Source organism: Luteococcus japonicus (genome assembly GCF_003752415.1).
Classification (GTDB): Bacteria; Actinomycetota; Actinomycetes; order Propionibacteriales; family Propionibacteriaceae; genus Luteococcus; species Luteococcus japonicus.
In genome coordinates, this window is sequence record NZ_RKHG01000001.1 from 3,054,086 (window position 1) to 3,109,958 (window position 55,873).

Sequence of the window (55,873 nt, forward strand, 5' to 3'; positions counted from 1 at the left end):
CACCTCGATCCGGTCCGCGATGGCACGCACGTCGCCGAGGTTGTGGCTGATCAGCACCACTCCCAGCCCCTGCTCGCGCAGGCCGTCGATGTAGCTCAGCACTTCCGCGGTCTGTCCCACCGACAGTGAGGCCGTGGGCTCGTCGAGCACCACCAGGCTGGGATCGCTGACCAGGGTCCGGGCGATGGCGACGCACTGCCGCTGGCCCGCGGACAGCTGGCGCAGGGGCACCGACGGGTCCGGCACCCGAGCGCTCAGGGCACCCAGGTGGTGACGGGCCTGTTGGCGCATCAGGTGGTGGTCCAGCAGGCCGAGCCGGGTGCGCAGCTCCTGGCCCAGATAGAGGTTGTCGACCACGTCGAGGTTCTCCACCAGGGAGGATTCCTGGAAGACCGACGCGATCCCCAGGGCGGTCGCGGCACGCGGTGAGGGGATCGACACCTGGCGGCCGTCGAACCAGATCTCGCCGGAGGTGGGCTGCAACACGCCGCCCATCAGCCGGGCGATGGTGGACTTGCCGGCGGCATTGTCTCCCACCAGGGCCAACACCTCCCCGCGATGGACGTCGAGGTCGACGTCGACGGCGGCCTGGACACCCCCGAAGGTCCGGCTGATCCGGCGGAGGCTGAGCAGTGCATCCCTCACGTGGCACTCCTTCCTGACACGACGGGCAGGCCTGCGCCGTCGTGGGCGAGGGCGGAGGCGCCCATGGCCTCCGCATCACGTCCGAGTTGGGGGTCGACCAACAGGTCATCGACGTCGCCGAGCAGTGTCCGGGCATTGAGCGCCTCGCGCACCGGGTCCAGCAGGAGCCGGCCCGTCTCGGAGAGTTCCCCGCTGACCAGGATCCGGTCCGGCCCCAGCACCATGGCGGTGTTGGCCACGACGCGGCCCAGTGCCGCGGCGCCGTCGGCGATGACCTGACGGCAGCCGGCATCCCCGCGGTTGGCGGCCTGGATGATTTGTCGAAGCCCCATGGGTCCGTGGCTCAGGCGCAGCAGGTCCGCCAGGGCGATGGGGGACAGGACGGTGTTGAGACAGCCCCGCGCGCCGCAGCGGCACATGGCGCCGGCCGGATCCACCTGGACATGCCCCAGGGCGCCGACCGCGGCAGACCGGCCACGGTGCGGGCGCCCGTCCAGCAGCAGCGACGCCTCCACGCCGTCACCCACCCGGATGTACAGGGCCACGTCGGCTCCGCGCAGCGCTCCGAAGCGGTACTCGGCAACGGCCGCGGCGTCAGCCTGCCGCTCGAGGACCACGGGACGATCCAGGCGTCGGGAGAGGGTCTCGGCGACGTCGACCTCCTCCCAGCCAGGCAGCGAACCGGCGGTGAGCTGGGCGGAAAGCACGTCTGGCAGTGCGACGCCGATGGTGGCGACGTCGTCGAGGCTGGCCCCCACCTCCTCGGTGGCCTCGCCCACGAGGAGGGCGACGCGGTCCAGCGTCGTGTCGTAGCGGTGTTCGTGGGGCAGGGGCAGATGCCGGGCGTGCTGGACCGTGTGCGACGCGTCGCCGAGGTAGGCGCTCAGCGCACGCGGCCCGATGCGGACGCCGAAGCTGAGGGCTGAGTTGCGAGCCAGGCTGACCTGCTGGGCCCGACGGCCGGAGCGGGTGGTGGCGCTGGTCACGAGCTGTCCTTCGGACTCCAGCTGTTTGACGATGTTGGAGACCGTTGCCGGCGACAGGCCGGTGGCGGCGGCCAATTCCACCTGGGTGATTGCGCCGAAGGTGCGCACCCCGTCGAGGATGCGTTGGCTGTTCTGTTCCCGCAGGGAGGTCTGGGAGCCGGGGGCAGTCTGGTGGCCGGATGCCACGGGGACCACCTCCTGCGGTGTGGAATTCACGGTGTGGAATTCATTGGATCGGAATGTCTGCCCAGCCTGTCACACGACCATGCTTCGGTTCACGTCCCAAAGTCAAGAATCCGGGAAACCTGAAGGGAAGGTCACGAATTGATCACGGTTGACTTCAACTCTTGACGCCAAGCCGGGGGCGGATCTACGTTGAGTTCAGCTTCGCCGGGTTGGGGCCCGTGCGTTGGCGAGTCAAAGGAGACGAGCGATGGCCGACGAACCACACATCATCCTCGAGATGCGCGGCATCACGAAGACCTTCCCGGGTGTCCGGGCACTGGATGACGTCACGATGCGCGTGCGTCGAGCTGACATCCACTCCATCTGCGGCGAGAACGGCGCCGGCAAGTCCACCCTGATGAAGGTGCTGTCCGGTGTCTACCCGCACGGCAGCTATGAAGGCCAGATCCTGTTCGACGGACGAGAGATGAGCTTCGGCGGCATCAAGGACTCCGAGGCCGAGGGCATCGTGATCATCCATCAGGAGCTCGCGCTGATTCCGGAACTGTCCGTCACGGAGAACATCTTCCTCGGCGAGGAGGTGACCAAGGGAGGTCTGATTGACTGGCAGGAGGCACGTGTTCGGGCGATGGACCTGCTGGCACGCGTCGGTCTGGAGATCAATGCCGACACCCCGGTCAAGCGGCTCGGCGTCGGCCAGCAGCAGCTGGTGGAGATCGCCAAGGCGCTCAGCAAGAACGTGAAGCTGCTGATCCTCGACGAGCCCACCAGCGCCCTCAACGAGGACGACTCGGCCAATTTACTGGACCTGATGCGTGGCCTGAAGGCCAAGGGCATCACCCAGATCATGATCAGCCACAAGCTCAACGAGATCGCCGCCATCAGCGACGCCGTCACCGTGATTCGCGACGGGAAGACCGTCGAGACCTATGACGTGGTGGCCGGGCAGGTGGACGAGGACCGGATCATCAAGGCGATGGTCGGCCGCTCCATCGAGAACCGCTACCCGGACCACGCGTCGCACCCCGGCGAGGTGCTGCTGGAGGTCAAGGACTGGACCGTCGAACACCCCGACGTGCCCGGTCGGCTGGTCACCAAGCACGCGGACTTCACCGTGCGCGCCGGTGAGATCGTCGGTTTCGCCGGCCTGATGGGCGCCGGACGCACCGAGCTGGCCCGCAGCCTGTTCGGCCGCAGCTACGGCATCTACCGCAGCGGGGAGATGGTCCTGGACGGCAAGCGGGTCAACCCCAAGACCGTCCAGCAGGCCATTGACCTGGGCATCGCCTATGTCACCGAGGACCGCAAGACGCTGGGGCTCAACCTGCTTGACTCCATCAAGACAACGGTCACCGCGGCCAACCTCAAGGCCATCATCAAGGGCTTCCTGCTGGACCTGGGGCGGGAGAAGGACGTCGCCAACCAGTACCGCCAGGACCTGCGGATCAAGACACCCACCACCGATGTCGGTGTCGCCACCCTGTCCGGTGGCAACCAGCAGAAGGTGGTGCTGGCCAAGTGGATGTACCCCGAACCCAAGGTGCTGATCCTCGACGAGCCCACCCGCGGCATCGACGTCGGCGCCAAGTACGAGATCTACAAGCTGATCCACAAGCTCGCCGACGAGGGCAAGGCCGTGATCATGATCTCCTCCGAACTGCCCGAGCTGCTCGGTGTCAGTGACCGGATCTACACCATCTGCGAGGGCCGGATCACCGGTTGCCTCGACGCCGCCGACGCGGACCAGGAGTCCCTGATGCGTCGGATGACCACCACTTCCACTGGGAGCCCCGCATGAAAGCGCTGAAGCAAGTCCTCGGCAACAACCTGCAGCAGTACACCATGGTGCTCGCCATGGTGGTGCTCGCCATCTTCTTCGAGATCAAGTCCGGCGGGAAGATGCTGACCCCGTCGAACATGCAGAACCTGATCACCGGCAATGCCTATGTGTTGATCATGGCCATCGGCATGCTGATGGTGATCGTGATCGGGCAGATCGACCTCTCGGTGGGTTCGGTGGCCGGCTTTGTCGGCATGTTCTGCTCGATGATGGCCACCAATCACGGCTGGCCCTGGTGGTCCGCCGTCCTGGCAGGCATGGGCATGGGCATCCTGATCGGTGCTTGGCATGGCTTCTGGCTGGCCAAGGTGGGCATCCCGGGATTCATCACCACCCTGGCGGGCATGATGATCTTCCGCGGCGCCGTGATCTGGATGTCCGGCTCCATCTCCGTGGCCGCGCCGGCCGAGTTGGAGTGGTTCGGCGCCGGGTACCTGCCCGAGTGGGGCCCGGGTGCCACCGGGATGAACAACTCCACCCTGCTGCTCGGTCTGCTGGGCATCTGCTGGTTCGTCTTCAAGGAACTGTCCGGCCGGCGCCAGAGCCTGCGCCGCGGGGTCGAGTCGCCACTGTGGGCCACCCTCGTTCGGATCGCACTGATCACCCTCGTCATCGGCTACCTGACCTGGATCTTCGGTTCCGGCCGCTCCGGGACCTCCTTCCCCGTGCCCGGTGTCATCCTGCTGGTGCTGGCGATCGTGTACCACACCATCACCGAGCGGACCCGCTTCGGCCGCCACGTCTATGCCGTGGGTGGCAACAAGGCCGCCGCCGGCCTGAGCGGTGTCAATGTCCAGCGCACCTACTTCCTGGTGATGCTCAACATGTCCTTCCTGGCCGCACTGGCGGGCATCCTCTTCCTCGGCCGCTCCACCGCTGCCGGCCCGACCGACGGGACGAACTGGGAGCTTGACGCCATCGCCGCCGTCTTCATCGGTGGCGCGGCAGTCAGCGGTGGCATCGGCACCGTGATGGGATCCCTGATCGGTGGCCTGGTGATGGCGGTGCTGAACTCCGGGCTGAGCCTGCTGGGCGTCGGCCAGGACCGCACGCAGGTGATCAAGGGCCTGGTGTTGCTGGGCGCCGTCGCCTTCGACGTCTACAACAAGACCCAGGGGCGACCTTCGATCATCGGCAGGCTGAGCGGCGGCAACAAGATCAACGAGGACAAGCCCGTTCCCGCCGCCCCCGCGGACCACACCCCCGAGGCGCCGGCCATCCAGGCAGACCCCGCCACCCACTGAACCTCCCCACTCCCGCTGGACGAGGGCGTCCGGCACCATCCACGTCGAGGATTCTCGGCACCACGAAAGGAAAACCCATGAAGGTCACGCGTAGGTCACTTCTCGGCGGCGCTGCCGGCATGACCGCACTGGTTGGTCTGAGCGCCTGCGGCGGCGGCCGCGACGGCGGCTCGAGCGCGGGCGCCTCTGCCAGCTCCGGCTCCTCGGCCGGCGGTGCCGGCTTTGCCGCCGATGCCACCATCGGCATCTCGCTGCCCTGGCTGGGCACGCAGAACTGGAAGGAGGCGCAGGACATGTTCAAGGAGCAGCTGGAGAAGGCCGGTTTCAAGGCCATCGTCCAGGCCGCCGACAACAAGGTTCCCCAGCAGCAGTCCCAGATCGAGACGATGATCCAGCAGGGCGCCAAGGTCATCGTCGTCGGCCCCATCGACGGCAAGCAGCTGGGCACCGTGCTCACCAAGGCCCATGATGCTGGCGTGAAGGTCCTGGGATACGACCGCCTGATCGAGAACACGGCCGCCATCGACGGCGTCGTGCAGTTCGGCTCGCTGCGCACCGGTGAGCTGCAGGGCCAGGCCCTGCTCGACGGCCTCAAGGCCGTCAAGGGCGAGGGCCCCTACAACATCGAACTCTTCGGTGGCGGTCCGGCAGACCCCAACGCCCCGAACTTCTTCACGGGCGCCATGAGCGTGCTGCAGCCCAAGATCGACGACAAGACTGTGGTCGTCGTCTCCGGCCAGACCAAGTTCACCCAGTGCGCCACTCCTGACTGGGACAACGGCAAGGCGCAGTCGCGGATGGACTCGCTGCTGTCCGGCAACTACTCGGGCAAGAAGATCGACGGAGTGTTGTCGCCGAATGACGGCATCGCCCGCGCGATCCTGACCTCCTGCAAGCAGGCCGGGCAGACCCAGCCCGTGGTGACCGGGCTGGACGCCGAGAACGAGTCGGTGGCCCTGGTGGCCAGGGGCACCCAGTACTGCACCGTCTACAAGCCCACGGACAAGCTGGTCGCCAAGACCGTCGAGCTGATCCAGGCCTTCCAGAAGGGCGAAAGCCCCACCACGGAGGACAAGGCCAACAACGGCAAGGTCGACGTGTCGCTCTTCCAGCTGGATCCGGTCGTCGTCACCAAGGACAACGCCAAGGAGGCCTTCGCGAACGACCCGGCCCGCCTGAAGCTGCTGGGCTGACACCTGCCTCCTTCCCCATCCAGCCGCCGGCTCCCCGCTCGGGGGTGAGCCGGCGGCTGGCAACCAGCTGGCGGGCTTTCGACGGGGGACGGGGTGGGATGGGAGACTTGAAGACGTGCTGCAAGTCAAGGATCTCGAAGTGCGGGCCGGCGCCCGCCTACTGCTGTCTCCCATCTCCTTCCAGGTCATCCCCGGTGACCGGATCGGTCTCGTGGGCCGCAATGGTGCCGGAAAGACCACGCTGACCAGGATCCTCGCTGGTGAGGGGCTGCCCGCGGGCGGCGAGGTGACCCGTACCGGTCAGCTCGGCTACCTGCCGCAGGATCCTCGCGACGGTGACCTCCACGTCCTGGCCCGCGACCGGATCCTCTCGGCGCGCGGGCTCGACCGGGTGATCGTGAAGATGCGTGACCTGGAAGAGCAGATGAGCACCACCACGGGTGCCGAGCGTGAGGCGGCCATGACCGCCTACTCCAAGGCAGAGGCGCAGTTCGTCGCCGCCGGCGGTTACGGCGCGGAGAGTGAGGCGCACCGGATCGCGGCCAACCTGAGCCTTCCCGACCGGGTGCTGGCCGAACCCCTGCAGAACCTGTCCGGCGGTCAGCGTCGCCGTATCGAACTGGCCCGCATCCTCTTCTCGGGCGCCGACACCCTGCTGCTCGACGAGCCCACGAACCACCTGGACGCCGACTCCATCACCTGGCTGCGCGACTTCCTCAAGACCTATCCGGGTGCGTTGATCATGATCAGCCACGACGTGGGACTGCTCGAGGCGACGGTGAACAAGGTCTTCCACCTGGACGCGAACCGTGCCGAGATCGACGTCTACTCCATGGGCTGGAAGCTCTACCTCAAGCAGCGCGAGACTGACGAGAAGCGTCGTCGTCGCGAGCGCGCCAATGCCGAGAAGAAGGCCGCGCAGTTGATGCTGCAGGCCGACAAGCTCGGTGCCAAGGCCACCAAGGCCGCCGCCGCGCACAACATGCAGCGGCGCGCCGAACGGATGCTGGGTGGGCTGGAGGCCGAGCGCGAGGCCGACAAGGTGGCAAGCATCCGCTTCCCGGAGCCCGCTCCGGTGGGCAAGGTGCCGCTGATGGCGGAGGGGCTCAGCAAGTCCTACGGCTCGCTCGAGATCTTCACGGGCATCGACCTCGCCATCGACAAGGGCTCCAAAGTGGTCATCCTGGGTCTCAACGGCGCGGGCAAGACCACCATGCTGCGGATCCTGGCGGGCGTCGAGGAGTCGGACACCGGCCGGCTCATCCCGGGCCACGGCCTGCGCGTCGGCTACTTCGCCCAGGAGCACGACCTGATCGACCTGTCGTCGAGCGTGCTCGACAACATGGTGGCCAGTGCACCGAACATGAACGCCACCGAATGCCGCAAGGTGCTGGGCAGCTTCCTGTTCACGGGCGACGACGTCGACAAGCCCGCCCGGGTGCTGTCCGGTGGCGAGAAGACCCGTCTGGCCCTTGCCATGCTCGTGGTCAGTTCGGCGAACCTGCTGCTGCTCGACGAGCCCACCAACAACCTCGACCCGGCCAGCCGAGAGGAAGTGCTCAAGGCGATCGCCAGCTACACCGGTGCGATCGTCCTGGTCACGCACGACGCGGGTGCCGTCGATGCGCTGGACCCGGACCGGGTGCTGCTCTTGCCCGATGGTGACGAGGACCTGTGGAGCCAGGACTACCGCGACATCGTCGCCCTGGCCTGAGGGCGATGCCGGTATGTCGCCTGCGGTGGCGGCCACCGGTGTGATTTGATCTTGGTCAACACCGCCAGACGTGGCGGTGTGCGACGAAGGGACCTGTCATGGCCGCATCCACCCTCGCCAGCCCCCTGGGCCGTGGCGCGCGTATCACGGGAGCCGAACGCGAGCGGGTCGCCGCGGAACTGGCCGCGCGCTATGGGCGGGGTGAGTCCATCCGGTTCATGGCAGATGATCTTGGACGTTCCTATGGCTGGGTGCAGGGCCTGCTGAAGGAAGCCGGCGTGACGCTCCGCGGGCGCGGCGGAGCAACCCGTGGGGCGGCCGGGGCGCAGCGCGCCCGGATCGCCCGGGGGAATAATCGGCGGCCCGCCGTGGTTGAAGGGTCCAAGGTTCCCAAGGAGGTCGCCGTCGCGGCCCACGAACCCGTCGAGAAGAAGCCCAAGGTCAAGAAGCCGGCCAAGGCTGTCCAGCCGGCGAAGATCGACAAGCCCGCGAAGATCGACAAGCCGGCCAAGGTCAAGAAGGCCGAGGAACCGGCCAAGGCCAAGAAGGCGGAGGAGCCCGCCAAGGTCGAGAAGGTCGACAAGCTGGCCAAGGTCAAGAAGGCCGACAAGCCGGCCAGGAAGAACAAGGAATCTGCGCAGGCCGCGCCCGTCGAGGCGCCCGCGCAGAAGCCCAAGAAGCCCAAGAAGCAGAAGAGGGACAAGAAATCCAAGAAGAAGAACAAGTAGCCACTTGCGGGGTGGCGGGCAGGGGGCCACGATGAGCGGGATGGGTGGCCCCAGTGGCCGGATGATGGGGGGCCTGAAGAAGGACCCCGAACTGAAGAACCATGACCTTGCGCCGGGTACGGTGCGACGGGTGATCGGATATGGCGCCCCCTACAAGGGACTTCTGCTGGTCTTCCTGGTCTGCGTCGTGCTCTCCGCCGTGGCGGGCGTCGTGCCCCCTCTGTTGTTCAAGACCATCGTCGACGACGGCGTGCTGAAGGGTGACACCGGCCTGGTGCTGCGGATGGCGGGCATCGTGGCCGCGCTCGCCGTGGCCGAGGCCGTCCTGGGCATCCTGCAACGCTGGTGCTCGGCCCGCGTAGGTGAGGGCCTGATCTATGACCTGCGCACCCAGGTCTTCGACCACGTCAGCTCGATGCCATTGGCCTTCTTCTCCCGCACCCACACGGGAAAGCTGGTCAGCCGGCTCCAGTCCGACGTCTTGGGGGCCCAGCGGGCCTTCACCACCACCCTGTCCAGCGTGCTGAGCAATGTGATCTCCCTGGTGCTCGTGCTGGCTGCGATGATCTCGCTGAGCTGGCAGCTCACGCTGGCCTCCCTGGTGCTGTTGCCCGTCTTCCTGATCCCGGCCCGCATCGTGGGCGGTCGGCTGGCCAACCTGACCAGGGACTCGATGCAGCTCAACGGTGAGCTCTCGGCCATGATGACCGAACGCTTCACGGTCTCCGGGGCGCTGTTGGTCAAGCTCTTCGGACGGCCCTCCCATGAGCACGAGGTCTTCGCCGGCAAGGCTGAGGCCTTGCGCGGCAATGGCGTGACCATCGCGATGGTGGGGCGGCTGTTCATGACGGCGATGACCCTGGTGGCGGCGCTGGCCACGGCGCTGGTCTATGGCGCCGGTGGCTGGATGGCGATCAAGGGCAGCCTCACCGTCGGCACCCTGACCGCCCTGGCGGGGCTCCTGGCGCGGCTCTACGGTCCGCTGGTGCAGCTGACCAATGTGCGGATCGACGTGATGAGTGCCCTGGTCAGTTTCGAGCGGGTCTTCGAGGTGCTGGACCTCAAGCCGCTGATCACCGATGCGCCCGAGGCCCGTCGTGCCTCCGGGGTGCCGTCGATCGACTTCGAACAGGTCGGCTTCACCTATCCGGACCCGGAGCTGGTTTCCCTTCCCTCGCTGGAGCCCGTCACTCCCGGTCACGAGAGCCGCAACCAGCAGGTGCTGCACGACGTGAGCTTCCGGGCCGAACCCGGGCAGACCGTCGCGCTGGTGGGGCCCTCGGGTGCGGGCAAGACCACCATCACCAATCTGCTCACCCGCCTCTACGACGTCACCGAAGGCCGCGTGCGGGTGGGAGGCGATGACGTGCGGGAGCTCACCCAGGAGTCGCTGCAACAGATGGTGGGCTATGTGACGCAGGACGCGCACATGTTCCACGACACCATCCGCAACAACCTGGCCTACGGTGCGCCCGGCGCCAGCGAGCAGCAGATGCGCGATGCCCTGGCCGCGGCGCAGATCCTGCCGCTGGTGGACCGGCTGCCCGATGGTCTGGACACGATGGTGGGGGAGCGCGGCTACCGGCTCTCCGGCGGCGAGCGGCAGCGTTTCGCCATTGCGCGGCTAATGCTCAAGGCCCCTCCGATCGTCGTCCTCGACGAGGCGACGGCGCACCTGGACAGCGAGTCGGAGGTGGCGGTGCAGCGGGCCCTGGACGCCGCGATGGCGGACCGGACGTCGGTGGTGATCGCCCACCGGCTGTCGACGGTGCGAGCCGCGGACCAGATCCTGGTGCTGGAGGCCGGTCGGATCGTCGAGCGTGGCACGCATGCCGAGCTGCTCGCGGCCGACGGCCCCTACGCGCAGCTGTACCACTCGCAGTTCGAGTGATGGCTCATCCGATGATCTCGACCTCATTGCCCTCGGGGTCCAGCACCACGGCCTCGTAGTAGCCGTCGCCCGTGGTACGTGGACCATTGATGACCTGGAAGCCTGCCTCGGTGAGGCGCGCGGCCAGGTCATCAACTGCTTGTGGGGAGCCGACGTCAAGAGCGACGTGTGCCCAGCCCAGCAGGCCCTCCTCTCGGGCCCGCTCGATGCCGGGGCGGGTCATGATCTCCAGCTTCGCGTCGCCCTCGAAGCTCAGGAAGTGGGTGCGCAGCCCGGTCCTCGGGTTGTGGTAGCCCTCATTGGCGGTGGCGCCGAACCAGGTCACGAAGAAGTCCCGGGCGGTCTCGAGGTCCGCGACGTACAGGGCGGCATGGTCGATGCGGGTCATGCGATGGCCCCTTCCTCGGGGTTGCCGAAGAGCAGGGTGCTGGTGACGGTCAGCCCCTCGGTGGACAGGACGGCCCAGATCTTGTTCCAGAAGTTCCTCATGAGCCCAGAATGTGTGATCAAATGATCGCGTGCAACGATCATCTCGGCAGAAAATGATCATCAAAGCGCTGGGTAGGCAGCCGATCTCCGTCGAGGCCCTCAGCGAACTCACCGGCGCCTCCGCCGTGACCATCCGTCGTGACCTGACCGAATTGCAGGGTCACGGCCTGGTGCGTCGGGTCCATGGGGGAGCGGTGGCCGTGGACCTGCGCGGGGCGCCGCTGCCCTATGAGCTGCGTGCCGCGGAGAATGCCGACGGCAAGCAGTCCATTGCCCACCTGATCGGTGGTCTGGTTGGCGACGACATGTCGATCATCCTGGACAACGGGTCCACGATGGATGTGGTGGCTCGTGCACTCGCCGGGCGACGGGTGACCACGCTGTGAGTGTCCCTGCGCGCTGCCGTGGAGATGAGCGCCGAACCCGGTCCGGTGGTGATCACCCCCGGCGGCCCGGTGCAGTTCCCGAGCCTGCGCAGTGGGAGCGCCGCATCCCTGGCGGCGCTGTCGGACTTCCGGGCGGACCTTGCCGTGATGGGGGCCTGTTCCGTCAACCCCAGTCAGGGGCTGACCGTCACCACCCATGAGGACGCCCAGATCAAGCGGGCGATCATTGCGGCCTCGTCGCGTGTCGTCCTGGCTGCGACGGGGAACAAGCTGACCCGCACCTCCACCTTCCGCTTCGGAGTCATCGAGGACCTCGACGACCTGGTGACCACCTCGGAGGCCCCGCCGGAACTGTTGGACGAGTTCGTTGCGGCCGGAGTGCGCGTGCACGTCGCGCGCTGAACCTCGTGACCGCCAGCGGTGGGGTACCGGTCCTCGAACAGCTCACGCCACCCGTGGGCGGGGGCATCGCGTCGCAGCGCGTCGAGGGCGTCTCGGGACGTGACGGTGAAGGCGAGATGGTTCAGGCCGGGCTGCAGCCGGTCATGGCGCTGGCCGGTCAGGGCCGGGGACTGCTCCAGCACCAGGTAGGCGCCCGAGGGGTGCTGCCAGCTGCGTCCCTGTTCCCAGTCCTGCTCCACCAGGGGCCAGCCCAGCGCCGTCATCAACCAGCCAAAGCTGGCCTCGGTCCCAGCCAGGTCGTGGGTCCACAGTTCGATGTGGTGAACACCGTTGCCGCCCAGAGGGGCCGTTGGGGTGCGGGATCCAGACTCCCAGTCCTGGCGCAGGATCGAGTAGTTGACGGCATCGGCGGGAGGCTCACCCTGAACAGGCCAGGCCTGTCGGAAATGCGCCTCCTGTACCCAGCCAGCCTTCTCGAAGGTGCGACGCATGGGCAGGTTGTCGGCGCGGGTGCAGCCCTCGAAGCGATTGACCTCAAGCGTCGTGAAGATGTGGTCAGCCGCAGCCCTGAGGGCCAAGACACCCAGACCGCGGCCGCGGTGCTCGTCGGCGAGTCGCAGGTCGAACATTGGGGTGTCATCGGCGAGGTCCTCCAGGCGGATGAATCCGATCCGTCCAAGTTCTTGGTCAACCAGCCAGAAGGTCTGGTGCTCGTCGTCGGCAAAGGAGCCAGATTCGATGCGTCGCCGAGCCTCGTCCATGCTGGGTGTGCGCCCCACGTGGAAGGGGAAGGAATTGCTGGTGAGGAAGCTGACCAGGCCATCGTCCTCCTCGGGAAGTCGCAGCGCCACCAGTGACAGGTTCATGCCTTCGACAGTACCGGGTGAGGTGTCTGAGGACACTCGCTGGATGGGCCTTTCTTGCGCCAGCAATTTTCGAAAACCTCTTTGAATACAGATCGCTTCGGGGTAGAATTGAGGCATTCAGCAAGAGCACTTCGGGGGAGGTGGACAGCTCATGGACGAGCAGGGATTCCGGTTGCCGGACAATGCCGCGGATCTGGTCGAAGCGGTCCGGGAAAACCGTCGCCAGCGCCGCATTCTCGAAGCGCAGGAATTGCAGATGGTCGCGCACTTCGCCGACCTCAACGGACACGTCGACCAGAGCTTGCTGGTGCCCGGTGTCGAGCAGCTCGTCCAGTTGGGTGGTGAGGGGACCCCGCCGGTGGCCGAGTTCGCCACTCTGGAACTTGCTGCCGCGCTCAGGCTGCGTGATGTTGCCGCTCATGCCTTGATCGCGGATGTTCTTGATCTTCGCCACCGCCTCCCACACGTCTGGGAGCAGACCCTTGATGGTGAGGTGGAGGTGTGGACCGCCCGGGACATCGCCGGCGCCACCCGCGTCTTGGACCAGCATTCGGCGGGGCTTGTTGATCTTCAATTGGCCCGGCAGATCCCCGGCATGACCCGGCGTCGGGTGAAGAACTTGGTCGCCGGGATGGTCCTTGATCATCTCCCGGTTGACGAGGCCGAACAACGCCGCGCCGAGGCCAAGGAGGCCCGCGGCGTCTGGATCGCGGTGGGTGAGAACGGCATTGCCGATGTCGCTGCCGTGATGGATGCCCCGGATGCCGTGCGGCTGGATGCCACCCTCGATCATCTGGCCGGGATCCTCAAGGCCGGCGGCTCCACTGACACGGTGAATGCCCGCCGGGCGAAGGCGTTGGGGATCCTCGCCGACCCGGCCCGGGCGCTGCAGTTGATGCAGGCCTGCCTGCTGGATCAACTCCCCGGCCTGGACGTCACCACCGACTGCCACCTGCATGGTCAGGTGGGGCATGCCTGCGGCACCCTCCTGGTCGAGGCGAAGGACCTGGCACCGAAGGCCAGCATCGTGGTGCACCTGACCGACGCCACGCTGAGTGCCGGGGAAGGGATCGTGCGGGCCAAGGGCATCGGGCCACTCCTGGCGGAATGGCTGAGAGATTTGCTTCCGGATCATCAATTCACGGTGCGTCCGGTGATTGATGCCAATCGGCAAGTGGCCAGTGATTGTTATGAATGCCCGCCCACCATGCGGGAAGCGATTGAATACCGCAATCCCTTCGAGGTGTTTCCGTATTCCTCACGAAAATCCCCGGGATTGGACCTGGACCACACCATTCCCTTCACCCCTCGACAAGCTCGGGGGACGTCGGCCGAGCCTGTCGAGGCCTCTGGATCAACCAGCCCGGACAATCTCGGCCCCTTGACCCGCAAGACCCACCGGGCGAAGACCCACGGCGGCTACCGCCTCGAGCAGCCCCTGCCTGGGCATTTCCTGTGGCAGACCCCACTGGGTTTCCGCTATCTGGTCACACCCAGCCGCACCCTCGAACTCGGCCGCCCAGATCCCGTCGGGCTCACATCCCCGGGCGTCGAAAGACACTGAGCTGCACGTCGGCGTCGACGCTCATCTGTTCGGACACCGCGCCGTGCTCGTGGAAGGCATTGGGACCCATCTGCACCAGGTCCGTCACCGCGGCGGCATCGAGGTCCATGGTCCAACGGATCCGCTGGCTCCAGACGGCCTCGAAGGCACCGGCCATGCTGCGGTTCAACTTGGCCAACTTGTCGTCCTGGATGCCCAACAGGCCCAGTGACTCCCGCGCTTGTGCCAGGTGCCCCTCATTCGGGGTGACCACCAACAACACACCGCCCGGAGCCATGATCCGCGCGAACTCGACGGGATTTCGCGGCGCGAAGCAGCACAACAGGACGTCGGCCACCCCGGAACGCACCGGCAGACCCGCCCAGGTGTCGGCCACCACCGCACCTATCCGAGGATGCGCCTTGGCGGCCCGGCGGCAGGCCATCGGGGAAATGTCGGTGGCCAGACCCACCGCCCGTGGCTGCGAGTCCAGCACCCCGGCCAGGTAGTGCCCGGTGCCGGCACCCACCTCCACCACGCGACGGGCATCACGCACCCGTCCCACCAGGGCATCGATGATGGGCTCGTAGTGCCCGGCGCCCAAGAAGCGTGCCCGGGCGGCCACCATGTCCGCGGTGTCGGCGTTCTGCGGTGCGGCGCGGCCCAACAGGTTCACGTGCCCCTGCTTCGCGATGTCGAAGCTGTGCCCGCGACGGCAGACCAGGCGTCCCTCCTCGCGTGTCAGGGGCTGTTGGCAGGTGGGGCAGGCCAAGAGCGCGACGGCGGCGTCGATTCCCACGTCAGATGGTGCGCAGCGAGCCGCCGTCGACGGCCACCAGACTGCCGGAGACATAGCCGGCGGCATCGGAGAGCATGAAGCAGGCCACCTTGCCGAACTGCTCGGGTTCGCCGAGTGCGCGCAGCGGGATCTTCTGCTCGTCAGCGGCGCGGGAGGCGGCCGGGTCCTCGGTCTGCGCGTAGAGATAGGTCATCCGGTCGGTGGCCACCAGCCCGGGCATCAGGCCGAAGGCCCGGCCGCCCTGGGGGCCCACCTCGTCGGCCAGCTGCTTGATCAGCATCGCCAGGCCGGGGCGTAGGCCATTGCTCGGCGCCATCTGCGGCAGCGGTGCCTTGGCGGAGGTGGACAGCACGAAGCCCATCCGCGCGGCGGGGTTCGCCCCGAAGACGGCTCGCGCGGTGCGCAGGGCGGGCAGGAAGACCGAGGCGAAGGCCTGCGTCCACTGCTCGTCGGTGGTGCCGAGCACGCTGCCCTTGGGCGGGCCACCGACGCTGACCAGCGCACCGTCCACGCGGCCGAAGCGCTCCAGGGCCAGGTCCACCGCGCGTTGCGGGGTCTGGGGATCAGCCAGGTCCGCCGCCAGGGTGGCGGCGCCCAGCTCGGTGGCCAGGCCGTCGAGCACCTCGGCGCGGCGTGCCACCAGCACCACCTGGGCACCCTCAGCCACCAGCTCGCGGGCCGTCGCCAGCCCCAGACCAGAGCTGGCGGCCGTCACCACGAAGACCTTGCCGTCAAGACCGAGCTGCATCGTCAACCTCCTGGGAATCGGGTGTGGCAACGGTACCCTCGCGGGCCCGCTGTTCGGCACGCGCCTTTTTGGCGAGCGCCTTCTTGCGGTCACGCAGGTCACCGCGGATCAGGATTCCGGCACCCGCGACGGCGATGCCGGTGAAGCAGAACCACTGGACGGCATAGGACAGGTGCGGACCGTCGTCGAGCTCTGGTGTGGTCATCGGCTTGAGGTTGCCGGACTGGGCGGGCTTGACCTCGGTCAGCCCCACATAGCCGTCCAGCACCTCCCGGTTGAGGGACTTCCCGATCGCCGGCGCATTGATCAGCCGTGCCATGCCATCCTGCGGAGTGATGGCATTGTCCTTGCCGTGCTCGCTGCGGCGCACATAGCCCGTCACCGTCACGGTGCCCGACGGGGGATCGGGGAGTACGGCAATCTCCTTGCCGCCCTGTTCGCGCGGGATGAAGCCGCGGTCAACCAGCAGCCAATGGCCCTTGGTCGTGCGCAGCGGGGTGACCACCTCGCTGCCGGCCTGGTCATTCTGGTTGCGGTACATCGCCTGCACCTGGTTCTTGGCGTCAAAGGTGCCGGTCGCGGTGACTCGCTGCCACTGCTCGTTGTCGGTGATCTCGTGGGTGAAGACCTCTTCATAGGGCTTCGGGGGCTGCTGCTGGTAGGCCACGATCCGGGCGTTGACGCCGCGACGCCATTCCAGCCGGTGCATCTGCCACTCGCCCAGCCGGACGAAGGCGGCGCCCAACAGCGCCACGAAGACCAGCAACCCGATCCAGCGCACCCACAGCTTCTTCACGGCCCCGACCCTACCCGTCGTTGACGACAGTGCCCCTGATCACCGGACCGGGGGCGAGCCTCGGCACACTGACCTCGGCTTCGTCGACGGGATTGAGGTCCTGCGGATGGGTGCGATTGTCACGGGCATTGGCCAACACGACGGCGACACCGGGCAGCACCGCCGCCCCGGCCATCGCCACCCACAGCCAGATTCCCTGGCTGCGCACCAGATACATCCAGACGAAGCACAGAGTGCGGACCACCATCGTGATGACATAGCGACGCTGGCGCATGTCGATGTCGTCACTCTGTGCCATCCGGGCGTCGGTGATGACGACGGGCTCGTCAGCGGACGCAGCATCGGCGGTGCTGCGCGCAGAGCTTTCGGTGGTCACCCAGCCACTCTACGACCGCAGCGGAACCTCCAAACAAAACCGGACGACATTGTGTGCCCGAACACCGGGGCGTCGAGGCCCGCGCGGATAGCGTGGGACGGTGAGCCAAGACACCATCGACCCCCAGACCCCCTCGCACACAGCCCGTAGCGTGCTGGTGACCGGCGGCAGCAAGGGCATCGGCCGTGCCATCGCCGCGGACCTCGCCGCGGCCGGGCACAAGGTGGCCGCCACCTACCGCTCCGGCGACGTCCCCGACGGCGTGCTCGGCGTGCAGTGCGACATCACCGACCCGGAGCAGGTCGAGGCGGCCTTCAAGGCCGTCGAGGAGGCCCACGGCCCGGTGGAGATCCTTGTCGCGAATGCCGGCATCACCAAGGACGGGTTGCTGATGCGGATGAGCGACGCCGACTTCGAGCAGGTCATCGACACCAACCTCACCGGCACCTTCCGCGTCGTGCGCCGTGCCGTGCGCCCCATGATGAAGGCCCGCCACGGCCGGATCGTGCTGATCAGCTCCGTCGTCGCGCTGCTGGGCTCGGCCGGACAGGTCAACTACGCCTCCTCCAAGGCCGCGCTGGTGGGCATGTCCCGCAGCGTCGCCCGTGAGCTCGGCGGCCGCGGCATCACCTGCAATGTGGTGGCGCCGGGCTTCATCGAGACCGACATGACCGCCGTGCTCTCCGACGATCTGATCGAGTCCTACAAGAAGTCCATCCCGGTGGGCCGGCTCGGCAGCACCGACGACATCGCCGCCGCCGTCCGCTACCTCACCAGTGATGCCGCCGGCTACGTCACCGGGGCCGTCGTGCCCATCGACGGTGGCCTCGGCATGGGACACTGACCCCTCCACCCCCTCCGCAAGACCAAGCACAGAAGGCAGTCCATGGGAATCCTCGAAGGCAAGAACATCCTGGTCACCGGCGTCACGCACAAGACGTCCATCGCCTACCAGGTGGCCAAGATCGCGCAGGAGGAAGGCGCCACGGTGATCGTGAGCAACTTCGGCCGCGCGCTGAGCCTCACCAACCGCGTCGTGAAGGCGCTCGACCCGGTGCCGCCGGTGATCGAGCTCAACGTCACCGACGAACAGGCCCTGGCCGCGCTGCCCGACGTACTGCGCGCCAACGGCTTCGACACGATCGACGGTGTCGTGCACTCCATCGCCTTCGCCAACCCGGAGACCGCCCTGGGCGGAGGCTTCCTCACCACCCCGTGGGAGGACGTTGCCACCTCGCTCAAGGTCTCCAGCTACTCACTGGCCAGCCTCACCATGGCCTGCAAGCCGCTGTTCAGCGACGACGTCAGCGTCGTCGGCCTGAGCTTCGACGGCCGCATCTCCTGGCCCACCTATGACTGGATGGGCGTCGCGAAGGCGGCCCTGGAGTCCACCAGCCGCTACCTCGCCCGCTACCTGGGCCCCGAGGGCGTGCGCTGCAACATCATCGCCGCCGGCCCACTGGACACCATCGCCAAGAAGGCCATCCCCGGCTCCAACACCTTCAACGACGTGTGGGACGACCGCGCCCCGCTGGGCTGGGACCTGCAGGATGCGGTGCCAACCGCCAAGGGCGTCGTCGCGCTGCTGAGCGACTGGTTCCCCAAGACCACCGGCGAGATGATCCACGTCGACGGCGGCGTGCATTCGATGGGAGCCTGAGCGCGCCTTCGGCGCGACGGGAGCCTGAGCGCGCCTACACCTCCATCGAGCGCGTCGGCCAGGACACCGATGCACTGATCGCATCCAGGGCGGCATCTGCGAGTTCTCGCAGGTGCCGCTCTCGCGTCAGGACGGCATGCGAGTGCAGTACCTCGTGCTGCTGCGCCAGACCGGCCTCGGCGGTGGCCAGCACCGTCCACGCCCGCTCCACCAGGGCCTGTGACGCGGCAGGGTAGTGGTCCCCGAGTTCCGGTGCGGGCTCCGGCCCGGGTCGCTCGCCCCCAGTGACATCCAGACCGTGCAGCTCCTGCGCCACCTGGGCGATGGTCCGGGGGAGGAGCCGTGCCACCTCCCGCGGATCCGGCGGCGGCAAGGGCCTTTCGGCCAGGGCAATCCGCCACTGCACGCCGGCACCCACTCGCTGGCCCAGCCAGGCCAGTGACCCGTCGTGCGTCATCACCACCGCGCCGGCATCCAGTGCGGCCCGGTTCACCTCCAACGGACCGCGAAGTCCCGCCATCCGTCCCGGCCGGGGCAGGAGCAGGGCCCAGGCCGGCCGTGCCCGGCCCGCCGGCGCGTGCTCGAGCCGCGCCAGGGCCTGGCGCAGCGGGACGGCGGAGACCGGGTCCAGCCCGAGCAACCCTTCGGGGTCATGGACATGATGCGGCGTCTCCCCGCCGGTCAGGGCGCGCTCAGCGAAAGGGGCGCTGATCGCCCGCTCGGCTAGGGCGTTCAGCACCACGGCCAGGCGCAGGGAGTCTTCGAACATGTCAGCGAGGATATCGAGACCCTCGGGCTTGGGCGTGCTCCGCGAACGGGATAGGTTTCAGCCATGGCAAGTGTCGTTGATCTGTCCGGTGTCGGGGTTCGTCGTGGCAACAAGTGGCTGCTGGACGGCATCACGTGGGATGTCGAGGAGGGTGACCGCTGGGTCATCATCGGCCCCAATGGCGCCGGCAAGACGACGCTGATGAACATCCTGTCCTGCCAGATGCACCCCACCACCGGCGTCGCCGGAATCCTCGGCGAGGTGCTCGGCACCGTCGACGTCTTCGAGCTGCGCCCCCGGATCGGCGTCACCTCCGCCGCCCTAGCAGACCGGATCCCGCGCGGGGAGCTGGTGCGCGACGTCGTCGTCTCCGCCTCCTATGCCGTGATGGGACGCTGGCGCGAACAGTACGACCAGATGGACCACGGCCGTGCCGAGGAGCTCATGCAGCAGCTGCACGTCGAGGACCTGGCGGACCGCACCTTCGGCACCCTCAGCGAGGGCGAACGCAAGCGCGTCCTGATCGCCCGTGCCCTGATGACCGATCCCGAACTCCTGCTGCTCGACGAGCCCGCCGCCGGTCTGGACATCCGCGGACGCGAGGAACTCGTCGCCAGCCTCTCGGAGCTGTGCCTGGATGACCACGCACCCGCCACGGTCCTGGTGACGCACCACATGGAGGAGGTGCCCGACGGCATCACCCATGCCCTGCTGATGAAGGAAGGCCACATCGTCGCCATGGGCCCCGCGCACCTGGTGATCAACGACGAGACCCTCAGCGAGACCTTCGACATACCGCTCCACGTCACCCGTGACGGGCAGCGCTGGGCCGTGCGTTCCGCCGGGCCGCAGCGGGCGCAGCAGTCATGACCCCGCAGGAGGGCCTCTTCGGCTGGGTCGGGGGACACTTGTGGGCCCTGTGGGGCATCCTCGCGCTGCTGTTGGCGACCCTGGAGATGGCCACCCTTGACCTGACCCTGCTGATGCTGGCCCTGGGGGCACTGGCCGGAGGGCTCACCTCAGTCGTGCTGCCCGAGATGTACTGGGCGCAGGTGCTGGTGGCGCTGGGAACCGCTGTGGCGCTGCAGACGATGGCCCGTCCCAGTCTGCTCAAGAGGCTTGACACCGCGCCGGGCTATCGTTCCAGCCTTGGCAAGCTCGTAGGCAGTGAGGGCGTCGCCACTCAGCGGATCACCCGCACCGAGGGGGAGGCCAAGGTCAACGGCGAGGCCTGGAGCGCACGCACCATGTCCGGTGACATCGTCATCGAGGCCGGTGCGGACCTCGAGGTCTACGAGGTGGACGGACCCATTCTGGTCGTCTATCCCGTGGAACGCGGCGAGCTGCTGCCACGTCCCAGTATCGAAGGGTGACAATCACCCTGGCAGGACCCTTCCGGGAGGGCTTCCCGGGCGACGTATAGGAGAAGTGGATGCCTGACTTCGGACTCATCCTGATGCTGTTCTTCGTGATCTTCGTCGTGGCTGCGCTGATGCAGTCCCTGCGGATCATCAAGCAGCAGCAGATCGCCGTGGTGGAGCGCCTCGGCAAGTTCCGCCGCACGCTGGAGCCCGGCCCGCACCTGCTGGTGCCGCTGGTGGACCGGGTGCGCTACACGATGGACATGCGCGAGGAGGTGCAGGCCTTCCCGCCGCAGGGAGTGATCACCGAGGAGAACCTCATGGTGAACATCGACTCGGTCATCTACTTCCAGATCGTCGACCCGGTCCGCGCCGCCTACGAGGCGCAGAACTACCGCGGCGCCATCGAACAGCTCACCATGACCACGCTGCGCAACATCATCGGCGGCATGGACCTGGAGCGGGCCCTGACCAGCCGCGAGGAGATCAACCAGAAGCTGCGCGCCGTCCTCGACGAGGCCACCGGCAAGTGGGGCATCAAGGTGAACCGCGTGGAGCTGCGCGCCATCGAGCCGCCGGCCACCATTCGCGACGCGATGGAGAAGGGTGCCCGCGCGGAGCGCGACAAGCGCGCCTCGATCCTGCTGGCCGAGGGTCAGCGCCAGTCGCAGATCCTGTCCGCCGGCGGCGAGCGAGAGTCCGCCATCCTGCGTGCCCAGGGTGATCGTGAGGCCGCGGTGCTGCGCGCCCAGGCCGACCGCCAGGCGCAGATGCTGCGCGCCGAGGGCGAGGCACAGGCCATCACCACGGTCTTCAACGCCATCCACGCCGGCGAACCCGACCAGGGGCTGCTGGCCTACCAGTACATGCAGATGCTGCCCGCCCTGGCACGTGGCGACTCCAACAAGGTGTGGATCGTCCCGAGCGAGCTGAACGACGCCCTCAAGGGGCTCGGTTCGGCCGTCGGAGGCACCGAGCTGGCGGAGAAGCTGCAGGGCTTCGACCCCGTCGACAAGACCAAGTTCTCCGCTCCGGAGAAGGTCGACGTGATGGCCGAGATCCAGGCCCAGACCGACCAGGAGCGTGCGCAGAGCGACAAGACGGTGCAGTCCGTGATCGAGGAGGCCGAGAAGCTCTCGAACCCGGCCGTCAAGGCACGTCGCACGCCCAGCACGCCCGCAGTCGGTGCGGCGAAGCAGTCCGATCAGGCACAGCTGGGGCAGGGGGGTGCCTTGGCTGCGGAGGAGGCGACCCAGGCGTTGCCCGATGAGCCCACGCAGGTGATGGAGCAGCCCTCGCGGCCGCCGGCCGGCCCGCTGTACCAGACGGGTTGGGAACCGCCGGCCAACGGTCAGTGACCCGTCGGCTGGTCACTGCATGACGCCCGAGGGGCCCGGTGGATTCCACCGGGCCCCTCGTCCTGTCCGTCGCTCAGGAGTCCGTGTCGTGCTCCGGCGGCTTCGGGGAGATGGTGGTCCAGCCCGTCGCCGGCATGGTGCTGGCCACACCCGTGACCGTCGGGGGCTTCGCCGCGGGAGACCTGCCCGGATCATTGGGCTGCGGCGGGGCGCCCGGCGTGACGGGGCGCACGGCGGCGCCCAGTGCCTGCTCCAGCGCCTTGGCGATGGGGGAGTTTCCCGTGGGCTTGTGCTTGCGGATCTCGGCCATGACCCGAGCCTACGTGGCCTGCCGGGCATAGCGGCTGGCCATCGCGCTGCAGGCCATCAGCTGTACCTGGTGGAAGACCATCAGCGGCAGCACCATCAGGCCGACGTCCGGCAGGTTGGCGAAGAGCACCGTGGCCATCGGCACGCCCGTCGCGAGGGACTTCTTGGTGCCGCAGAACTGGATGGCGATCGCATCCGCGCGGCCGAAGCCCAGCAGGCGTGCGACATGCCACGTGACCCAGAGCATGGCTGCCAGCAGTGCGCAACAGACGAGCACCAGCTTCACGATGTCGGCGACGTCCACCTTGGTCCACATGTGCTCCCGCATGCCCGCGCTGAAGGCCGAGTAGACCACCAGCACGATCGAGCCCTGGTCCACCAGCTTCAACCTCTTGTGGCGCTTGACGAAGCCGGCGGTCCAGCGTCGGGAGAGCTGGCCGACCATGAAGGGCACCAGCAGCTGGAAGACGATGTCCAGGATGGAGCTGGCCTCGATCCGCAGCCCGCCCGAGGTGCTCATCAGGGCCAGGGCCAGCAGGGGAGTGACCACCACGCCGATCAGGTTGGAGAAGGACGCGCTGACGATGGCGCCGGCCACATTGCCCTTGGCGATGGAGGTGAAGTTGATGCTGGACTGCACCGTCGAGGGCACCAGGCACAGCCACAGCATGCCGCGGTAGAGCTCCTCGCTGAGCACGTCCGGCACCAGCAGGCGCATGGCCAACCCGATCAGGGGGAAGAGCAGGTAGGTGAAGGTCAGGATGACCGAGTGCAGTCGCCAGTGTTTGAGGCCCTGCAGTGCTTCCTGCGGGCTCAACCGGGCTCCGTACAGGAAGAACAGGATTGCGATCATGATCTTGCTGGCCCAACTGATCACGGGGACCATGGCACCCGTCGCCGGTGCGATGCTGGCCAGCACGGCGGCGGTGATGATCGCGAGCAGGAAGTAGTCGGGCTTCGGCAGGCGCAGGTTCATGATGGACAGAGCCTAACCCCGTCGCCCACTATCGTTCGGCCCATGCAGAGCCATGCGGTGGAGGGGTGGTTGGACCTGGGCGAGGAGCGGTGGCGCTCCACCGTCGGCTTCGGGCCGGCAGGTTTCGAGGCCTACGCCCGGCTGCGGGTGGTTCCAGACCCTCTCTGGCCCGGACAGTGCGCGACCGAGCCTGCACCCGCGGATGATGCGATGCCGGAAAACGAGCAGGTGGAATTGCTGCTGCACGTGCTGCTCGCGCAGACTCCTCCGCAGGAGGTCAACGTGGCGGTGTGGGACGGCTGGGGAGAAGACCTGTCCGCCCTGCCCGGTGTCGACGAGGGATGGCTGGCCGGTGTCGCGCGCCGCTACCGGGTCCGGCGCCAGCCGCGCGACGAGCTGCTCGAGCAGGGATTCGGGGACCTGACACCCGCCTTCGTCTGGCCCCAGGATCGCTCCTGGTGCTTCGCCTTCGACGTGGACCCGCACTGGGCAGGCATGGGCGGTTCGCGGGAGTTCGTGACCGCGGCGCTCGCCATTCCCGGTCTCGACGTGGTGGAGGCGGATCGTGATGCCGAGCAGCCGCACCATCTCTGAGGCCCAATTCCGTGACCTCTACGACCAGCAGCTGCGTGCCGAGGCAGAGGTGGTGGACGCGCCGGAAGTGGTCCGGATCGGCCCGCTGTGGGCAGCCACGTTCCCCCGTCGAGGAAGGGGATTCGTGACCTACCAGCAGATCGCGCCCCAGACCGACCTTGAAGGATTGGTCTCGGACGTGGTCCGGCACTTCGCCGCCGACGACCGTGTGGACCACGTGGAGTGGAAGACGCGGGGCCACGACCAGCTACCGATGCTCGCGGAGGTCCTGTGTCGGCACGGTTTCGTGCTGGAAGAGACCGAAACGGTGATGGTGGGACCCGTCGAGGCGGCGATCCGGGCCGAGGCCCAGCTCCCCGAGGACCACCGCTTGGAACTGGCTGGTTCCGCCGCGTCGATCCGGGAGGCCGAGGCGCTGGCGGGCAGGGTCTTCGGGGATTCGCCCGAGCGGTCCGCCCAGCGAGCCGACGAACTGGTAGCCCGGTGGGAGCAGGAAGCGGACTCATTCGAGATGTGGCTGGTTCGCGGTCCCGGCGGCGACGTGGTGTGTTCCGGCAGGGTCGACTTCGTGGACGGCACCGACTTCGCCGGCCTGTGGGGCGGCGCCTGCGACGAGGACCACCGGGGACGCGGTCTGTACCGAGCCCTCACCGCGGCGCGCGCCCGTTCGGCCCAGAGGCGCGGCAAGCGCTACCTGCAGTCGGACTGCACCGAGTACTCCCGTCCCATCCTGGAACGGGCCGGCCTGGTGGCCATCACCACCACCACGCCCGCCGTCTGGCGTGAAGGCCTGCCCATTGGGGAGTACGCCTCGGGGTCCGCCGTCACCTCGCTCTAGACTCCTGCGGTGGCCCATTTCGTCGAGATCACCGACCCAACCGATCCGCGCCTGCGCGACTATGTGAGCTTACGCGACACGTCGCTGCGGCATTCGATGGAGGCGGCTGAAGGACTGTTCATCGCGGAGGGCGACAAGGTGATCCGCCGGGCGGTGGAGGCCGGCTACCGGCCGCGTTCCTTCCTGCTCGCTCCGCGCTGGGCCGAGGAGCTGGCGGACCTGCTGGAAGGGTGCGACGCGGAGGTCTACGTGGTCAGCTTCGAACTGGCGGAGCAGGTGACCGGCTTCCACGTCCACCGCGGGGCGCTGGCCTCCATGGAGCGCCAGACCCGGCACACACTCGACGACCTGTTGGATGCCAGGCGTCTGGTGGTGGTGGAGGACATCGTCGACCACACCAACGTGAAGGGTCTCAAACTGCGCAACCCGCAGTCCACAAGGTCGAGGATCGCGGTCTTCGACGGGCTCGTGGATCATGCGAACGTCGGCGCGGGATTCAGGTCAGCTGCTGCGCTCGGTGTAGATGCGGTGTTGGTGACTCCTACCTGTGCTGATCCGCTGTACCGACGCTCGGTGAAGACGAGCATGGGGACGGTGTTCCAGGTGCCATGGACGCGGATCGAGTCCTGGCCTGCGCGGATCGATGCGCTCCATGAAGCTGGCTATGTGGTTGCTGGCCTGACGTTGGAACCGGACTCGATTACGTTGGATGAGCTCGTGGCTGAGGATCATGAGCGCTTGGCTCTGGTATTCGGGACCGAAGGACATGGCCTCGCGCCGAACGTGGTGCAGCGACTCGACCGCAAGGTGATCATCCCGATGATGCAAGGAGTCGACTCGCTCAACGTCGCGGCCGCGTCGGCGGTGGCGTTCTACGCGACGCGGTGAAAGCGGCGGGACCCAATGAAGCACTTGTGCGCGAAACGTGACCTGAAGTAAAGTTGCATGTAATCGTCCGCCTGGGCGGCACCTGCACACATGGGAGTCCATACATGCATCCTGTTTCTGCGACTGAGGCGCTCGGTCGGCACATCGATTTCGCTCGTGACCTGCTGGTCAAGACGATTCGATACCGGCATGACCGCTTCGCTGAAGCTCATGTTGTCTCAGAGTCGCGGTATGGAAACGGGTTCGGAGCCCAGTGGCGTGACCTGCTCGACGACACGGCAGAAGCGTTCCAGCAGCATGCGTACCAGACCCACCGACTCATGCCCGCTGGCTACAAGCTTCCAATTGTGAACAACTGCCTCGTGTACGTCTGGCGCGTGCCGGACTCTTCTCGTGGTGTGGAGGCGTTCGCATCGAGCCCGACTCGGATCAACGGGTTCTCGGCTGTACCGCCTCAGCCCATGCTGTTTGAGCCTGGTCCCGGGGCTGTTGATGATGCAACCACGGATCACGACCAGCAGCTTTCCGAGCTGACGGATGCCCTTGAGGAGGCTGCTGTGACCGCAATGCCTCTGGTGCTCGTTGCCGTGCAGTCCTCGCCGAGCCAGTTGCAGAAGATCGAGTGGGGAGTGGCGGAGCTCAACGCCGAGACGGGCGATGTCTCTTTGAATGGCCGGGCCATGCTGTGGCTGGCCGAGCTGCAGACTGAGACCCCCGCGAAGGATGTCGCGTCGTTCGACAGTGGCGTTCCCACGCCGCCGGTGCTGGAGCCGAGGAAGCAGGAGGGAACCGATCCCAATGCGCGATGATGGACCTGGACTGTTCGACCTTCCAGGTTCGGCGCAAACGTATGGCCGCTTTGACGCTGCTCGCCTGACACAGGCTCGCTGTCGGAAGGGCTGGACCAAAGCACAGCTGGCCAAGGAGGTCGGAGTCAGCTCGGCTGCCGTGGGTCAGTACGAGGCTGGTGTGAACGCGCCGCGTGCCAACACCATCGAGCAGTTGGCGAAGGCACTGGGCGTGCGCCCTGACTTCTTCTCCGTGGGACGACCGCACGCTCGTCTGGAGACCGTGAACGCTCACTTCCGCAGTCTGCGTTCGACCAAGGTCAGCGATCGTCAGAAGGCGTTGGCGATGGCCACGCTGGTGTGGGAGCTCACGTTCGCTCTGGAGCGGCATGTGAAGCTGCCAGTCGCTGATCTTCCTCAGGTCGAGTCGGGAACGTTGCCGGCCGAGGCGGCTGTTGCTCTGCGCCGGCACTGGGGTCTTCCTGATGGTCCTGTTCGGCATCTTGTGACCACGGCGGAGTCGCACGGCATCGTCGTGTCGGTACGGCCTCTCAAGGAGGTTGGCGATGTCGATGCGTTCTCTGTGGTCGTCGTCGGCCGGCCGCTTGTGATCACGACTCCGCGGCGGACCGAGAACGTGTTCCGACATCGCTTCTCGATCGCGCACGAGCTGGGCCACCTGCTGCTGCATCGCGACTTCGACGAGCACAGTGCTGTGATGGAGAAGGAGGCGGATGAGTTCGCAGCGGCCTTCTTGACCCCCGCTGCCGACATGGACGCGGCGCTGCCGCAGCGCCTTGACCTGACAGAGCTTGATCGCCTGGGGCGCACCTGGGGTGTGTCGCCGCACTCGCTGGTGCGCAGGATGGTCGAGCGCGGCAGGACGACGGAGTCGTCGGCGCGGCGTGCCTACCAGCGGCTGGCGATGATCAACGATCCGCTAGCTGACCCTTCGAGTGCCTACCCGGGCGAGGTGCCTGCGCTGCTGAAGGCGGCCGCAGGGCTGGCGGGGGAGCACGGGGCTGGAATCCCGGTGCTGGCAGAGGAGCTCAAGGTGCCGCCGGCCCTTGTTCGGGATCTGCTGGGTGAGCCCGACACCCGACCAGTGCTTCGTCTCGTGTGAGACGCAGAAGCTCACGAGAGGACACGCGAATGGCCAAAGAGAAGCCAGGTAGGCGCACGACGATCTACCGCATGACGGGCGTCGCGGACTTCAAGGAAGCCATTCGGGACAAGTACCTAGAGGCAGATGGCTTCGAGCATCAGGACGTCGAGGTCGGGGGCCATCCCGGTTTCTTGGTAACGGGGGCCATGTCGAGAGACAAAGCGAAGTGGTGCGCGGCGGTATCTGACCTGACAGCCCAAGATATCGAGGTCAGCGGGATCACACCGGCTGGAGTGATCTTGATTCGGATCCCGGGGTTTGAGGACGACGAGGTTGTTCACGCACTGACCTACGGGATGGGGTTTCAGCTCCTTGAGCCCGGCAAGATCGATAACCTCTTCGGACAACGCATCGCCATCCGCACAGCCAGCCCGGATGAACTTCGCTCGCTCACAGTGACGACGATGGATGAACGGTCTCGAACCTCACGTTCGACGATCCCTCAAGGTGACGGCCTGCGAGGGTTCGGTCTCGGAGATGTCGGTGAGGCCGTGAGTCGCATCGTGGCCCCTGCTGCTCTGAGTGGGCTGTCGCGATCAGGAGGGAAACCGCTGCAGATTCGCGGGGCTGACGCTCTCAATGTTCCCATCGGACTTACCGGGGAAGAAGTCATCGCTGACCTTCTCTTGCTCGAACAGTTGCTTGCAACTGATCCGAACCCAGAACTCAAGCTTCTGGATCAGCTGGCTATCGTCAAGAATCCAGAGACCAAGAGTCAGCTGGAGGATCGTTTGTCTGATGCCTTGGTCAGCGGCACGGGGAGTATCGCTCTGGCGTGGCCGCATGAGCGCGTAGACGAGAACGGAACTCCAGACTCGTGGATGCCCAAGAACCTGTGGACAGGCGGAGGCAACAAGCTGCGTCAGGGCCAGCCGGAGTGGGATGAGGTCAAGGCCGCTCTAGACAGCCACGCCCCGGAAAGACGGCTGGCACGAGTCGGGCAAGCGTCGATCCAGCTGTTCCGAGACGCTGAGGGTGATGAGCCCATCAGCCAAGCCATCCCGCTGAAGCGATGGATCGCCTTCGAATGTGATCATGATGGACAGCGCTACGCGCTCTACGACGGAGCGTGGTACCAGCTTCACCATGACTACGCGGACAACATCAACCAGCGAACTGAAGCCATCTTCTCTCAGGTCGATGATGACTTGGTCTTCCCAGCATGGGCATCAACAGAAGATGAGGAGGCGTACAACAAGAGGCTTGCAACGGCCCTGGGTGGGGTCTGTCTCGACAGGAAGTTGATCACGACCAGCCTGCATCGTCGGGGGATGGAGGCGTGCGATGTGTACCTACCTGATGGCACCTTGATTCACGTCAAGAAGACTGACAAGTCGGCTGCGGTGAGCCACCTGTTGGCACAGGCACTCGTGTCAGCTGAGGCCCTGTGCAGCGATTTGGAAGCTAGACAGGAACTGTGCACGAGGATCTCCGTCGGAGGGGGTAATCCCTCCACGTTCGGATCCAAGCCTGCTCGGATCATCATTGCCATGCACCGAGGGGACGGACAAGCTATCACTGCGCAGAGCCTCTTCACCTTCTCGAAAGTGAACCTTGTGCGCCAAGTCGCGACCCTTGAAGAGAGAGGGATCGACGTGCGCGTCATCTCGATTGGCGCATGCGACTCGGTCGACAGCTAGTTGGACGCTCGAGGGTCAGCTGGTCAGGCGAGACTCTCTTGAACAGTGAACGCGGCCAAACTACTGGGCACTGTCTGGGGTTTCCTGATCGCGGGACACCAGCTGCTGCTTTTGGGCGTGGCACTCGTACTTAAGGATGTCGCCCGACATGATTAGGTCGATTGCTTGGTCAATGACGGTCAGAGGGACGTCGAACCACTCGGATGGGTCGTAGTCGCGCCCGTGGCGGTCGATCTGGGTGATGTCGAGTCGTACTTCGGCGAAGACGCGGTGGAGCAGGTTCTCTAGGGCGGAGGTCTTCAAGTTGTATGCCCGGTAGGTGGCCACGATCTCAACGGGGGCCATCAGGTACGTGGGTGACGTCTTGGCGTTCTTGATGCGCTGCTCGACGGGGCCTCGGGAGAAGCCGATCTTGTGGAGGTTCTTGATGGCGGCGATCTGGGGGTCGGTGCTCAACGAGCGCAGGACATAGATGTAGCCGCTGACTTCGTCATCGGTCAGGATCTCTGGCAGTGCGGACTGCACAATCACTTGGCCGTCCTCGTCGCTGAGCCGGATCGCCAGCGATTGGCGGTACATCGATGACTCGGTGCCGTTCTCGAAGATGCAGCGGAGCCGTTCGCGCTTGTTCTCGCGAACAGTTGACTTCTTGTACTCAGTCTCGCCCACTTCGGCGATGAACAGCATGACGCCGTTGAGTACGAAGAACGCACCAGGGACGATGTGTGACATACCGGCGTAGGGCAGCAGCTTCGCCGTCCCTGCTCGGAGCTCTGCGTGCTTTTGCTTGAAGAATGGTTCGAACTGCTCGAAGTCGTCAGCCTTCTTGCGGCGGGCAGCTTCTGTGCCTTCGTAGACTTGCCGGCGTACCGGCAGATCGGAGACGTCGAGCAATCCAGAGTCATCACCGAGCAGGTCGAGATCATCGACCTGCAGCAGGTCTTCGATCGACTCCGGGGCCTCGGGGATTTCCAACAGGCCGAACTCATCGAGATGCTTCAGCGCAGCGATCTTGTCCTCGTTCGCCAGGATCCCGTCCAGCCGCGCCCCGAGTCTGCGTTCGGCGATGTCCCGCGTTGTGGCGCTCGGGTTGCGGCCGTGGGCTCGCCGGAACTCCACGATCTCCGAGAAGGCGCGTTCCAACCGGTCGGCTGACGTGACCTTCTTGGCCTTGACAGGGGCGTCCAGCAGCCCGTCCTCATCGGAGTCGATGAGGACTTGGATGTCGAAGGCTGGGTAGGAGATGTCGACGTGCTGCGCGGGATCGCCGTCTGTCATGGCTCCTCGTCAATCTGCGGGGCAGCTTGCTTGGCCAAGTGCTGCTGCTTGCGTCGCTGAAGGTACAGCAGGGCTTCGGCGTACCTCTTCTCGGTGGGGTCCTCCGAACGAGCATCAGGTTTGCGGCCGTTGACCTTGGCCCATAGCTGGATCTTGGGCCAAGCGCTAATGGCCTCTTCTTCAGTGATATCAACGCGCGTGGCGGTGATCGCATCCGAGATGATGCGCAGCACGGACGGGGTGACGGATTTGGACATGACCTCGAACGCACGCTGGAACGGGTTCACCGAGTCGATGAGGTTGATGTTGATGTCGTCGATGTTGACGAACTTCTCCGACATCTTGATGAATCGCTTGTCGCCGACCTCGCGGACCTCGCCGTTCTTGATGACGGAGTCGACCACGACCTGCTGGCGCAGCTCCTCGACCTGCGACTCGTCGAGGTCCGGGTAGCGCTCGCGGATGATCTTGGGGATCAGCACCTTGTTCGTCGTCTCCGGATCCACAGACCCGGCCGCGGCCTTGGCGAACGTGTCGTCTTGCAGGATTGTCGCCTTGAGGTCGTTCAGGTCGGTCTCAACGATCTGCTTCACCCGAGCACTGGACGGTTCCTTGAAGCCCCTGATCTCGATCACACCGGGCGGAGGCGCGCCGTCATCGCCGGGGTTCTTGGTCTTGAACGTGAAGTTCTGAGCCAAGACCTGCTCCATCAGCAACGAGGCGGTGATGGCCTTCAGCATGTTGTTCACCGACACCTTGACCTCGCCCTGGGTGGCATCGGGTTCGGCGATCAGGTTGGTGAACTGCGCGTGCTCCTTGCCGGGGGAGTCCCGGGTGACCCGGCCGATGATCTGGATCACTTCGGTCAAGGATGCACGGTAGGCGACGGTGAGGGCGTGCTCGGCGTAGGGCCAGTCGAAACCCTCCTTGGCCATCCCCAGGGCGATGATGACATCAACAGCGTCGCGCTCCTTCGACGCCACGGTGGCGAGGTAATGCAGGGTGTCGGCGCGCTTCTTCTGGTCGGTGTCGTCGACCAGGTCCGCGACCCGGAGGATCGCCCCAGTGTCGGAGCGGCGGATGCTGATGATCCCGGTGTCGGGATCGGTGTTCTCAACCTGGCCGATCGAGTCAATAATGAACCCGACCTCTTCGATCTTGTCCTTGGTCGATTCGCCAGAGTTCACGTTGGGGATGTGGATGATGGTCTTCTTGTCCAGGTCGAAGACCTCACCGATCGCATCGGTGTACCGGCCCTGGTAGAAGTGGTGGCCGATGCCCAGCGAGTGCAGGTACTGGTAGCCGTTGAGCTGGTCGTAGTAATTGAAAGTGACCGGCGTGAACTTGGCCTCGTCCTCCGCCGACAGGATCGGCACGGAGTCTCCGCGGAAGTAGGAGCCCGTCATGGCGACGATGTGCACGTCTGATCCGTTGATGACGTCTCGCAGAAGCGCGCCCAACCGGCTGGCCTCGATATCGGCTGACACGTGGTGGAACTCGTCGATCGCCAACACCGTGCCGTTGAAGGCATCGGGGGAGAGCTTCTCGAAGGCGAACCGCAGCGTCGCATGGGTGCAGACCAGGACGGCGTCGGGCCCGTTCAGGAAGTCGATGAAGGCCCCGACCTTGCCTTGCGACGAACCTGGGTCGCACAGGTTGTGCTCGGGCTTGACCTCCCAGTCGGCGAAGAAGCCGTGATCGGTCAGCTTGGTCGAGGCGAACGATGCGCCGATCGATCGCTCCGGAACCGCAACGACGACCTTCTTGCGTCCCTGGTTGTAGAGCTTGTCCAGGGCGACGAACATCAGGGCGCGAGACTTGCCGGACGCGGGCGGAGCTTTGACCAGCAGGTGTTGGGCATCGCGCTTGGCGAAGACGCGCTGCTGCATCTCGCGCATCCCGAGCTCGTTGGTGTTGACCGAACCGCCAGTGCGGGCGTAGGACACATCGACGACGTTGACAGGCTTCTTAGACAGGCTCACTTCTTCGTACCCCTCGTCTTCTTGGCAGGAGCTTTGGCGGCTTCCTCAGCGATCATCGCCTCATACATAGCAAACAGGTCTGACAATCTCTGCTCGTCGGTTTCATAGCCACGCTTGGAGTACAGCGAATCGACCAGTCGATCGACGTCCTCGTGAGCCGAGCGAAGATCCGAAGGCATCAAGTCTGGATCGTAGAGCTGGGCGAGCGTCAGTTCGCAGTGATACTCACGCACATCGAGCACCCGCAGCGCTGCGGCGGTGAGTTGCTCTTTCACTGCATTGTTGAGGGCCGGCACAGGGAAATTGTTATAGACGATCGTATTTGAGTATTGGTAATCTTCGCGCATTCGCCCGCCAATGGCCCCGGTCCAAGCGACGTGAGCCCTAGAAATCAATATCGCGAATACCCAAGGCTCTGCGTCGTAAACAGCGAATGCTGATGCATTTACGACGGATTTGGCGTCGAGATATCCGGCGGGAATGTAGTCGCGGCGCGATGAAGAAACCTTCGGCATGATGATCGACTCAGTTGGTCTATATCTTATCTCGCCAAATCTATAGGGAACCTGCGCCAAGCGTTGCGTCGGTGCCTTGGTGCTTTCGGATCGCATTGTGGCTGTCCGTTCAAATCGGACTTTGAATGAATGGATATCGATTGCTTCTTGGTATTCGTCGTCGGGCACCCAGATGCAGTATTTTTCCTGATCTTTGACCAATTCGTCGGTGCCCAGGATTCGCCGAATGAACCGTTCTGCACGGGGGGTGCTGCGGAGAAGTTCGGCGCGCTCTTCTGGGTCGAGCATTAGGTTTCCCCAGTCGGTTCCCTTTGAGCCGAACGTCATGGGTGGGAGCTCTGATAAGGGATTGGGTCGCGGGGTGATGAAGATGTTAGCGCTGTCGACCAAGTAGCCGTTGATGTTCTTCGCTTCGATGCGGATACTGTCTTGGAACAGATACTTCGCCAACGTGTCTGTGTTTCGCAGGGATACGACAATTACTGTGACTCCCGCATTCCGCTTGGCGTTGTTCTCCCACTTGAACGGGGTGTATGCGTACCCAATCTCCATTCCGCTTTCGAAGATCATCGGGAACATTAACCCTACCTGCTCACCCTGTACGATCGACTTCGTGCTAACAAATGCAAGGCGTGCTTTGGTGTTTCGTATGTAGTCTGCGCCTTTTATGAACCATAGGGAGACGTAATCAAGTTTCTTGGAGTAGGGGCGACCGTTGAAAACTGGGAGAAAGTCTGCCTTCTGTTCCCGGGTCTGTTCCTTGACTCCGGCATACGGCGGATTCCCAATGAGGTAAATCTCGCCGCCTTCGTTGGGGCAGATCGTATTCCAGTCCATGCGTGTGGCGTTGCCTGAGTGGATCTGTCCGGTCTCTTTCAGTGGGATCAGCGGAATGGAGACGTTGAACTTCTCTTTGAACTCGGTGTTCATCTGGTGCTTGGCAATCCAGAGGGAGAGGATCGCGACTTCGACGGCGAAGTCGTCGATCTCGATGCCGTAGAAGTTCTCGATGTTGATTCTGGATTCGGTGAACAGCACCTGATTGGGATCGAGCTCCGCGAGGCGCTCAAGAATGGCGTGTTCGAGCTTGCGCAGCTCCTTGTACGCGATAACCAAAAAGTTGCCCGACCCACAGGCTGGGTCGAACACCTTGATCGCGCTGATCCGATCCAAGAGTTGCTCAAGCTTCTTGGGGGAATCGAAGCCGGCGTCGAGCTTCTCCTTGAGGTCGTCCAGGAACAACGGCTCGATGGTCTTGAGGATGTTGGGCACCGACGTGTAGTGCTGGCCAAGATCGGATCGCTTGCCGGGGGCGACGATGGCCTGGAACATCGACCCGAAGATGTCCGGGTTGATCTCGCGCCAGATCAGGGAGCCTGATTCGATCAGGTGCTGGCGGGCCTGCTTGGTGAATCTGGGCACGAAGTCGTGCGACTTCATGGTGAAGAGCCGTCCGTTCACGTACGGGAAGCCCGCCAAGTAGGTGGGTTTGTCGGTCGGCTCTTGTGTGTCCAGGGCGCGAAAGAGGTCGGTGAGGAACTCGGCAACGTCTGAACCGTCGGGCTGGGTGTGTGAACCGACAGCGTTGGTGAACTGGCTCTCCTCGAAGATCCCGGTGTCTTCGGCGAAGAAGCAGAACAGCAGGCGGGTGAAGAAGACGTTCAGCCCGTGTCGTCCTTGCGGTTCGTCAAGAAGGTCAGGGTTCGCGGCGAGCAACTCGTCGAACAGCTTGCCCATGCGCTCGGCGGCCTTGACATCGGCGTGTGCTTCAGCGGTGTACTGCGCCTTCTCCATGCCTGCCCATGGCAAGAAGAAGGTGAAGTGCTCGGCGATGTCACCGATCGGGATCATCAGGTTCTCGCCGGTTTTGGTGTCCACGGCGAGCAGCTCGGTGTAGTCGGTGACGATCACGAAGCGTGTGTTGTAGCGCACGACTGTGGGCGAGGTCTTGAGCTCGTCGATCACCGCGAGCACATCGGCCGTGGTCTCTTTGAAGTAGACCACGTTCTTCTGGGCGACCTCGGTCTCCGGGTCATCGGCGACGTTCAAGGAACCCTTGCGGAGGCGAGTCACGTTTCCTTGCGGCTTGCCATAGGCCAAGAGCAGATCGAAGATGAACTCGCGATCGTAGGACTCACACCCTCCGAGTGGAGCAACTCTCTCTTCCACAGCCTTGAGATTCAGTCTCACTGGCAGCCATCTCCTCCCGGCAGCCCGCAGCGGCTACGCTCGCTCATCCTACCGGGAGGCGTTGGCGTACTACGGCCCCTGATGCAGTGCGTTGGGCAGCACTGCGGTAACAGAACGCACCTGCTTCAAGGCCTTACTCACCGTCGTGGGGGAGACATCGAGGTCTCGGGCGATCGAGCGCATGGACTCGCCCCTCCAGCGGCGGGTCTGGATGTCCCTGAGGGTGGCTTTGTCGATCTTGGAGGGTCTGCCGACATGGGTGCCCTGGTCTTTGGCGCGGGCTTGTCCGGACCTGATGCGCTGGGTGAGTCGCTCGGCTCGGTGGCTTTGCTCGAGGCGGCCGAGTTCGAGTGCGTTCTCGCGGGCGTCCTCGTCGCGGGATCCCGTGCCGAGGAGGAGGGTGACGTGGATGCCGGCGGCGTCGAGTTCGGCGAAGGTTATCAGGGCGGTGGTGAGCCTGTCTCCGAGCTGTTGGACGCGTTCGACAACCAGCGAGTCGCCGGGGTCCAGCGCATGGACGGCTTCACAGAGCGCCGGTCGGTTCTTGATGAGGATGCGGCGGCTTGCGGACTCCTGGATGATTCGGTCGCATGCATCAGTGAGGGCATCGAGTTGGCGTTGGTTGATGCCAGGGTCGTCGGTGACGCGCATGAGTCCGATGCGTGGGATAGGTCCATCCTCCGGGGGAGCGGGGCGAGCGCGTCTGCTGCGGCTCATGTGGTGCAGACGCTCGAAGGGTTTCTGGACACTCTACCTCTGACGGGAGCGCGGCTGGCAGTTGGAACTAGCACTCCGGCAAGGGGATTCCCTGTCGCTTGCAGATGCATGGAGCCTAGGGACTTATGCGCGGGTGGCATCAGAGCGACCTTGCCCCTCCTTCAATGTCGGCGCCATCTTGCGTTCGGCCGCAGGCCTGGGCTGGGACGGGGTGGTGCTGTCGCCACGAGCGGCGGACCCGCTCTACCGACGCTCGGTCAAGACCTCGATGGGAGCCGTCTTCAGCCTGCCCTGGGCGCGGATGGACTCGTGGGAAGACGACCTCGCACGCCTCAAGCAGGCCGGTTTCACCTTGGTGGCGCTGGCCTTGCGGGAGGACTCGGTGAGCCTCGACGAGCTGGCCGAGCGGATCGGCCCCAACGACAAGCTCGCGGTGCTGATGGGCACGGAGGGAGCCGGTCTGAGCGAGCACTGGCTCTCCCAGGCCGACGAGGTGGTGCGCATCCCGATGGGGCATGGCGTGGACTCACTGAACGTGGCCGCCGCGACGGCCGTCGTCTGTTACGTGCTGCGCCCCTGAATCGCCCTCGATGTGTTCGGGGATCGTGGGCGCTTGATCTCTTCTTTGTCAGGTACTTGACATTGACTAGTACCTGACATCAGCATTTAGCCATGGAGCACGATCCGCAGATGCTGAAGGGGGTGCTCGCGCCCCTGCTCCTGCTCCTGCTCGACCGCAGGACGGACTACGGCTACGCCGTGGTGACCAGGCTCCGGGAGGCCGGCTTCGACGATCTGGGGGAGGCCACGGTCTACCCAGCGCTCACCCGGCTCGAGAAGGCGGGGATGCTCGCCTCGGAGCTGCGACCGTCGGCCTCCGGGCCTGCGCGCAAGTACTACACCACCACCCCCGCGGGACGTGCGGAGTACCAGCGGCTGCTGGACTCCTGGCGTGGGCTCGCGGCCGCCGTCGAGGTCATCGTCAAGGAGGAGAAATGAACATTCGCAGTGAATGGGTCGACGCCCGCTACGACTTCTGGCTGGACTTCTACGGCACCCCGTGGAAGGCGCGCCGCCAGCTGCGCAGGGAGCTGAAGGCCACTCGCATCGCGGATCTGGCGGCTGGTGACGGGCCGCTGAGTCAGCGGCGACGGCTGCGGCTGCGGCCCGAGGGTTCCTCTGGGCCATTGGCCCAGGCGTCGTAGCTGAACTGGCCGGCCGAGGCGATCGACAGGCTGATCAGCCCCGCAATCAGGCTGGCGCAGTATTCCCAGCCACCCCGGCCCACCAGAAGTCCATTGTGGCGGTGGATGAACCAGATGGCGCCGGCCATCTCCAGACTGAGCAGCACGCACACCACCCAGGTGTAGGCGCCGAGCACCAGGCAGGCACCGCCCAGCACCTCCAGGGCACCGACCAGTGGTGCGGTGATGTCCGGGAAGGGGATCTTCCAGGCCGCGAACTGCTTGATGGTGGCCTGGATGGTGGGGTCAGTGAACTTGCTCCAGCCGTGGGCGATGAAGACCACGCCCAGGACGGTGCGGCAGGCCAACAGGAGCAGCGCGCGCAGCGGGTTCTGCGCGTAGGGGGTCTGGGTGGCGTGCATCAGTTCGCGTCGTCCCGGCGGCCCTTCGGCGTGATGGGCCAGTCCTCGGGGTAGAGGTGGGCAAGCTGTGCCACCTGCTCGTCGAGCTTGCGACGTGAACGCGCGCTCAACCGGTCACCGAAGACCATGCCGCCCAGATGGTCTGTCTCGTGCTGCAGGCAGCGCGCCAGCAGGCCGGACCCGGTGACGGTGATGGGGTTGCCGAAGGCATCCTGTCCCGTGCAGGTCGCCGTGTCAGGGCGGGCCAGCGACTGGTAACCACCGGGCCAGCTGAGGCAGCCCTCGTCGGTGGAGTCCAGGTTGCGTGCCCTGCCCGTGGGCAGGGTGACCACCGGATTGCAGAAGACGCCCACGTGGCGCTTGTAGTCCTCGTCGGGGCAGTCGTAGATGAACAGGGCGAGGTCGACGCCCACCTGGGTGGCAGCCAGACCGACGCCCTGCGCCTTCTCCATGGTGGCGAACATGTCCCGGATCAGCTCGTGCAGTTCGTCATTGAACTCCGTCACCGGACGAGTGGGGGTGTGCAGCACCGGCTCACCCCAGCGGGTCACGCGACGCACCGTCCCGCCGGTCATCAGCTCGTCGAGAGTCGTTGCGCCCATGGTCCTGCCCTCCTGGTGATGCGAAATCTTCGCAGCACAACCTACCGCGCCGCCGCGCTCGGCCCCGCATTGCGCGCGCCGTCACGAGCCGCCGGGGGATCGAAATCTAGACTCGCACCATGTCATCCGATCGCGTCGAGTCATCCGTCGACACCGCCGAGGTGCCGACGGAACTTCCGGTGCCATTGGCCGGGGTGCTGCAGGAGTTCACCCAGTGGTTGCGCTTGGACCGGGGCAGTTCTGAGCACACGGTGCGCGCCTATCGGGGGGACATGGAGGCCATGATGCGCCATCTGGTGTCCCGGGGGACCACGTGCCTCGACGACGTGCGGTTGCGGGACCTGCGCGGCTGGCTCGCCGCGATGCAGTCGGGCAGCGCCAGCCCCGCCACCCTCCAGCGGCGCAGCGGTGTCGCCCGGGTCTTCTTCGCCTGGGCACGACGGGAGTCCCTGGTGGAGCATGACCCGGCGTTGACGCTGAAGTCTCCCCGGGTGCCGCGTCGGCTGCCACCGGACCTCGCGCAGGACGACATGGATGAACTCTTCCGGGCCGCCGCCGAGCGTGCCGCCGAAACCGACGGACCCCTGGGGGTGCGCGACGTCGCCATCCTGGAGGTGCTCTACGGCAGTGGGATCCGCGTCTCCGAGCTGTGTGGCCTCGATCTGGCCGACGTGGACCACCAGCGAGGGGCGCTGCGAGTGCTCGGCAAGGGGAACAAGGAGCGCACCGTTCCCCTGGGGGCGCCCGCCCTGCAGGCTCTGTCCGGCTGGCTCGGGCTCCGTGGCGAGGTGATGGCCGGCACCACCAATGCCGTCTTCCTCGGGGCGCGTGGTGCCAGGATCGACCCGCGGGTGGTGCGACGCGTGGTGCACCAGGCGCTGGAGGCAGTGCCGCAGGCGCCGGACCTGGGTCCGCACGGACTGCGCCACGCGATGGCCACCCACCTGCTCGAGGGGGGAGCGGACCTGCGCTCCGTGCAGGAGATGCTGGGGCACGCCTCGCTGGCCACCACCCAGATCTACACCCATGTCAGCAACGAGCGGCTGCGAGCCGCCTTCCAGCAGGCCCACCCCAGGGCCTGACCCTTCGCCTGCGGTCACGACACCCACCCCGCGGGATTGGAGACCTGGCCGTCGGCCCAGACCATGAAGTGCAGGTGGCAGCCGGTGGAATAGCCGGTGGTGCCCACCCTGCCCACGCTCGCCCCCTGCCAGACGGCCTGGCCCAGGCCCACCCCGATGCTCGACAGGTGGTTGTAGGAGGTGCGCAGCCGGCGTCCACCCACACTCCCGTGTTCCACGACCACCCGGTTCCCGTAGGCAATGTTGGCCTCGACAAGCACCACCCGGCCTGCCGCGGCCGAGCGGACCGGCGCCCCGCAGGGTGCGCCGAAGTCCAGGCCGTCGTGCAGTTTCCAGACGTGCAGCACGGGGTGGAAGCGCGGGCCGAAGCGTGAGGTCACCGGGCCGGAAGAGGGGCGCACGAGCCCGTACGAGGAAGCCGGCAGGTCGGTGGCTTCCAGTTCACGCAGCAGACCGCCGGTCGCCGCCGGCGGCGGAGGCGGCAGCTCAAGACCTTCGGGCAGCAGACGAATGCCGGTGGCGACCAACCAGGACATCGGGTCAAGGTAGTCATCGCCACGCTTGAGGCCCCAGTGCAGACAACCGCTCGGACACTCGTCGCCCGCCATCAGATGGCCGATCAGGTCACCGGCACGCACGCGTTGACCCACCCGGACCACAGCCCTGACCGGCTCGTGCGTGGTTCTGTAGCCGCCGGCATGGCTGATCGAGACGACCTCTCGGTCCACCACTCGCCCCACGAAGGCCACCACGCCGTCGGCCGATGCCAGGACCGCCTCTCCGGGCCGTGCGGACAGGTCCGCGCCTCGGTGGCCCGCGGACCAGCGCTGCCGGGGTGCGTCGAAGGGGCGGACCAGGGCGCCGCCGACCGGCCGGAGCAGGTCTGGTGGGGGAGCGGGATCGGCGGCTGTGGCGGGGGAGGGCAGCATCCAGGTGAGGATCGCCAGCAGGACAGGGAACAGGCGGGGCATGTCTGCAGTGTGTGCGTCGACCCCTCCGGGATTTCCAGGCCCGAGCCCGCCTGTGGACAATTCCTCGGCTACGGGAATCTGTGGAAAAGTCCGGCCGCGGCCGCGGCGGGTCCGATACCCCCTCCCGGGTTTGTCCCACGGGGCGGATGCACCGTAGACTGCCTGCGCAGCTCGAACCGATTCGAGCTGACTTCGCATGCGCCAAACCCGAACCTTCGGGGTTGGGTCTCCTGCGGTCCCGGCCACGGCCGGGCGGGGCCCCGACGGTGCATCAGGTGGGCAGTGAAGAGTTTGCTGCCTCTTTGGAACCGTGTGGACGCTGTGCGTCCACGAATGAAAGGACCGGCCATGGCCGTCGTCACCACTCGCCAGCTGCTCGAGAGCGGTGTCCACTTCGGACACCAGACCCGCCGCTGGAACCCCAAGATGAAGCGCTTCATCTTCACCGAGCGCAATGGCATCTACATCATCGACCTGCAGCAGTCGCTGACCTACATCGACAAGGCCTACGCCTTCGTGAGCCAGACCGTGGCCCGCGGCGGCCAGATCCTGTTCGTCGGCACCAAGAAGCAGGCGCAGGAGACCATCGCCGAGCAGGCCACCCGAGTGGGCATGCCCTACGTGAACCAGCGCTGGCTCGGCGGCATGCTGACCAACTACCAGACGGTCATCAAGCGCGTGCAGCGCCTCAAGGAGCTCGAGGTCATGGACTTCGACAATGTGGCTGCCTCCGGCCTCACCAAGAAGGAGCTCCTGGGCCTGAAGCGTGAGAAGGACAAGCTGGCGAAGACCCTCGGCGGCATCCGTGACATGGCCCGCGCCCCGCAGGCCGTGTGGATCGTCGACACCAAGAAGGAGCACCTCGCCATCGACGAGGCGCGCAAGCTGCACATCCCGATCGTCGCCATCCTCGACACCAACTGCGATCCCGACGAGGTCGACTTCCCGATCCCGGGCAATGACGACGCCATTCGTTCGGTCTCGCTGCTGACGCGCATCATCGCCGACGCCGCCGCCGATGGCCTGCTGCAGCGCTCCGGTGGCAATGCCTCCACCGACGCCCCGGCCGCCGAGCCGATGGCCGACTGGGAGAAGGAGCTGCTGGCCGGCGACAAGGCCGAGGCTCCCGCCGCGGAGGCCCCGGCGGACGAGGCTGCTGCCACCGAGGCTCCGGCTGAGGTTGTCGAGGCAGTCGAGACTCCCGCCACCGAGGCTCCGGCTGAGGTTGTCGAGGCCGAGACCCCGGCTGCCGAGGCTCCCGTCGCCGACGCCAACTGATCCGTCCCGAAACACTTCCAAGAAACGGAAACTGACATGGCAATCACTGCTGCCGATGTGAAGAAGCTCCGCGACGCCACCGGCGCCGGAATGATGGACGCCAAGAAGGCCCTGACCGAGGCCGAGGGTGACTTCGAGCGCGCCGTCGAGATCCTGCGCGTCACCGGCCAGGCCAAGATGGCCAAGCGCTCGGACCGCGAGGCCAGCAATGGCATCGTCGCTGCCTCGGGCAAGAGCCTGATCCAGCTGGGCTCCGAAACCGACTTCGTCGCCAAGAACGGTGAGTTCATCGCCCTTGCCGACAAGGTCGTCGCTGCCGTGGCCGCCGCTGGCGCCAATGGCGTCGAGGCCGCCAACGCGGTTGCGCTCGAGGACGGCACCGTCCAGAGCGCCATCGAGGCCCTGGCCACCAAGATTGGTGAGAAGCTCGAGCTCAAGGACGCCGTGAGCTACGAGGGCAACACCCACACCTACCTGCACCGTCGTTCGCAGGACCTGCCTCCGCAGGTCGGCGTGCTCGTCGAGTACACGGGTGAGGACGAGGCCCTGGTGCACTCGGTGGCCCTGCAGATCGCCTCGATGCAGCCCCAGTTCGTCAAGCGCGAGGATGTCCCCGCCGAGCTGGTCGAGAAGGAGGCCCGCATCGCCAAGGAGACCGCGCTGGAGGAGGGCAAGCCCGAGAAGATCCTCGACCGCATCGTCGAGGGCCGTCTGGGTGGCTTCTACAAGGACGTCTGCCTGGTCGAGCAGCCCGCCGTCAGCGACGACAAGAAGACCGTCGGCCAGCTGCTGGACGCCGCTGGTGTGGTCGTGACCCGCTTCGCGCGCCTGTCGGCCGGCGCCTGAGCGCCCGGTGACCACCACGGTGGCCACCGACACATGATGGGGAGGGTTCCTTCGGGGCCCTCCCCATCGTCATGTCCCGCGCTCGCGCGGGGCCCCGATCCGACGAAAGCACCAAAGTTCAGTAGAGTGGCGGGCAGTCGCGCCTCGGCGTGGCAACTGCCGCAGGCCCACAGGGGGATCTGGGCCGCCCGGCCAGGCGTCGGGCATGCGTACGGCACGGTTCTGTGAAGGAGAATGTGATGAGCAAGCCCTACAAGCGAGTGCTGCTGAAGCTGTCCGGTGAGGTCTTCGGCGGTGGCAAGATCGGTGTGGATCCGGCGGTCGTCAGCAACATCGCCCAGCAGGTGGCAGCCGTGGCCAACAGTGGCGTGCAGGTGGCCATCGTCGTCGGCGGTGGCAACTTCTTCCGAGGCGCGGAACTGAGCCAGAACGGCATGGAGCGCGAGCGCGCCGACTACATGGGCATGCTCGGCACCGTGATGAATGCGATCGCGCTGCAGGACTTCTGCGAGAAGGCAGGCGTCCCGACCCGCGTCCAGAGCGCCATCACCATGACCCAGGTGGCAGAGCCCTACATCCCCCGTCGGGCGGTGCGCCACCTTGAGAAGGGGCGCGTCGTGATCTTCGGCGCCGGCGCAGGCATGCCCTACTTCTCCACCGACACCGTCTCCGCCCAGCGCGCGCTGGAGATCGGCTGCGAGGCGCTGCTGATGGGCAAGCAGGGTGTCGACGGCGTCTTCGACTCGGACCCCAAGTCCAATCCCTCCGCCATCATGTTCGACGAGCTGAGCTACGACGAATATCTGGCCAAGGACCTGAAGGTGGCCGATGCCGCCGCCATCTCGCTGGCCCGGGACAATGACCTGAAGATGGTCTTCTTCAACCTGACCGTCGAGGGCAACATCGCCAAGGCGGCCAGTGGCGAGATGATCGGCACCACCATCCATCGCTGAGCCGGTACCGCAAGCCACAGCATCAACCCGACATTTCCAACCCTCGAAGGAAAAACCGTGATCACCGACATCATCAAGGACGCCGAGAAGAAGATGGGCTCCGCCGTCGACTTCGCCCGCGAGGAGTTCGCCGGCATCCGTACCGGTCGTGCACACCCGGCCATGTTCAACAAGATCCAGGCCGACTACTACGGTTCCCCGACCCCGCTGCAGCAGCTGGCCACCTTCCAGGTGCCGGAGGCCCGCACGATCCTGATCGCGCCCTTCGACCGTTCGGCGATGAATGCGATCGAGAAGGCCATTCGTGACTCGGACCTGGGCGTGAACCCGTCGAATGACGGCAACATGATCCGCTGCATCCTGCCGGCCCTGACCGAGGACCGTCGCAAGGAGTACATCAAGATGGCCAAGCACAAGGCTGAGGAGGGCCGCGTCGCCGTGCGCAATGTGCGCCGTCACGCCAACGATGCCATCAAGCGTCTGGAGAAGGACAAGGAGATCGGCGAGGACGAGGCCACCCGCGCCGAGAAGCGGCTCGACGCATCCACCAAGAAGTTCGTCGAGCAGATCGACGACCTCCTCAAGGGCAAGGAAGCCGAGCTGCTCGAGGTCTGAGCACCGAATCCATGAGCCAGGAGAAGATCACACCGTCCAACCTCACCCCACCACCGAAGCCGTCACGCGCAGGGCGTAACCTGCCGGCGGCCATCGCGGTGGGCGTGGGGTTGTTCGGTGCTGTCGTGGCAACCCTGGCCTGGTGGAACTGGGGCTTCATCCTGCTGGTCGCGTTGGCTCTTGGGCTGGGGGCCGTCGAACTCCACCACGCCTTCGCGAGGGTGGGTGCTCGCACCGAGATCGTGCCGATCGTGCTGGGAACTGCCACAACGGTGCTGGGTTCGTACTACGCGGGCCAGCATCCTGCGCACGACATGCCGTCCAACACGTTGATCATCGGACTGCTCGCCCTGACCACCCTGGCCTGCCTGGTGATGCGGCTGCCCAGGGGAGCCGAGGGCTTCGTGCGCGATGCCTCGGCCAGCCTGTTCACGCTTGCCTACATCCCGCTGCTGGGTTCCACCGTCGCGCTGATGTTGGCCGATGATGACGGCCGGCAGCGGATCATCACCTTCCTGGTGTGCGTGATCGCCTCCGACACCGGGGGCTACATCGCGGGCGTGCTCTTCGGCAAGCATCCGATGGCACCACGGGTGAGCCCCAAGAAGACCTGGGAGGGATTCGTCGGTTCGCTGACCGCTGGGATGGCCCTGGGGGCCGTCTGCACCGTCTGGCTGCTGCACGCCCCATGGTTCGTCGGGTCACTGCTCGGCCTGTTGTTGGTGGCCTTCGGCACCGCCGGAGACCTGGTGGAATCCATGATCAAGAGAGACGTTGGCATCAAGGACATGAGTTCCTTCCTGCCCGGACACGGAGGCGTGATGGATCGGCTCGATTCGCTGCTTGTGGCAGCCCCGGTGGCGTGGTTCGCCATGTTCGTGATGGTGCCGGCACTGTGAGCGCACCCGACGGCCGCAATCACGCGTCCACCAAGCCGCTGGTCCTGCCCGCGGAACCCCTGGCCGATCCGGGCAGGGAGCTTCCGCTGGTCTTTGCCGCCCCGCGGCGGGGAAAGCCAGCCAAGCACTGGATCGATCTGTCCACCGAGGAGCGCGTCCAGGCGGTGAAGGACCTGGGCCTGCCGGCCTTCAGGGCCCAGCAGATCTCCAAGCACTTCTTCGAGCGTTTCGAGACCGACCCGACCACGTGGAGCGACCTGCCCAAGGCTGCTCGCGAGCAGGTTGCCGAACGCTTCTTCCCCGAGCTCGTCACTCCGATGAGTGAGCAGCGCTGTGATGGTGACACCACCGTCAAGACCTTGTGGCGGCTGCACGACGGCTCCCTCGTGGAGTCCGTCCTGATGCGCTACGGCGTCAAGCGCGGTCTCCCCGAGGACCAGCAGAGCCACGTTCGCTCCACCCTGTGCATCAGCTCGCAGGCCGGCTGCGGCATGGCCTGCCCCTTCTGCGCCACCGGTCAGGGCGGCCTGCAGCGCAACATGTCCACCGGCGAGATCGTCGCCCAGGTGATGAAGGCCGAGCAGGTGCTCTCCTCCGGCGAGTTGCCCGGGGGAGCGGGACAGGTCAACAACATCGTCTTCATGGGGATGGGCGAACCGCTGGCCAACTACAAGGCCGTGATGGGCGCCGTGCGCGCCATCAGCGATCCAACACCCGACGGCCTGGGGATGAGCAAGCGCGGGATCACCGTCTCCACGGTCGGTCTCGTGCCGCGGATCGAGCAGCTGACGGCCGAGGGACTGCCCATCACGCTGGCCATCAGCCTGCACGCCCCGGACGACGAGCTGCGCGACGAGCTGGTGCCGATCAACACCCGCTACAAGGTCGACGAGGTGCTGGATGCCGCGTGGGACTACGCGAAGACGACGAAGCGCCGAGTCAGCATCGAGTACATCATGATCAAGGACATCAACGACCAGCCGGAGCGTGCGGCCCTGTTGGCCAAGCGCCTCAAGGCCCGTGGTGACTGGGGTTGGGTGCACGTGAACCTGATCCCGCTGAATCCGACGCCCGGGTCCAAGTGGACGGCCTCACGAAAGTCCGATGAGCAGGCCTTCGTCAAGACTCTGGAGAACTGGGGCATTCCGGTCACCGTCCGTGACACGCGAGGGCAGGAGATCGACGGGGCCTGCGGACAGCTGGCCGCCACGCTGAAGTAGGGCTGGGGGCCGGTCCGGGCCGAGCAGGACGTCCGCGATGTGGGACGCTGGTTGCCGAGTGCTGGACAGTGATTCAGTATGGCGCAGTTCGCACCGCGACGTCGCGGTGCCCGTCCTACTCAGGAGAGACTCGCCGTGGCCTCAACGACCCCCACCCCAGCACCGCCCTCCGGGGCGGCCCAACCCCGGGAGCAGTGGCAGTCCCAGATGGGCTTCATCCTCGCCGCCGTCGGCTCCGCCATCGGCCTGGGCAACATCTGGCGCTTCCCGGGCGTCGCCTACACCAATGGTGGCGGCGCCTTCCTGATCCCCTACCTGGTGGCCCTGCTCACCGCCGGTGTGGTCTACCTGCTCTTCGACTGGGCCCTGGGCCACCGCTACCGCGGCTCGGCGCCGGCGATCTTTCGTCGCATCCACCCGAAGTTCGAGCCGCTGGGCTGGTTCCAGGTGGGCCTGTGCTTCCTGATCATCACCTACTACGCCGTGATCGTGGCCTGGTCCGTGCGCTACATGGGCTACTCGCTCAACCGTGCCTGGGGCGATGACCCGGCCGGCTTCTTCACCAAGGACTTCCTGCACCTGCTGCCCTCGACCCAGGCGCACGTCACCGGTGACGTGGTGCCGGGCGTGATGTGGCCGCTGGTCCTGGTCTGGCTCTTCGTCACCCTGATCATGGCGATGGGTGTCTCCGGTGGCCTGGAGCGGCTCAACAAGGTCTTCCTGCCGTTGCTGGTCGTGATGTTCGTCGGCATGGTGGTGCGCGCCGTCACCCTGCCGGGTGCCGTCGACGGACTCAACTCCTTCTTCACCCCGGACTGGGAAGCCCTCGCGGACCCGCACGTGTGGATCCAGGCCTATGCCCAGATCTTCTTCTCCCTCTCGGTCATGTTCGGCATCATGATCACCTACGCCTCCTACCTCCCGCGACGCGCCAACCTGGCTCCCACCAGCTTCGTCGTCGCCTTCTCCAACTCCTCCTTCGAGATCCTGGCCGGAATCGGCGTCTTCTCGACGCTGGGCTACATGGCCTCCAAGCAGGGGATTGCCGTCTCCGAGCTGGAGGGGATCACCGGCCCGATCCTCAGCTTCGTGACCTTCCCCCAGGTGATCTCGATGATGCCCGGTGGCCACTTCTTCGGGATGCTCTTCTTCGGTTCGCTGTCGCTGGCCGGCATCACGTCGCTGGTCTCGCTGATCCAGGTGGTCACCGCGGCGGTTCAGGAGAAGTTCGGGATGGGCGTGCGCGCCAGCTCCGTGGTGGTCGGCCTGGTCTCGGCCGCGCTGTCCATCGGGCTCTACAGCACGTCGAACGGGCTCAACATGCTCGACGTCGTCGACAACTTCGTGAACAACATCGGCATCGTGAGCTCCGCCATCCTGACGGTCTTCCTGCTCACCTTCGTCGTGCGACGCCTGCCGGAACTGCACCACCACCTCAGCGAGCACTCGGCCAAGCCGTTGCGCGGCTGGTGGCGCCTCTTCGCCGGATACATCACGCCGATCATGCTCACCGTGATGCTGGTCTTCGCCCTGGTGGACCTGGTCCAGAACGGCTACGGCGACTACCCGTCGTGGTTCGTGCTGGCCTTCGGCTGGGGCGCGCTCGCGCTGCTGGTCATCGGGTCCGTACTGCTCTCGCTGCTGCCATGGCGCACCAGCGTCGACCACTTCGTGCCCGCGCGGCTGGAGGGCGTCGAGCCCAGGCCCTACCACCACCACATCGATCCCCGCGAAGTCCAGGAGGCCTCCCGATGACTGCCACCGCCCTGCTGATGCTCATCCTCTCCCTGACCCTGGTCTGGGGAGGGCTCGTGCTGGCCATCGTGAACCTGCGGCGCAACCCCGCCGTCTACGCCGACGACGACCCGGCGGACTGACCGGGCCACATGGTGGGCGATTGGGCTCGGACCTCGGACGCTCTGTAATGTGCTCGCGGAGGTCGACGTCAACTTCACGCGGCCTGCACCAGCGCGTCGCCCACCCCATGTGGCGTCGTGCTGCCCAGCCCAAACCCGTACAGGCACGGCTCCCCAGCTGTGCCCAGAACAAGGAGAACCCCGTGGCTGATCTGGACCTCGTCTACGAAACCGTCGTCAAGCGCAATCCCGGTGAGGTGGAATTCCACCAGGCCGTCAAGGAGGTGCTCGACAGTCTGAGCCCCGTCCTCAAGCGCAACCCGCAGTACACCGAGGCCAATGTGCTCGAGCGCATGTGCGAGCCGGAGCGCCAGATCATCTTCCGCGTGCCGTGGATGGACGACAAGGGCAAGGTGCAGATCAACCGCGGTTTCCGCGTCGAGTACAACTCGGCCCTCGGCCCGTACAAGGGCGGCCTGCGCTTCCACCCCAGCGTCTACCTGGGCATCATCAAGTTCCTGGGCTTCGAGCAGGTCTTCAAGAACTCGCTGACCGGCATGCCCATCGGTGGCGGCAAGGGCGGCTCTGACTTCGACCCGCGCGGCAAGTCCGATGCCGAGGTGATGCGCTTCTGCCAGTCCTTCATGACCGAGCTGTACCGCCACCTGGGCGAGTACACCGACGTGCCCGCCGGTGACATCGGCGTCGGCGGCCGCGAGATCGGCTACCTGTTCGGCCAGTACAAGCGCATCACCAACCGCTACGAGGCGGGCGTGCTCACCGGCAAGGGCCTCACCTGGGGTGGTTCCCTGGTGCGCACCGAGGCAACCGGCTACGGCACCGTGCTGTTCGCCAACCGGATGATGGAGAGCAAGGGCGCCAGCTTCGACGGCCAGCGTGTCTCCGTCTCGGGTGGCGGCAATGTGGCCATCTACGCCATCGAGAAGGCCCAGCAGCTGGGTGCCCTGGTGCACTCCTTCAGCGACTCCTCGGGCTATGTCTACGACCCGGCCGGCATCGACCTCGAGCTGCTCAAGCAGGTCAAGGAGGTGGAGCGCGGGCGCGCCGCGGACTACGTCTCGCGTCGTTCCGGCGCCGAGCTGCGCACCGAGGGTTCCGTCTGGGACATCCCCACCGACGTCGCGCTGCCCTGCGCCACCCAGAACGAGCTCCCCGTCGAGTCCGCCAAGGAACTGGTGAAGAACGGTGTCAAGGTGGTGGCCGAGGGCGCCAACATGCCCACCACCCCCGAGGGCATCGAGATCTTCCGCGGTGCCGGCGTCGCCTACGCCCCTGGCAAGGCGGCCAATGCCGGTGGCGTGGCCACCTCCGCGCTGGAGATGCAGCAGAACGCCTCGCGTGACTCCTGGAGCTTCGAGTACACCGAGGAGCGTCTGGCCAGCATCATGGAGAACATCCACGACGACTGCGTCCATACCGCCGAGGAGTACGGCGCCCCCGGCGACTACGTCCTGGGCGCCAACATCGCCGGCTTCGTCAAGGTTGCCGACGCGATGATCGCGATGGGTCTGGTCTGACCCGCAGCATCACGTTCGGTCGCCGACGGGCGGTGCACCCAGCCGGGTGCACCGCCCGTCGTCCTTCTCAGCGGTCGTACTCCACCCGGGTGCCCTTCCACCCGAGCAGCGCCACCAGTCCCAGCGTCGTGCAGAGGCCCGCCTGCAGGGCCCAGACCACCGGACCGTCGTACAGCAGGGGGGTGAACATCAGGGCCAGGTTGGTCAGGTGCATTCCGGCGTGCACCTCGATGGCGCACCACAGGGAACGCATCCGCAGCGCCCGCGGCCGAGCGTTCGGCGGGGGCTCCAGCCAATCGCCAGCAGGGTGCGGGATCAGGTGCCCGGGGTCGCGACTTTCCGGAGCACAACCATGACCCCGGTCATGGGTGCTGCGCGGTGCCCAGTCCTAGGCTTGGGGGCATGCTTCCCGCCCGCGTCCTGCGCCTGCTCGACCTGATGATTGGTCTGCTGGCCCTGATGCTGTTGACCCAGGTCTGCCTTTCCGGCGCCGGGAATCCGGGCCCGTGCACTGGGCGGCCTCACCGTGGTCACCTTCGTCCTCGGCTGGTTGGTCTGGCGCCGCCGAGGCCAGCGGCGGGCCGCAGCGCCGCGATGGTGGTGGTCGACCTGGTGGGTGCGGCGATCATCCTGCTGCTGTGAGTGTTGTTGGGGCAGGCGCTGCGTGAACTGGGGGCGCAACGTCACCGCAATGTCGAGCTGCTGGAGGAGGTGCGCCGCGCGGCCGTCACCGAACAGGAACTGATGCTGGCGGACGAGCGCTCCCGCTCCGCCCGGGCTGGTCCTGGCCGACGACGGGGGAGCGGCGGCTGGCCTGGTGCCAGGCTTCGGGCTGCGTTCCCTGGCCGAGCGTGCCCGGGAGTTGGGCGGCAGCTTCGAGGCCCGCAACGGCGAACGTGGCGTCGAGATCACCGGAATCATTCCCACCCAGGAGGAGAAGTGGCCAGGATCCTGCTCGTCGACGACCAGCAGCTGCTGCGACGTGGGCTGCGCCTGTTGCTGGAGACCGAGGACGGTCTGGAGGTGGCCGCGGAGGCCGCCGACGGCCACGAGGCGCTGGCGGTGCTGCGGGGTACCGAGGTGGACGTGGTGCTCACCGACGCCAGGATGCCCGGGATGGACGGAGTGGAACTGGTCCGCCAGCTCGCGGTGCTGCACCCGGGGCTGCCCGCCGTCGTGCTGACCACCTTCGACGACGAGGACATCATCACCGGGGCCATGGCCGCCGGCGCCGCGGGCTTCCTGCTCAAGGACGTCTCCACCACACGCCTGGCGGAGGCCATCGGCGAGGTCGCCTCGGGCGGGCTCGTGATCGACCCACGGGTGGCCCGGCTGGCCCTGGGCCGAGGCGCCCAGCGCGACGATCCGCTGGCCGTACTCACCGGCACCGAGCGGCTGGTGGCCGAGCTGGTGGCCGAGAGATGACCAATGGGGAGATCGCCCACGCGATGCACCTGTCCGAGGGGACCGTGAGAACCACGTCTCCGCCCTGCTGCGCAAGCTGGAGCAACGCGACCGTACGGGTCTGGCGCTGACCCTGTACCGCTTGCTGCACGGCTGACCCCGCCCCCGAACACGTCGAGGGCCTCAGGCCAGCAGCACCCCCGCCGCCTCGGCGACGTGGTCCACCAGGTGCAGGCGGGTGCCCATCGCCCGGTCCCGTCCCAGCGCCTCCAGGAGGGGCCAGGCGGGCAGCCGGCCGGTCCAGTAGTCCTTGCCGACCAGCACCATCGGCGTGGTCGGGGCGCCCTCCGGGGAGTAGTAGTTGCCGGTGGCGGCCTGGAAGATCTCCTGCACCGTGCCGGCGGCACCCTGCAGGTAGACGATCCCGCCCCGGCACCGCTGCAACAGGGTGTCCTCGCGGATCGCATTGGAGAAGTACTTGGCGATCACGGTCGCGAAGCCATTGGGCGGCTCGTGGCCATAGAACCAGGTGGGAATCCCGGCCGACTCTCCTGACGGCTCCCAACGTCTGCGGACCTCCAGCATGGCCCGTGCCCAGGCGGTGAGGTCTGAGCGGAAGTCGGCCGCGGCCGCCAGGACCGCGATGGCGTCGTCGAGCGCCTCCGGCTGCCCCGCCAGATAGGCGCCCAGGTTGGCTGCCTCCATGGCGCCCGGGCCACCGCCGGTCATCACCAGTCGGCCGCCTCGGGTCAGCTCCCCGGCCAAGGTCGCGGCCTCGCGGAAGGTGCCGGTGCCACGGGCCGCGGCATGGCCCCCCATGATGCCGATCGTCATCGCGTCGGGCCGGGTGCGGGACCAGTCGTCGAGGGACTCGCTCATCGAGTGGTCGTGCAGGCTCATCGCCAGGGTGGCGCCGAGGCTGGGCTGGTTGCCCTGCGCGCGATGCCAGGCGTAGATCAGTGCGTCGTGGCTTGCGGTGTAGTCCTGACCGGTGATCACGGCATCGAACAGGTCGGGTGCCTCGTACAGCCGGGGACGGTAGGGATTGAAGGGCAGCTCCGGCAGCCGCGGGAAGACCAGAGCGCCGCGGCTGCGCAGGGACTCGTCGAGCCCGGGGCGCAGGATGCAGCCCAGGAAGATGGCGCCGTCCACCGAGGTGCGCTTGAGCAGCTCGGCGCGCTCTGTGAGGTCCACCGACTGCACCACGCACCGGTCCAGGTGCAGGCCTCGCGCTAGATGCGCGTCGAAGGCCTCCAGCGTGTCGATCTCGTGCTCCACGGGCGTCATGCGGCAAGCCTAGCCAGTGACGGCCAGAGCCCCAGGGTCGGACAAAAGGTATCGCAGAGAACGGACAAAAGGTATCGTAGGATGCAGACAAAAGGTATCGTGGAGTCATGTTTTACCTGCCTCGAACCATTGACCTGGAGCTTGACGAGCTGATGCCCGGGGCGCCGGCAATCGCGCTGGATGGTCCCAAGGGCGTCGGGAAGACCGGCACGGCAGAGCGCCGGGCCTCGCAGGTGTGGACCCTGGACGATCCCGCGCAAAGCCAACGGCTCGAGGCGGACTTCGGCCTGACGGGAATTGCTCCCCAAGGAACAGTTCTCCTTGACGAATGGCAGCGCTTGCCACAGGTCTGGGATTCCGTGCGGCGCAGTGTGGACGGAGGAGCTGCGCCGGGGAGATTCCTGCTCACCGGTTCCGCGACTCCGGTGTCGGCTCGAGGGACACACAGTGGTGCCGCGAGGATCCTCTCGCTGAGAATGCGCCCGATGGCCCTGCACGAGCGTGGCGTCATGGAGCCGACCGTCTCGCTCGCCCGTCTGCTGGAGGGAACCGCTGGGTCGTTGGGTGGCCAGACGGAGTTGGCCCTGACTGACTATGCATCGGCCATCATCGGCAGTGGCTTCCCGGGAGCGCTGGAGCTCGCTCCGCGCCTGCGCCGAGCATTCCTCGACGCCTACCTGGCTCGTGTGATTGACCGGGACCTCCCAGAACTTGGGCGCGATGTGCGCCGACCAGAGACACTGCGTCGTTGGTTGCGGGCCTACGCAGCAGCGTCGTCAACCACCACTGCCTACTCGAGGTTGCTGGACTCGACGACGGCCGGAGACGGAGACCAGCCGTCCAAGATGACAACCATGGCCTACCGGGAGCACCTCTCGCAGCTCTTCCTGCTGGAGCCGGTGCCCGGGTGGTTGCCCAGTCAGAGCGCCATGAGCCAGCTGCGGCAATCGCCCAAGCACCAGTTGGCCGACCCCGCACTGGCGGCGCGCCTGCTCGGCTTGGGGGAGACAAGCCTGATGGCCCCGCGCGGCGCGGCGATGTTGGGCCCCCTGTTCGAGTCCTTGGTGACCTTGGGCGTTCGGGTGATGGCCCAGGCCGCCGAGGCGACTGTCAGCCACCTGCGCACCAAGGCGGGTGAGCACGCAGTCGACCTCATCGTTGAGGCAGATGACGGAAGAGTGCTCGCCATCGAGGTGAAGCTCGCGGCGTCGGTGGAGGACTCCGATGTCCGGCACCTGCTGTGGCTCCGTGACCGGATGCCGGAGCAGGTGGTGGACCTGGTGGTCGTGACCACTGGAGCCCATGCGTACCGACGAAGCGATGGCGTTGCCGTGGTGCCACTGGCCCTGCTGGGGGCCTGAGACATGGGTGAGTTCTGGCACAGGACCGACGGCGGGATCCGGCTGTGGTGTCGGACCGAGGGGCCGGAGGTGGCGCCATCGACGGTGGTCCTCACCCACGGCTATGCGCAGGCCAGCGGTTGCTGGCACGCCCAATTGGACTTCCTCGTGGCTCAGGGACTGCGCGTACTGGTCTGGGACCTGCGGGGGCATGGACGCTCCCAGCGGCCCGATGACGCGGCCAGTTGCACCATCGACCGGATTGCCGACGACCTCGCCGAGCTGGTGAAGGCCCACTGCCCGGGGCCGGTGGTGCTGGTGGGGCACTCGATGGGCGGGATGGCGCTGATGGCCCTGGCAGAGCGGCACCCGGACCTGGTGCGGGAGCGTGTGGCGGGCGTCGGCTTCGTCGCAACCTCCGCGACGGGGGAGGGCCTTGGTTTCCTGGGTGTTCGTCGCGCCGCGCACCTGGTGCAGACGCTCGCCTTGCCCGTCTTCGGAGCCTTCGCCCGGCATCAGGAGACGATGCTGCGGCTGCGCCGGATCGGCCTGCCGCTGGAGGCACCGGTGATGTGGGCCAGTTGCTGCGGTCTGGGGACCAGCTGGGAGGACCTGCGGCTGACCGGTCAGATGGGTGCCGACGCGGGCTTCGCGACGATGACAGCCTTCCTGCCGGCGCTGTCCAGCCACCGTCGGACACGGGCCCTGGCGGCCTATCGCGGGCTCCCGAGCCTGGTGCTCAGCGGCAGCTGGGACCTGATCGTCCCGCCCGAGGCATCGGATGCCATCGCCGAGGAGCTTCCCAGTTGCCGACGGGTGGTCGTGCCCCGGGCCGGCCACAACGTGATGATGGCCGGCCCGGAACAGGTGGGGGAGGAGTTGCGTCGGTTGGCTACTTCTGCGAACCGCGCATGATCCCGGAGATCACCCAGCGCTGGGCGATCATGTAGACCAGCACCATCGGGGCGATCGCCATCAGGTAGGAGGCGAAGGCCACGGTGTAGTTGGTGTTGAACTGGCCCTGGAAGACGTACTGCGCCAGCGGCAATGTCTGCTTGTCAGGATCCGTCAGGATCACCAGGGGCAGCAGGAAGTCATTCCACGCCCACAGGCAGGTGAGGATGCCCACCGTCGCGTTCATCGGGGTGAGCAGCGGGAAGATGATCTTCCAGAAGATCCCCCAGCGCGAGGCGCCCTCCAGGGAGGCTGACTCCTCGAGCTCCATCGGCACGGACTTGATGTAGCTGGTGTAGAGCAGGATGTTGAAGGCCAGCCCATAGACCGCGTACAGCAGGATCAGGCCCACCTCGTTGTCCAGGTGCAGCAGCGCCGTCTCCCGCACCACCGGCAGCATGATGATGGGGAAGGGCACGAACAGCGCGATCACGAAGTAGTAGTACAGGGCCTTGACCCATTTGCGGTCCAGGTTGCGGGCAATGGCATAGGCCACCATCGAGTTGGTCAGCAGGGTCAGGGTCACCGCGCCGATGGTGATGACCAGGGAGGTCCAGAAGCGCTTGGGGAATTCGGTCAGTTCCCAGGCCTGCTTGAAATTGTCCAGGCTCCACCTGCCGGGCAGTCCGAAGCCCGACTCCGCCAGTTCGGTGGGGGTCTTGAAGGCGGTGACCAGCGCGAACCACAGGGGCACGAGGATGGTCAGCGCCAGCAGGGCCAGGATGATGGTCGCGATCCAGTTGGTGCCCTGGCCGGACTTGCTGCGTCGTCGACGAATGGGCGGCTGCGCCTGCGGCTCCAGGCTTGCGACGTCTGTCTGGGAGACCTGGGAGATGGCTTGTTCGGACATGTCAGAGCCTTTCCTGGGACTGGAAGAAGCGCAGCTGGGCGAGTGACAGGAAGACGACGATCAGGAAGTAGATGATGCCGTTGGCCGTCTGGTAGGCGTACTCGCCGCCCTGGAAGCCGTTCTTGAAGATGAGGTAGGAGATGGACTGGGTGCTGGTGCCCGGTCCGCCGCCGGTCAGGGCGACGACCTGGTCGAAGACACCGAGCGAGCCCTTGAAGCTGAGCACCATGTTGATGCCCATGAAGGGGATGATCAGTGGCAGCGTGATGTGCAGGAGGTTCTTCCAGCCGCTGGCACCGTCGATGGAGGAGGCCTCGTAGACGGAGCTGTCGATGGTCTGCAGGCCGGACAGGTAGATGATCGTGTTGTAGGCGACGGCCTGCCAGACGCCGACGAAGACGATCGCCACCCAGGCGTACTTCTCGTTGGCCAGCAGGGAGGTGGACAGCACCTCGATGCCGAGCTTCTCGCCGATCAACGGCAGGTTGTTGGTGAACAAGTAGCCGAAGATGTAGCTGACGATCAGCACGGGCAGGATGTTCGGCAGGAAGAACAGGCCACGCCAGAAGGTCTGCCCCTTGATCTTCTCGTTGAGCAGCAGAGCCAACGCCAGGGCGATGATGTTGATCAGGATCGTCGCGGCGATGGCGTACTTGAAGGTGAACAGGTAGGACTCCCAGATGATGTTGTCCCTGAACAGGCTGATGTAGTT

At 66.2% G+C, this 55,873-nt stretch carries 56 protein-coding genes and 2 pseudogenes (2 of these 58 cut by a window edge); 36 read left to right on the forward strand and 22 right to left on the reverse strand.

Going from position 1 to position 55,873, the window contains the following annotated elements:
* A protein-coding gene (locus EDD41_RS14520; protein WP_123576392.1) for an ATP-binding cassette domain-containing protein crosses the window boundary here: on the reverse strand, positions 1-645 show its 5' portion. It extends 105 nt beyond the left edge of the window; the window shows 645 of its 750 coding nt (coding positions 1-645); it begins with the start codon at positions 643-645; the stop codon falls past the left edge of the window.
* Positions 642-1,817: an ROK family transcriptional regulator gene (locus tag EDD41_RS14525; protein WP_170165398.1), complete on the reverse strand. Its 1,176-nt coding sequence runs from the start codon at positions 1,815-1,817 to the stop codon at positions 642-644. Before EDD41_RS14525 ends, EDD41_RS14520 begins: the two co-directional genes overlap by 4 nt.
* Positions 1,818-2,064: 247 nt before the next feature.
* Between EDD41_RS14525 and mmsA the strand changes: the two genes are divergently transcribed.
* The 6 genes from mmsA to EDD41_RS14555 all read left to right on the forward strand — a co-directional run bounded on the left by mmsA (position 2,065) and on the right by EDD41_RS14555 (position 10,427).
* Complete coding sequence (mmsA, locus tag EDD41_RS14530; protein ID WP_123576394.1) at positions 2,065-3,615, forward strand: multiple monosaccharide ABC transporter ATP-binding protein; 1,551 nt, start codon at positions 2,065-2,067, stop codon at positions 3,613-3,615.
* Positions 3,612-4,901 (forward strand): sugar ABC transporter permease, encoded by a 1,290-nt coding sequence (locus tag EDD41_RS14535; RefSeq protein WP_094766057.1) that lies wholly within the window; start codon positions 3,612-3,614, stop codon positions 4,899-4,901. The genes mmsA and EDD41_RS14535 overlap by 4 nt, the downstream gene beginning before the upstream one ends.
* Positions 4,902-4,978: 77 nt before the next feature.
* Positions 4,979-6,094, forward strand: a complete 1,116-nt coding sequence (locus EDD41_RS14540; protein WP_094766056.1) for a substrate-binding domain-containing protein — start codon at positions 4,979-4,981, stop codon at positions 6,092-6,094.
* Positions 6,095-6,209: 115 nt separating this feature from the next.
* The gene (locus tag EDD41_RS14545) at positions 6,210-7,808 is read left to right on the forward strand and encodes an ABC-F family ATP-binding cassette domain-containing protein (protein WP_123576395.1); all 1,599 of its coding nucleotides are present in this window, start codon (positions 6,210-6,212) and stop codon (positions 7,806-7,808) included.
* Between the two features lie 98 nt (positions 7,809-7,906).
* Positions 7,907-8,536: a helix-turn-helix domain-containing protein gene (locus EDD41_RS17635; protein ID WP_245995665.1), complete on the forward strand. Its 630-nt coding sequence runs from the start codon at positions 7,907-7,909 to the stop codon at positions 8,534-8,536.
* A 31-nt stretch (positions 8,537-8,567) separates the two neighbouring features.
* Positions 8,568-10,427, forward strand: a complete 1,860-nt coding sequence (locus tag EDD41_RS14555; protein ID WP_245995666.1) for an ABC transporter ATP-binding protein — start codon at positions 8,568-8,570, stop codon at positions 10,425-10,427.
* Between the two features lie 4 nt (positions 10,428-10,431).
* Here the strand turns inward: EDD41_RS14555 and EDD41_RS14560 are convergent, their stop codons facing one another.
* Positions 10,432-10,815 carry a VOC family protein gene (locus EDD41_RS14560; protein ID WP_123576397.1) on the reverse strand — a complete coding sequence of 128 codons (384 nt, stop codon included), beginning with the start codon at positions 10,813-10,815 and terminating at the stop codon, positions 10,432-10,434.
* Between the two features lie 130 nt (positions 10,816-10,945).
* On the opposite strand from EDD41_RS14560, the pseudogene EDD41_RS14565 reads away from it, so the two are divergent.
* Positions 10,946-11,704, forward strand: a pseudogene (locus EDD41_RS14565) (DeoR/GlpR family DNA-binding transcription regulator).
* 11 nt (positions 11,705-11,715) lie between these two features.
* Here the strand turns inward: EDD41_RS14565 and EDD41_RS17985 are convergent.
* Positions 11,716-12,687, reverse strand: a pseudogene (locus EDD41_RS17985) (GNAT family N-acetyltransferase); the annotation flags it as partial.
* Positions 12,688-12,721: 34 nt separating this feature from the next.
* On the opposite strand from EDD41_RS17985, the gene EDD41_RS14580 reads away from it, so the two are divergent.
* Positions 12,722-14,134, forward strand: a complete 1,413-nt coding sequence (locus EDD41_RS14580; protein ID WP_123576398.1) for a DUF222 domain-containing protein — start codon at positions 12,722-12,724, stop codon at positions 14,132-14,134.
* Here the strand turns inward: EDD41_RS14580 and EDD41_RS14585 are convergent.
* Genes EDD41_RS14585 through EDD41_RS14600 form a run of 4 tightly spaced genes read right to left on the reverse strand, consistent with a single transcriptional unit; the run spans position 14,106 to position 16,832 of the window.
* The gene (locus EDD41_RS14585) at positions 14,106-14,912 is read right to left on the reverse strand and encodes a putative RNA methyltransferase (RefSeq protein ID WP_123576399.1); all 807 of its coding nucleotides are present in this window, start codon (positions 14,910-14,912) and stop codon (positions 14,106-14,108) included. The two genes, EDD41_RS14580 and EDD41_RS14585, sit on opposite strands and share 29 nt — an antisense overlap.
* Position 14,913: 1 nt before the next feature.
* Complete coding sequence (locus tag EDD41_RS14590) at positions 14,914-15,660, reverse strand: SDR family oxidoreductase (RefSeq protein WP_094765411.1); 747 nt, start codon at positions 15,658-15,660, stop codon at positions 14,914-14,916.
* Entirely contained in the window at positions 15,644-16,456 is an 813-nt protein-coding gene (locus EDD41_RS14595; RefSeq protein ID WP_123576400.1) for an SURF1 family cytochrome oxidase biogenesis protein, read from the reverse strand. The genes EDD41_RS14590 and EDD41_RS14595 overlap by 17 nt, the downstream gene beginning before the upstream one ends.
* Positions 16,457-16,466: 10 nt before the next feature.
* Positions 16,467-16,832 (reverse strand): DUF3099 domain-containing protein, encoded by a 366-nt coding sequence (locus EDD41_RS14600; RefSeq protein WP_123576401.1) that lies wholly within the window; start codon positions 16,830-16,832, stop codon positions 16,467-16,469.
* 100 nt (positions 16,833-16,932) lie between these two features.
* Here EDD41_RS14600 and EDD41_RS14605 point away from each other — a divergent pair, with 100 nt between their 5' ends.
* Positions 16,933-17,676, forward strand: coding sequence for a beta-ketoacyl-ACP reductase (locus EDD41_RS14605; RefSeq protein ID WP_179110695.1), 744 nt, complete (start codon positions 16,933-16,935; stop codon positions 17,674-17,676).
* Between the two features lie 42 nt (positions 17,677-17,718).
* Entirely contained in the window at positions 17,719-18,492 is a 774-nt protein-coding gene (gene fabI / locus EDD41_RS14610) for an enoyl-ACP reductase FabI (protein WP_094765414.1), read from the forward strand.
* 34 nt (positions 18,493-18,526) lie between these two features.
* On the opposite strand, the gene EDD41_RS14615 is transcribed toward fabI, so the two are convergent.
* Complete coding sequence (locus EDD41_RS14615) at positions 18,527-19,261, reverse strand: hypothetical protein (protein ID WP_123576402.1); 735 nt, start codon at positions 19,259-19,261, stop codon at positions 18,527-18,529.
* A gap of 63 nt (positions 19,262-19,324) precedes the next feature.
* On the opposite strand from EDD41_RS14615, the gene EDD41_RS14620 reads away from it, so the two are divergent.
* From EDD41_RS14620 to EDD41_RS14630, 3 genes are read left to right on the forward strand one after another with little or no spacing between them, the layout of a single operon-like run.
* Positions 19,325-20,131 (forward strand): ABC transporter ATP-binding protein, encoded by an 807-nt coding sequence (locus tag EDD41_RS14620; protein ID WP_094765416.1) that lies wholly within the window; start codon positions 19,325-19,327, stop codon positions 20,129-20,131.
* On the forward strand, positions 20,128-20,634 hold the full coding sequence (locus EDD41_RS14625; RefSeq protein ID WP_123576403.1) for an NfeD family protein: 507 nt from the start codon (positions 20,128-20,130) through the stop codon (positions 20,632-20,634). Before EDD41_RS14620 ends, EDD41_RS14625 begins: the two co-directional genes overlap by 4 nt.
* Positions 20,635-20,693: 59 nt before the next feature.
* Complete coding sequence (locus tag EDD41_RS14630; protein ID WP_094765418.1) at positions 20,694-21,980, forward strand: SPFH domain-containing protein; 1,287 nt, start codon at positions 20,694-20,696, stop codon at positions 21,978-21,980.
* A 73-nt stretch (positions 21,981-22,053) separates the two neighbouring features.
* Here the strand turns inward: EDD41_RS14630 and EDD41_RS14635 are convergent, their stop codons facing one another.
* Both EDD41_RS14635 and EDD41_RS14640 read right to left on the reverse strand, forming a co-directional pair.
* Positions 22,054-22,290, reverse strand: a complete 237-nt coding sequence (locus EDD41_RS14635) for a hypothetical protein (protein WP_123576404.1) — start codon at positions 22,288-22,290, stop codon at positions 22,054-22,056.
* Positions 22,291-22,299: 9 nt separating this feature from the next.
* Positions 22,300-23,274 carry a bile acid:sodium symporter family protein gene (locus tag EDD41_RS14640; RefSeq protein ID WP_370597010.1) on the reverse strand — a complete coding sequence of 325 codons (975 nt, stop codon included), beginning with the start codon at positions 23,272-23,274 and terminating at the stop codon, positions 22,300-22,302.
* 33 nt (positions 23,275-23,307) lie between these two features.
* On the opposite strand from EDD41_RS14640, the gene EDD41_RS14645 reads away from it, so the two are divergent.
* From EDD41_RS14645 to EDD41_RS14670, 6 genes are all read left to right on the forward strand, one after another.
* A complete protein-coding gene (locus EDD41_RS14645) occupies positions 23,308-23,859 on the forward strand; it encodes a hypothetical protein (RefSeq protein ID WP_123576405.1) in 552 nt (183 codons plus the stop codon).
* Complete coding sequence (locus tag EDD41_RS14650) at positions 23,834-24,697, forward strand: GNAT family N-acetyltransferase (RefSeq protein ID WP_123576406.1); 864 nt, start codon at positions 23,834-23,836, stop codon at positions 24,695-24,697. The genes EDD41_RS14645 and EDD41_RS14650 overlap by 26 nt, the downstream gene beginning before the upstream one ends.
* 9 nt (positions 24,698-24,706) lie before the next feature.
* A complete protein-coding gene (locus EDD41_RS14655; protein WP_123576407.1) occupies positions 24,707-25,585 on the forward strand; it encodes a TrmH family RNA methyltransferase in 879 nt (292 codons plus the stop codon).
* A gap of 104 nt (positions 25,586-25,689) precedes the next feature.
* Positions 25,690-26,394, forward strand: coding sequence for a hypothetical protein (locus EDD41_RS14660; protein WP_123576408.1), 705 nt, complete (start codon positions 25,690-25,692; stop codon positions 26,392-26,394).
* Positions 26,384-27,496, forward strand: a complete 1,113-nt coding sequence (locus EDD41_RS14665; protein ID WP_123576409.1) for an XRE family transcriptional regulator — start codon at positions 26,384-26,386, stop codon at positions 27,494-27,496. The genes EDD41_RS14660 and EDD41_RS14665 overlap by 11 nt, the downstream gene beginning before the upstream one ends.
* A gap of 29 nt (positions 27,497-27,525) precedes the next feature.
* Positions 27,526-29,178: a DUF6119 family protein gene (locus EDD41_RS14670; protein WP_123576410.1), complete on the forward strand. Its 1,653-nt coding sequence runs from the start codon at positions 27,526-27,528 to the stop codon at positions 29,176-29,178.
* 60 nt (positions 29,179-29,238) lie between these two features.
* Here the strand turns inward: EDD41_RS14670 and EDD41_RS14675 are convergent, their stop codons facing one another.
* The 4 genes from EDD41_RS14675 to EDD41_RS14690 form a co-directional block, all read right to left on the reverse strand.
* Positions 29,239-30,456 (reverse strand): GIY-YIG nuclease family protein, encoded by a 1,218-nt coding sequence (locus EDD41_RS14675; RefSeq protein ID WP_123576411.1) that lies wholly within the window; start codon positions 30,454-30,456, stop codon positions 29,239-29,241.
* Positions 30,453-32,438 (reverse strand): DEAD/DEAH box helicase, encoded by a 1,986-nt coding sequence (locus tag EDD41_RS14680; protein WP_123576412.1) that lies wholly within the window; start codon positions 32,436-32,438, stop codon positions 30,453-30,455. Before EDD41_RS14680 ends, EDD41_RS14675 begins: the two co-directional genes overlap by 4 nt.
* Complete coding sequence (locus tag EDD41_RS14685; protein WP_123576413.1) at positions 32,435-35,143, reverse strand: class I SAM-dependent DNA methyltransferase; 2,709 nt, start codon at positions 35,141-35,143, stop codon at positions 32,435-32,437. The genes EDD41_RS14680 and EDD41_RS14685 overlap by 4 nt, the downstream gene beginning before the upstream one ends.
* Positions 35,144-35,212: 69 nt before the next feature.
* Positions 35,213-35,794: a recombinase family protein gene (locus tag EDD41_RS14690; RefSeq protein WP_170165399.1), complete on the reverse strand. Its 582-nt coding sequence runs from the start codon at positions 35,792-35,794 to the stop codon at positions 35,213-35,215.
* A gap of 199 nt (positions 35,795-35,993) precedes the next feature.
* Between EDD41_RS14690 and EDD41_RS14695 the strand changes: the two genes are divergently transcribed.
* From EDD41_RS14695 to EDD41_RS14705, 3 genes are all read left to right on the forward strand, one after another.
* A complete protein-coding gene (locus EDD41_RS14695) occupies positions 35,994-36,440 on the forward strand; it encodes a TrmH family RNA methyltransferase (RefSeq protein ID WP_281273169.1) in 447 nt (148 codons plus the stop codon).
* Positions 36,441-36,532: 92 nt separating this feature from the next.
* Positions 36,533-36,859, forward strand: a complete 327-nt coding sequence (locus EDD41_RS14700; RefSeq protein WP_123576416.1) for a PadR family transcriptional regulator — start codon at positions 36,533-36,535, stop codon at positions 36,857-36,859.
* Positions 36,856-37,065: a hypothetical protein gene (locus EDD41_RS14705; RefSeq protein ID WP_123576417.1), complete on the forward strand. Its 210-nt coding sequence runs from the start codon at positions 36,856-36,858 to the stop codon at positions 37,063-37,065. The genes EDD41_RS14700 and EDD41_RS14705 overlap by 4 nt, the downstream gene beginning before the upstream one ends.
* On the opposite strand, the gene EDD41_RS14710 is transcribed toward EDD41_RS14705, so the two are convergent.
* The gene (locus EDD41_RS14710; RefSeq protein ID WP_123576418.1) at positions 37,002-37,466 is read right to left on the reverse strand and encodes a DoxX family protein; all 465 of its coding nucleotides are present in this window, start codon (positions 37,464-37,466) and stop codon (positions 37,002-37,004) included. The two genes, EDD41_RS14705 and EDD41_RS14710, sit on opposite strands and share 64 nt — an antisense overlap.
* A complete protein-coding gene (gene def / locus EDD41_RS14715; protein ID WP_094765426.1) occupies positions 37,466-38,068 on the reverse strand; it encodes a peptide deformylase in 603 nt (200 codons plus the stop codon). Before def ends, EDD41_RS14710 begins: the two co-directional genes overlap by 1 nt.
* Positions 38,069-38,187: 119 nt before the next feature.
* Here def and EDD41_RS14720 point away from each other — a divergent pair, with 119 nt between their 5' ends.
* Positions 38,188-39,150, forward strand: a complete 963-nt coding sequence (locus EDD41_RS14720) for a tyrosine recombinase XerC (protein WP_123576419.1) — start codon at positions 38,188-38,190, stop codon at positions 39,148-39,150.
* A 14-nt stretch (positions 39,151-39,164) separates the two neighbouring features.
* Here EDD41_RS14720 and EDD41_RS14725 read toward each other — a convergent pair whose 3' ends face one another.
* Positions 39,165-40,121: a peptidoglycan DD-metalloendopeptidase family protein gene (locus EDD41_RS14725; RefSeq protein ID WP_123576420.1), complete on the reverse strand. Its 957-nt coding sequence runs from the start codon at positions 40,119-40,121 to the stop codon at positions 39,165-39,167.
* Positions 40,122-40,469: 348 nt separating this feature from the next.
* Between EDD41_RS14725 and rpsB the strand changes: the two genes are divergently transcribed.
* From rpsB to gdhA, 9 genes are all read left to right on the forward strand, one after another.
* The gene (gene rpsB, locus EDD41_RS14730) at positions 40,470-41,399 is read left to right on the forward strand and encodes a 30S ribosomal protein S2 (protein ID WP_123576421.1); all 930 of its coding nucleotides are present in this window, start codon (positions 40,470-40,472) and stop codon (positions 41,397-41,399) included.
* 36 nt (positions 41,400-41,435) lie between these two features.
* Positions 41,436-42,245 (forward strand): translation elongation factor Ts, encoded by an 810-nt coding sequence (gene tsf / locus EDD41_RS14735; RefSeq protein WP_123576422.1) that lies wholly within the window; start codon positions 41,436-41,438, stop codon positions 42,243-42,245.
* 239 nt (positions 42,246-42,484) lie between these two features.
* Positions 42,485-43,198 (forward strand): UMP kinase, encoded by a 714-nt coding sequence (gene pyrH / locus EDD41_RS14740; RefSeq protein ID WP_170165400.1) that lies wholly within the window; start codon positions 42,485-42,487, stop codon positions 43,196-43,198.
* Between the two features lie 60 nt (positions 43,199-43,258).
* Entirely contained in the window at positions 43,259-43,813 is a 555-nt protein-coding gene (gene frr, locus EDD41_RS14745; protein ID WP_123577148.1) for a ribosome recycling factor, read from the forward strand.
* An 11-nt stretch (positions 43,814-43,824) separates the two neighbouring features.
* On the forward strand, positions 43,825-44,712 hold the full coding sequence (locus EDD41_RS14750; protein WP_123576423.1) for a phosphatidate cytidylyltransferase: 888 nt from the start codon (positions 43,825-43,827) through the stop codon (positions 44,710-44,712).
* On the forward strand, positions 44,709-45,932 hold the full coding sequence (rlmN, locus tag EDD41_RS14755) for a dual-specificity RNA methyltransferase RlmN (protein WP_211336669.1): 1,224 nt from the start codon (positions 44,709-44,711) through the stop codon (positions 45,930-45,932). Before EDD41_RS14750 ends, rlmN begins: the two co-directional genes overlap by 4 nt.
* 135 nt (positions 45,933-46,067) lie before the next feature.
* Positions 46,068-47,687: a sodium-dependent transporter gene (locus EDD41_RS14760; protein WP_211336670.1), complete on the forward strand. Its 1,620-nt coding sequence runs from the start codon at positions 46,068-46,070 to the stop codon at positions 47,685-47,687.
* Positions 47,684-47,809 (forward strand): methionine/alanine import family NSS transporter small subunit, encoded by a 126-nt coding sequence (locus EDD41_RS16955; protein ID WP_170165401.1) that lies wholly within the window; start codon positions 47,684-47,686, stop codon positions 47,807-47,809. Before EDD41_RS14760 ends, EDD41_RS16955 begins: the two co-directional genes overlap by 4 nt.
* A gap of 182 nt (positions 47,810-47,991) precedes the next feature.
* Positions 47,992-49,326 (forward strand): NADP-specific glutamate dehydrogenase, encoded by a 1,335-nt coding sequence (gdhA, locus tag EDD41_RS14770; RefSeq protein WP_245995667.1) that lies wholly within the window; start codon positions 47,992-47,994, stop codon positions 49,324-49,326.
* Positions 49,327-49,393: 67 nt separating this feature from the next.
* Here gdhA and EDD41_RS14775 read toward each other — a convergent pair whose 3' ends face one another.
* On the reverse strand, positions 49,394-49,579 hold the full coding sequence (locus EDD41_RS14775; protein ID WP_094765437.1) for a hypothetical protein: 186 nt from the start codon (positions 49,577-49,579) through the stop codon (positions 49,394-49,396).
* Positions 49,580-49,728: 149 nt separating this feature from the next.
* Here EDD41_RS14775 and EDD41_RS14780 point away from each other — a divergent pair, with 149 nt between their 5' ends.
* Complete coding sequence (locus EDD41_RS14780) at positions 49,729-49,968, forward strand: hypothetical protein (RefSeq protein WP_123576427.1); 240 nt, start codon at positions 49,729-49,731, stop codon at positions 49,966-49,968.
* A 297-nt stretch (positions 49,969-50,265) separates the two neighbouring features.
* Positions 50,266-50,751 (forward strand): response regulator, encoded by a 486-nt coding sequence (locus EDD41_RS17640; RefSeq protein WP_245995668.1) that lies wholly within the window; start codon positions 50,266-50,268, stop codon positions 50,749-50,751.
* 162 nt (positions 50,752-50,913) lie between these two features.
* Here the strand turns inward: EDD41_RS17640 and EDD41_RS14790 are convergent, their stop codons facing one another.
* Positions 50,914-52,017: an LOG family protein gene (locus tag EDD41_RS14790; protein ID WP_094765439.1), complete on the reverse strand. Its 1,104-nt coding sequence runs from the start codon at positions 52,015-52,017 to the stop codon at positions 50,914-50,916.
* A gap of 107 nt (positions 52,018-52,124) precedes the next feature.
* On the opposite strand from EDD41_RS14790, the gene EDD41_RS14795 reads away from it, so the two are divergent.
* Both EDD41_RS14795 and EDD41_RS14800 read left to right on the forward strand, forming a co-directional pair.
* Positions 52,125-53,378: an ATP-binding protein gene (locus EDD41_RS14795; protein ID WP_123576428.1), complete on the forward strand. Its 1,254-nt coding sequence runs from the start codon at positions 52,125-52,127 to the stop codon at positions 53,376-53,378.
* A 3-nt stretch (positions 53,379-53,381) separates the two neighbouring features.
* Positions 53,382-54,272, forward strand: a complete 891-nt coding sequence (locus EDD41_RS14800) for an alpha/beta fold hydrolase (protein WP_123576429.1) — start codon at positions 53,382-53,384, stop codon at positions 54,270-54,272.
* Here EDD41_RS14800 and EDD41_RS14805 read toward each other — a convergent pair.
* Positions 54,250-55,161: a carbohydrate ABC transporter permease gene (locus EDD41_RS14805; protein WP_123576430.1), complete on the reverse strand. Its 912-nt coding sequence runs from the start codon at positions 55,159-55,161 to the stop codon at positions 54,250-54,252. The genes EDD41_RS14800 and EDD41_RS14805 overlap by 23 nt on opposite strands.
* Before the next feature lies 1 nt (position 55,162).
* Positions 55,163-55,873: the 3' portion of a carbohydrate ABC transporter permease gene (locus EDD41_RS14810; protein ID WP_211336671.1), read on the reverse strand. It continues 198 nt past the right edge of the window; the window shows 711 of its 909 coding nt (coding positions 199-909); its start codon lies beyond the right edge, outside the window; its stop codon occupies positions 55,163-55,165.

Bases quoted from the DNA above. Each gene is read 5' to 3' on its own strand.
- EDD41_RS14725 (WP_123576420.1), bottom strand. From the start codon at position 40,121: ATGCCCCGCCTGTTCCCTGTCCTGCTGGCGATCCTCACCTGGATGCTG.
- EDD41_RS14705 (WP_123576417.1), top strand. From the start codon at position 36,856: ATGAACATTCGCAGTGAATGGGTCGACGCCCGCTACGACTTCTGGCTG.
- EDD41_RS14645 (WP_123576405.1), top strand. From the start codon at position 23,308: ATGCAGAGCCATGCGGTGGAGGGGTGGTTGGACCTGGGCGAGGAGCGG.
- fabI (WP_094765414.1), top strand. From the start codon at position 17,719: ATGGGAATCCTCGAAGGCAAGAACATCCTGGTCACCGGCGTCACGCAC.
- def (WP_094765426.1), bottom strand. From the start codon at position 38,068: ATGGGCGCAACGACTCTCGACGAGCTGATGACCGGCGGGACGGTGCGT.
- EDD41_RS14690 (WP_170165399.1), bottom strand. From the start codon at position 35,794: ATGCGCGTCACCGACGACCCTGGCATCAACCAACGCCAACTCGATGCC.
- EDD41_RS14535 (WP_094766057.1), top strand. From the start codon at position 3,612: ATGAAAGCGCTGAAGCAAGTCCTCGGCAACAACCTGCAGCAGTACACC.
- tsf (WP_123576422.1), top strand. From the start codon at position 41,436: ATGGCAATCACTGCTGCCGATGTGAAGAAGCTCCGCGACGCCACCGGC.
- EDD41_RS14650 (WP_123576406.1), top strand. From the start codon at position 23,834: ATGCCGAGCAGCCGCACCATCTCTGAGGCCCAATTCCGTGACCTCTAC.
- EDD41_RS14805 (WP_123576430.1), bottom strand. From the start codon at position 55,161: ATGTCCGAACAAGCCATCTCCCAGGTCTCCCAGACAGACGTCGCAAGC.
- EDD41_RS14700 (WP_123576416.1), top strand. From the start codon at position 36,533: ATGGAGCACGATCCGCAGATGCTGAAGGGGGTGCTCGCGCCCCTGCTC.
- EDD41_RS17635 (WP_245995665.1), top strand. From the start codon at position 7,907: ATGGCCGCATCCACCCTCGCCAGCCCCCTGGGCCGTGGCGCGCGTATC.
- pyrH (WP_170165400.1), top strand. From the start codon at position 42,485: ATGAGCAAGCCCTACAAGCGAGTGCTGCTGAAGCTGTCCGGTGAGGTC.
- EDD41_RS14555 (WP_245995666.1), top strand. From the start codon at position 8,568: ATGAGCGGGATGGGTGGCCCCAGTGGCCGGATGATGGGGGGCCTGAAG.
- EDD41_RS14710 (WP_123576418.1), bottom strand. From the start codon at position 37,466: ATGCACGCCACCCAGACCCCCTACGCGCAGAACCCGCTGCGCGCGCTG.
- EDD41_RS14780 (WP_123576427.1), top strand. From the start codon at position 49,729: ATGCTTCCCGCCCGCGTCCTGCGCCTGCTCGACCTGATGATTGGTCTG.
- EDD41_RS14795 (WP_123576428.1), top strand. From the start codon at position 52,125: ATGTTTTACCTGCCTCGAACCATTGACCTGGAGCTTGACGAGCTGATG.
- EDD41_RS14580 (WP_123576398.1), top strand. From the start codon at position 12,722: ATGGACGAGCAGGGATTCCGGTTGCCGGACAATGCCGCGGATCTGGTC.
- EDD41_RS14775 (WP_094765437.1), bottom strand. From the start codon at position 49,579: ATGCGTTCCCTGTGGTGCGCCATCGAGGTGCACGCCGGAATGCACCTG.
- EDD41_RS14665 (WP_123576409.1), top strand. From the start codon at position 26,384: ATGCGCGATGATGGACCTGGACTGTTCGACCTTCCAGGTTCGGCGCAA.
- EDD41_RS14660 (WP_123576408.1), top strand. From the start codon at position 25,690: ATGCATCCTGTTTCTGCGACTGAGGCGCTCGGTCGGCACATCGATTTC.
- EDD41_RS14790 (WP_094765439.1), bottom strand. From the start codon at position 52,017: ATGACGCCCGTGGAGCACGAGATCGACACGCTGGAGGCCTTCGACGCG.
- EDD41_RS14670 (WP_123576410.1), top strand. From the start codon at position 27,526: ATGGCCAAAGAGAAGCCAGGTAGGCGCACGACGATCTACCGCATGACG.
- EDD41_RS14560 (WP_123576397.1), bottom strand. From the start codon at position 10,815: ATGACCCGCATCGACCATGCCGCCCTGTACGTCGCGGACCTCGAGACC.
- EDD41_RS14720 (WP_123576419.1), top strand. From the start codon at position 38,188: ATGTCATCCGATCGCGTCGAGTCATCCGTCGACACCGCCGAGGTGCCG.
- EDD41_RS14675 (WP_123576411.1), bottom strand. From the start codon at position 30,456: ATGACAGACGGCGATCCCGCGCAGCACGTCGACATCTCCTACCCAGCC.
- EDD41_RS14625 (WP_123576403.1), top strand. From the start codon at position 20,128: ATGACCCCGCAGGAGGGCCTCTTCGGCTGGGTCGGGGGACACTTGTGG.
- EDD41_RS14800 (WP_123576429.1), top strand. From the start codon at position 53,382: ATGGGTGAGTTCTGGCACAGGACCGACGGCGGGATCCGGCTGTGGTGT.
- EDD41_RS14620 (WP_094765416.1), top strand. From the start codon at position 19,325: ATGGCAAGTGTCGTTGATCTGTCCGGTGTCGGGGTTCGTCGTGGCAAC.
- rpsB (WP_123576421.1), top strand. From the start codon at position 40,470: ATGGCCGTCGTCACCACTCGCCAGCTGCTCGAGAGCGGTGTCCACTTC.
- EDD41_RS14590 (WP_094765411.1), bottom strand. From the start codon at position 15,660: ATGCAGCTCGGTCTTGACGGCAAGGTCTTCGTGGTGACGGCCGCCAGC.
- EDD41_RS14630 (WP_094765418.1), top strand. From the start codon at position 20,694: ATGCCTGACTTCGGACTCATCCTGATGCTGTTCTTCGTGATCTTCGTC.
- EDD41_RS14615 (WP_123576402.1), bottom strand. From the start codon at position 19,261: ATGTTCGAAGACTCCCTGCGCCTGGCCGTGGTGCTGAACGCCCTAGCC.
- EDD41_RS16955 (WP_170165401.1), top strand. From the start codon at position 47,684: ATGACTGCCACCGCCCTGCTGATGCTCATCCTCTCCCTGACCCTGGTC.
- EDD41_RS14635 (WP_123576404.1), bottom strand. From the start codon at position 22,290: ATGGCCGAGATCCGCAAGCACAAGCCCACGGGAAACTCCCCCATCGCC.
- EDD41_RS14750 (WP_123576423.1), top strand. From the start codon at position 43,825: ATGAGCCAGGAGAAGATCACACCGTCCAACCTCACCCCACCACCGAAG.
- mmsA (WP_123576394.1), top strand. From the start codon at position 2,065: ATGGCCGACGAACCACACATCATCCTCGAGATGCGCGGCATCACGAAG.
- EDD41_RS14540 (WP_094766056.1), top strand. From the start codon at position 4,979: ATGAAGGTCACGCGTAGGTCACTTCTCGGCGGCGCTGCCGGCATGACC.